Here is a 49726-nt window from a genome sequence, read left to right as displayed (position 1 = left end):
CCAAATCCAGAAAGGGATAAACCCGACTCTTGACCGTGCCCCTCTTGGGCAGCACATAACCCACACCCACCCGGGTCAATTCTCAGTGATAATCCCGGGTCAATCCTCAGCGCTACTCAACACAATGTCATCAGCCGCAGATTGATCCTGTCCTCCCGGCCATAGAACCGGTGCCGGTTCCTGAACCTTTCGAACTGGCCATTCTTGCGATCCGGCATCAGCACGAAACGCTCGATCGCTTGGCCCTTCTCGATGACCTCATAGGCCTTGGGCGTATCGTCGAGCAGGCCATCATGGATCAGCAAGTTGCGGACCACCTCAATCTCGGCAACCTCGGCACACGCCTCGAACAGCGTCCCGGCAGTATTGTTCAGCTTCAATCGCTTGCGCCCCCCGAACAGGAAGTTGGACGAAGCGAGCTTCGGGTAGCTGCTGAAATTCGTCGGCATACATTCGACTTCGCGCGCTAGCTTGGCAACATAGTCGAGCAGGCTGTGCAGCCGAATGAAAAGGAAGCCTAGGGTGGAAAATAGCATCGTGACCGTCGGTGAAGTGCTCCAGCGCGTCCCGTCCTCCTGTGGAATGCCGGGCGTAAAAAATGGTTCTAGATTGAAGATGCGATAGAATTCGCCGGTGAGTTGGGACACTTCCTTGGTGCACTCCTGAATCGCCGAGACGAGCACCCTACTGTCATAAAGATAGAGGAGCCGATTGAGATCGGGAAAGCTGGCAAGCTTGACCAGAGCCGCCTCGAAGGCGTCTCTTCCCATAGCCGCCTCGGAGTTGAGACCCGCCTGATTGAGGAACGGCGGCGCTATGTGGAGTAAGGCGTGATAGCGCTTGATGTCGCCGAAGATCTTGACGGCCAGATCGTTGTGCAGTGCGAGGCATTCCGCCTCAACGGCGTAAAGGCCGTCATCTTGGACGGGTCGCCAGCTTCCATGCGGCTCCTGCCAAAAACAATCGCCGTTGGCACCGTCGCGAAAAAGCGTCGGAATGCCGTTGAGGTTCAGGATCGGAGACGTGGGACCAAGCGCGAGCCCCTCCTTGCGCTCCATCACACGCCCGCCGCCGCATATGGCAGCAGCGTCCGCATCCAATCGCCAAGGTCCGGATCCTGCTCGCCGTTCACATATACATCGCAGAGTCTTACCTGACCGGCGGGAAGGTCGAGGGCGATATGCAGGCCGGCCGCATAGCCATAGTCACCGCGCTGGTCGGTCATGCCTTCCAGCTTCCAGATGTCGCCATCATAGTGTTTGTTGTTCGCCTTCTTCACTTCAATGATCAGGAGGTTCTCGCGCTTGCCGACGCGGTGAACGATGATGTCGGGGACGATCAGCCCTTCGCGGACAAGGTCGTCTTCGGTAACGCCGTGGCGGAGGCGCTTCGCCACATCCTCCCGGCGGTTCCATTCGCTTCCAACCGACCAGCCTGGAAATCTCGACGGCAGAAGTTGCACCAGGCGCGCGACAATCGCCCGCTCTCCAGGATTTGCATAAATGAGCTCTGCATCCTGGAGCAGCTCCACAACCGCTTCGGCGAATATTTCCAGTGCGGCTTTAGGATCGTCTGTCTGGTCTGGCATGAAGTTCGAACATTCCGATCAAGAGGTAGCCAAGCGTGCGGGTGGAAAAAGCAGAAGTCGAACATTACGCGGCTTATCTCAAGGACAAATCGCGCCGTCCGAGCCGGGGCAGTAATCGCGGCGCTTTGCACCAGCACATCCTTACAGTCGGCGGCGAGACATATTCCCTTCTGGCGTCTTGGTCGGGAAAGTTCGTCTACAAGGCCGAAACTGTGAGCTTCGATTGGGAATTGGATGGGAGTGGCAATTACCGCAATGTCGATCTCGCCAGCGTGGTCACGTTCAAGCCAAATGATGAGCAGGCCCGGCAGGGGGCGCGGTAACAAGACATGGCGTACCGCCAACACTCGGCCTCCACGCCGTCTAGAAAAATAGCCTGCCAGACGTTTATGCGAGCTCCCATGGCTGCACCGTTACCGTGTATCTGCGCGACGTCATATCCTACCCGCGCTCGCCACGCTCGAGCGCGACGTCAAATAGCGGTAGCTTGCAAGATTTCTTGCTGGAGTGCGGGACGGCGTACATTGAGGCGGTAGTTGCTGCTCGCCGTCAGCCTTTAGGAATGGCAGCCTTCGACTGTCGACAACCCCGAAGGCATCGGTCGGGTCCCGGCCCAACCGTCGTCGTGCCTTCGTCGCGACCCGATGTCTCGTAAACGACCGATCCAGCCGAAAACCGCCATTTGCTGACGGTCGCAGGAATGACCGCAAAGTCCCAAGTCTCGTCAATCCGAGATCAGTCCGTCGATGTGAAGGAGCGGCAGGTCTCTATCCGATGATCCGAGCGTCGGAACGGCGGGAATCGAGGCGCCAACTGACGGTTATTCGCGCTGCCTCGATCATTTCGCCCGTGTTCGCAACCTGCTGGGTGGTGCGCCATCCACTCTGCAGCAAAAGAAAAGGCCGATCAGAAGACCGGCCTTGAAAGTTTGGGAGAGGATGCCTGAAAGGCACGACCTCTCTGAACGTCGCACGTCGATGCTGCAAGTGCGAAGGGTGTAAGTGTCGTTGCAGTTTGTGCAAGTGCCCCTGCGCGCCAGCGCTGTGTAGCCGCGTCCATACCCCCTCACTCCCTGACATCAGGAGACCCTCATGGTTGACCGTGTATCTGCATCGATCACGCGCGGCGGCACGCTGTCGTCCCAAGACTTTGCTCATTTGCTCAAGCTGATCGCGGACGAAGATCTGTCACCTGAATGGGATGGTGAAGCCTTCGATCCGGCGGACCGCGCCCCCGGACAGTCGTTGACGCTCCACGCGCACGAGGTCGCATGGGGGCGCTTCGACGCCCTGAAGCGATGGTGCATTGGCAAGCAGGTGCCGTTTGCCCGCTGGTCTGGCGCCTTTTCTGGCGAATGCGGCGGCGGGCGCGTCGTGTTCGAACGTGGCACCGAACCGGAATATTACGCAGCTGACGAGGTCGATGAAGTCTTCATCACGCGGCGCATGGTCGAGAGGCTCGGGTCGATCGAGGCCATCCTTGCCTATTTCGATGCGGCCGACGTCACTATCCCGCCATTGGTCGTCGCTGGCGACGACACCGGCGTATCGGGTGTCGACCAGTCCTGAGTTGCCGGCTGGCCTTGCGGCAGAGGGAACGATAGAAGCGGCCTATGTCCTTGTTTTCATTCCTTGCGATTGGGGCCGCCAGCACGTTGTGCCCATCGGTGTCGGTCCACGATGGCGACACGATCCGGTGCGGATCCGAACGCATCCGCATCGCCGACATCGACGCCCCGGAACTCCCGGATTCGCCGAAGTGCCAGGACTATCGCGCTCGCTATGCCTGGTGTGATTTCGAGAAGGGCTATGCGTCGCGCGACGCACTCCGCGCCTTTGTCGCCAAGGGGCGCGTTGTCGTCGTGCGCCAGGGCGTTGATCGCTATGGCCGCACCCTTGCGCTGATAAGGGTCAATGGCGTTGATGCCGGAGACTGGCTGATCGGCCGTGGTCTCGCCAGGCGCTGGAACTGATGCCAGGGGCACTCAGGTGCCGCGTGACCTAACCCAGGCTTGGTCTGTGCGCTCCACCGTAAGCGGATAAGGACACGGGCGGCAAAGCGCGAAGGCTTCGTCCGGCTCGGCTGCAAGCCAGCGCGACCAGTCGTCCGGCGCGAGCACAACCGGCATCCGGTCATGGACATCGGCCATCTGCGCGCAGCCCTCGACCATGACCATGCTGTAGGCATCGCCCCACTCGTGGGTCGGTCGCCAGATGCCGGCGACCGCGAAAAGCTCGGCACCCGCCAGCGAATACCAAGTGCGGGTCATCCGTCCTTTCTGGCCTTCCGCTTCCGCCCAGGCCGTGACGGGGATCAGGCACCGCCGTTTGACGAAGCTGTCGCGCCAGAATGGCGTTGCCAGCTTGTCCTCTCGGGCATTGTTGACGGCCTTGGGCTTGAGCGGCTGTCCCTGCTTGCCTTTGAGTGTCAGCGGAAAGCCCCAGGTCATCGTCCGGGCTGTTCCTTCCGCCACGACGAGGCCGGGATAACCCGGATAGACTTCTTCGCCAAAGTTGGCGCCGACATCCGCGCGGGCGCCAAAAAGCTGCCCGACTTCGGCGACGTTGGCCCGCATCTTATAAAGGTTGCACACGCGCGAAGTTCATCTTGGCTCGGCCGGGAAGTCAATCGGAGAGCACGCGCCCGGCGCTCCGTCGTGCGTCAATGTTCCTCATATGTTCCAATATGCGTCATGCGAATCGACCATGACACCGTAGCCCAGGCCATCCTTTCCGCGCCCGCTTGGGCGCGTGTCGGCATAACCGCTCCTGATGAACGGATGCGCGAAGATGCGGCGCAAGAACTTGCGTCGGTCATTCTAAGCGACAAACCCCGCGACACTGGCGGCGATGACCAGCTTGCTCCCGCGCTGTGACCAGTGCGCTGGGCGGCCGATGGAACGCACCAGGCCACGTGCATCTCTGAGGCTGCCTGCTTCCACCAGGCGATCAAACCCGTTTGCCGGTGCGGCCATGCTTCGACCTTCAATCCGCATGGTCTGTGGTGGCTGTTCCAGCAGCGACACTGGGACGACCGTTTCGCCGAGGCCCGGTCCCACTTCTGGTGCAGGGTCTGCGGGATCCGGACCCGCAGAAAGGTCGTGTCCGTCAGGATCGAGACGGCCAAGCCATCGGCTGTCGATGTGATCCTGCCATGGCCCGACGAGCGGGAATGGAAGCGCGCCGTTCGGCGTTTTCGGGCCTGACGTGCTCAGTTGTCGGTCACACGACCCAGCATATCCATGAAATCGCGCGCTGCGTTCCGGTCGTTTGTCTCCTTGAAGGCGACGTCGAGATCCGGGGCGTTGCCGAGAATGTGCATCAGCGCCCACATCGCGAACCTGCGACCACGATCCTGCTCGAGCCCGAAATCGACGGCCAGTCGTTCCTTGCCCGCTTCGAGCGCCGCTGGGCTGACCGCACCAAGGTCGGTTGACCCGAAATAGCGCTGCATCTGGTCGTCGAAATCCATCGTCCGTCCATCTACCCGAGGAAGGCAGGGCGTCCGGGCGGACCGGACGCCCGATCGGTTAGGCGTTGATCTTGTCCTTCACCGCCTTGGCGGGCGCGAAGGTCAGCTTGCGCGCAGCAGCGATTTGGATCGTCGCGCCGGTCGACGGGTTACGACCCTCACGAGCCGGCGTGTCCTTGATCTTGAACTTGCCAAAAGCATTCAACGAAATTTCGTCGCCCTTGGCGGCGGCATCCGCGATTGCCTCGAAGACGGCATCGACGATCTTACGTGCATCGGTCTTGGTCAGGCCGTGGCCGTTGGCAACGGCTTCGGCGAGGTCGGCAGTGTTCATCGTGAGTGGCCCTCCAGAATTTGCGGAATGACTAACCCGCAAGGGTCGCATCGTCCAGCCACGCGAAATTCCATCGGGATGCACGGGCGACTGCGGGCCGCAGGACCTTCGAAGCCGGGAGGGAAGGGGGAGCGGGGCTTTGAGCCTGGCGGGCCGATGGTCGGTGCACGGAGGCTCGCAAGTCAGGAGCCAGTTCATGCTTTCAGGAATTCCCCTCAACAAGCTCACGCCCTCGCCGCGCAATGTGCGCAAGCATTCGGACGCGACGGCCGATGCCGAACTCAAGGCCAGCATTGCGGCCGTCGGCCTTTTGCAGAACCTCGTCGTGCGCCCGGCCCCCAAGGGGCGCTACACGGTCGAAGCCGGCGAACGCCGGCGCCAGGCGCTGACGGCGCTTGCCGACGACAAGGTTTTGCCGCGCGATCATCCGGTGGCCTGTCTGGTGCTCGATGCCGATGATGCGAACGCCGTGGAATCGAGCCTCACCGAGAACTTCCAACGATTGAACATGAACCCGGCAGACGAGGCGCAGGCTTTCGCGACGCTGGTTGCCGAAGGCGCGCGCGCCGAGGATGTCGCCCGGCGCTTCGGGCTGACCGTGCGCTTCGTCGAAGGACGACTGCGGCTCGCAAACCTGGCGCCTGTCGTGTTCGAGGCTCTGGCCACCGGCGAGATCACGCTCGATCTTGCCAAGGCGTTCGGGGCGACCTCGGATCGCGAGATCCAGGCGCGCGTGTTTGGGCAGATGTCCACGTCGTACTACGCGCTCAATGCAGCCAGCATCCGGCGCATGGTCCTGTCCGAGACCGTGCGCGGCAACGATCCGCGCGCGCGCCTTGTGGGCCGCGAAGACTATGAAGCCGCTGGCGGCCGCATCGAGCGCGAACTCTTTGATGATGAAGACAGTGAGGCGTGGCTCGACGTCGCCCTGCTCGAGCAACTCGCGACCGCGCGCATGGAAGCCGAGGCGCGTGCCCTGGCCGAACAACACGGCCTGGCCTGGGTTCGCCCGACGCTCGACAACTACGCCAACCATGAACTGACCACGGGCCTGACGAGGCTCGTCAGCGAGCCGGCTCCCTTGTCGGACGATGATGTCGCGCAATTGGAAGTCCTCGATGCCGCTTACGACGAGCAGGCGGCCATCCTGGAAGACGAAGATAGCAACGACGATGCGATCGCTGCTGCCGAGATTGAAATCGAGCGGATCGACCATGAAAGCCGCACCATTCGTGATCGCCCACAGATCATTGCGCCTGAGCTGCGGCCACAGGCGGGCATGATCCTGACGCTCGGTCGCGACGGCACGCCCGTGCTGCAGCCGGTATTCTACGGAGAAGGCGCCCCTCGGCCCGACGGTGACGACGACGATGGCGTCGAGGCCGTCACGGAAAAGGGTGCAGTCGGTCCGCGCCGATCGGTGCTTTCGAAGCGGCTTGTCGATGAGCTCGCCATGCAGCGGCGCGATGTGCTGTCGCTCCATGTGGCGTCCGATCCCTCGCTCGCCCTCGACGTGCTTGTCTTCACGCTTGCCGATGCAGACACGACCGACTGGAAGAACAAGGCCGCCTCGACCTTGCGCGGTGGCGTGCCGAACGGCCCGATCATCGGTTTTGAACCCGCTGATGCTCCGGCTAGTGCAGGCTTGGCCGAGTTTCGGGCCAGTCTCGATGAAAGCTGGCGCGCCGGCGAAAATCCGGTTGCCCGGTTCGATCTTTTCCGCAGTCTCGATGACGAAGCCCGCGCAAGTTGGCTGGGCTTCCTGGTCGGCCGTACGCTCGAAGCCAGCCTGAACCTCGAGGGTGACCGGCGCATTGGCTTCATCGACCACCTTGGCGGCATTGTTGGCATCGACATGGCCCGCTGGTGGCGACCGACGGCTGCGAACTACTTCGACAGGGTGTCGAAGCAGGTGATCCTCGATGCCTTGGGCGACGTTGGCGGCCCTGAGCTTTCGAGCCGGTTCGCGTCGGTCAAGAAGCGTGACCTCGCCATGAGCGCCGAACGGGTCTTTGCCGGGACGACCATTACCGAAGTCGAGGTCCGCGACCGGGCGCTCGCCTGGGTGCCTGAGGTGATGCGCTTTGGTGAGCAGGACACCGCAGATTCCGCGGATATCCCCACGGATGCGGTCGATGACAATGGCGACGAAGCCATCGACGCAGCTTACGCTGACGGCCTCGATCCCGTTCCGGAAGCCCGAGCGGCCTGAACTCTCCTGACAGGTCAGCAGGGCATGGGCGAAGCGGCTTCTTCCTGTCCGGGAAGAGGCCGCTTCTGTCACGCCAATTCCCATTTTGGGAATTTCCAGTTGATTCCCATCTTGGGAATTGTTAGGTGCCGTGGATGAGACTTATTGCCCGTTCAAATCTGGTGGCGTTCTGGGAAGCGCATCCTGAAACCAGGGCATCACTGGTCCATTGGATAACGGTCGTTTCCAGCGCTAGCTGGCAGAACACCGGCGAAGTGCAGGCATCCTTCTCAAAAGCAAAGGTGCTGAATGCTGAACGCGTACGTTTCGAGGTCGCCGGGGGCAATTATCGGTTGATCGTGGCGTTCAAATTCGAGGCGCAGATCGCCTTTTTGAAGTTCATAGGCACGCACAAGCAGTACGATGCCATCGACGCGCTGACGATCAGCGTGTTTTGAGGAGGTACGACATGGATATCTTTCCCATCAGGTCGGACGCGGATCACCGCAAGGCCGTGCAGGAAATCGAGCGTCTGTGGGATGCCAAGGAGGGGACCGAGGAGTTCGACCGCCTCGATATACTTGCGACTCTGGTCGATGCCTACGAAGCTAGGCGCTGGCCCGTGGAGGATCTCGATCCTGTCGACACCATCAAGGCGGATATGGAACTGAACGGTCGCTCCTTGAGCGATCTGACCAAGGTCATTGGCAAAAGCCGGGCAAGCGAGATTCTGAAGCGTCGTCGGCCATTGACCTTGGGGATGATCAGAAAGCTGCATCATAGCTGGCATATTCCAGCGGACCGCCTGGTCGGAGAATACGAACTTTCGCACTGAGCAACCCGGCGGGATCTTCCGGAAATCGAAGTGGTGGGCCCGGCAGGACTCGAACCCGCAACCTAGCCGTTATGAGCGGCCAGCTCTAACCGTTGAGCTACAGGCCCCACCTTGGTGCGGACGGCGGGACTCGAACCCGCACGGGCAAGGCCCAGAGGATTTTAAGTCCCCGACGTCTACCGGTTCCGTCACGTCCGCCCGAAGCGCTGCGTTTGCGGCAGGGGCGATTCCAATGCAAGCCTTGGTACCGCATGGGCGTTAGTACCGTTGAGAATATCCCGTACACGGAGGGCGTTCCGTTCGGAGATGATCCATGTCGCGAAGCACGGCTCCCAATCCGAGAGTCAATGGCCCAATTGACAATTGCGAGGCCTTTGTGCGCTTGCGAGCGGAGCTGACCGCGGCCTTCGCTGCACCTGATGCAGACTATGTTCCGCTGAATGCAAATGAACTTATCGCACGCAACCGTGGGTCGCTTTCATGCACGGAGACATCAACTCGAGCGCTGCCCGGGCAATTGCTTCCAGCTGTGCGCTCCAGTGGTGAGTGACACCAAAATGCGATTCGATTTCTACGTCTTTCTGGCGGACGCCGAGAAGCGGAAGCGTGAACTTGGGCTAGCCGACGATGATCCATTCACCGAGGATCTTCGCAACAAGGGGGGAGCCAGGACCCAGCGCAAGCGCGCGATGCTGGAGCGTCTAGAGCAGCGTGCGTGCGCAGTTGGACGCAAGCCGCTTCGCGCGCACTTCTGACAATGAACAACCTGGAATCGGCGGGACGGTTATGCTGTTGCGCGTCCTGGGGCGGATGCTTTGTCGTCCTGCTCCACGGTCGTTGCATCCGATCTCCAGACAACTTATATCGCTCAAACTGACTATCTGACTAGATGGATTCTCCCGATGGTAGTTCCGCACAAACCCTCCCGTTCTTCCTCCCGAAAGGGGGGAGGCAGCCGCATATCCTCCGCGCTGGCCGCCAGGGGCTGGAAGCTGGAAGATGCCAAGGCACGCTTCAGCGAGGTCGTTCGGCTCGCGCGAAGCGAGGGCCCTCAGCGAGTCAGCGTTCGTGGCAAGGACGCAGTTGTGGTGATGAGCATCGAAGAATTGGAGCGATTGCGGCCCACGCAGCAACCACAGCCGCTCATCGACTTTCTGGAGGCGCTGAATTTAGGCGAACTCAACCTCGATCGTGATGAGGACCACGGGCGGGATGTCGTGCTGTGATCGGTTGGTTGCTCGATACCAACGTCATTGCCGCCCTGATCAATCCGAACGGGGCACCGAGCGTAAAGCAATGGGCGGCAACGCAGCCGGAGGATAAGTTATACCTCAGCGTGCTGACGCTTGGCGAATACGACAAGGGTATACACAACCTGCCGATCGACCACACCGAGCGATCGCGATATCTGGCTGCGCGCGACGCTCTGGAGGCTCGTTTCAAACATCGGGTTCTTTCCGTTGACGACGTGGTCGTGCGCCGGTGGGGGGCGATATCGGGAACCGTGACGCGAGACACCGGCGTGGCGCCTGGCGTCATCGATACACTGCTTGCCGCGACTGCGATCGAGAACCGCATGTTTCTGGTGACCCGCAATGTGAAGGATGTTCAGCACAGCGGTGCGGCGGTGTTTAATCCCTGGGAGGATGACCCTTCAGGATTTGTTCTGGCTTGAACCGGGCCAGAGTTCAGCGCCGCGTCAGACTGGTCGAGAAGGCAAGATGGAAGAAGAAATTCGAAATTCTGACGGCGCCGGCCGCACAGGTCCTATCGACGTCTCCAATCTGCCAGCGGAGACCTTCGAGGTCTACAAGAAGGCAATTGCTGTTTCGGGCAAGAAGGTACCCGCGCTCGCCCGGGCTGCGGAGGCCACGCGAGGCCTTCTCAAGGACGCTGGCTGAAAATCGCAGATTTGGTCGATGGCACAGCCTGATCCCTTTCGCTTCGCGCCATCCAATCGCCGTCGATTGAGTGCGCCGGGAATGCGTACCTTCCTGGCCATTGCTGATCTTTGGGGTTTGCACGACATGCAGCGCCGACTGGTCCTCGGCTATCCATCACAATCCACCTACCATGGCTGGTGCAAGTGCGCGCGTGAGCATGGTGGGTTCACGCTGGACGTCGATGTCCTCATGCGAATTTCGGCGGTGCTGGGCATCCATCAAGCCTTGGCCGCGCCTTTTTGACGATGAGGATGATGGCGTGGCATGGCTTCACCGACAAAATGATGCGCCTGCATTTGGAGGGCATCCACCACTCGATCTGATCGTCGGCGGCACTCAGGACGGCCTGATGGTTGTCCGGCGTTTCCTCGACGCGGCACGGAGTGGACTGTATATGCAGCCGAGCACCGCCGACGCTGGCCTTGCACCTTACGACTATGGTGAAATCATTTTCGTGTGAAGGGGCCACAGGGGGCACCGAATTTGGGCGATATTGAACGCGATGATAATCACGCGCGGGATGTCCTGCTTGTGATGGTGCATCGCTCGATCTCCCGCCGTCCGGCAATGCCCGGGACATCCGATCGCACGGGTCTATCGTGAGCCCCGTGGCATGAATTGAGAGGAAAGGGGGCTTTGCCTTCGGCGAGCCAGACGGCGTTTGTGCCTGGTGGCTTGTCAGGAGGTTCCCATGTCGAAGTTTGCTTCGCGCCAGACCCATGAGAGTCCGGCTGCGCGCATCACCCGCGAAATCATCGCCCGGCTTGAAGCCGGCACCAGGCCCTGGATCCGGCCCTGGCGGGGCACGACCACCACGCGTCCTTTGCGCGCCTGCGGCATCCCCTATCGCGGGCTGAACGTCTTCTGGCTCTGGATGATCGCCGATTTCTGCGGTTTCACCTCGCCCTACTGGATGACGTATCGCCAGGCTGCGCTGCTCGGAGGGCAGGTGCGCAAGGGCGAGAAATCCACGATCGCCATCTTTTACAAGAGCTATGCCAAGGAGCTTGAAGCTTCGGACACGGGCGAACGCACCAGCGAAACGCGCCGCGTGCTCAAGGCCTACGCCGTGTTCAGTGCGGACCAGGTGGATGGCCTTCCCGAACGGTTCCATCCAGCGCCGCTTGTCGTTCCGACTGAACCTGAAGGACGGCAGGCGGAACTCGACGCCTTCTTTGCCGCCCTCCCGATCCATCTGCGGCACCAGGGCGATGAAGCGTATTATGAACCCCTGGTCGATCGGATCACGATGCCGTCGCCGACGCTCTTTTCAGGGTTCGACCAGTATTACGCCACACTCGGGCACGAATCGTCCCATTGGTCGGGGCATAAATCCAGATTGGATCGTGACCTTAAGGGGAGATTTGGCAGTGATGCTTACGCGATGGAAGAATTGATCGCGGAGCTATCCAGTGCAATTCTTGGTGCGGAACTGGGATTGCCAGTCACCCATCTCGATCACCATGCCAGTTATATAGATCATTGGCTGGCCGTTCTCAAGCGGGATGATCGCGCAATCCTCACCGCTGCCGCCAAGGCCGAGGAAGCGGCAAGCATGCTGCTCAAGCTTGGCGGCCGGACGCGCGATAGTGCGGCTGATGGCGAAAACGGCGGAGACGACATCGAAAGCGTGGCACTCGCAGCCTGATCCTTTCAGGCGACCTTTCAAGAGGATGGCATCATGGAAGCATTTCCTTGCCGGGGACTGGTTGTGAATGCCCCCGAATTCTTTGCCGATCCGTCGTTTCGCCAATGGCTGGCGAATGACGTTCCCAAGCTCACCTGGTACCGGGGCGGTCAGGTGGATGAATGGTCGGATGTCGTCGTCCTCGTGGATCTTGGCCTTTGCGGTGAGGGGAGCGATTCCGACATGCCAAGGCAGTTCTGGACCCGGATTGTCGATCTGTGCCGGTCGCATTTCGGGGTAGGCGCAGGACAACACCATCACATCATGGTGCGGCTCACGAATCTTGAACTCTAATCAGCAGCGCCGCGTGCCCGGTGGCCCTTGGTAGGATTTTTTGCTACCAGATGGCTCAGGAGGACCCTGTCCCATGCAGAATGCCGAAAAGATCAGCGTCACGATTACCACCGACATGCTGAGTGCCATCCGTGCGAGCGTGGAGGCCGGCGAATATGCATCGACCAGCGAAGCCCTGCGCGATGCGGTGCGGCTCTGGCAGCGCCAACGCCTGGAAGATGCCGAGCGACTTGCAGCAATACGGGCGCGCGTCAGTCGCTCCCTCAGCGATCCGAGGCCGAGCCTTGATGAAGGTGAACTCGATGCGCGGCTGAATCGCCTGTTTTCCGATGCGGCGCATTGAGGTCGTCTATCGCCCGGAAGCTGTCGACGATCTCGAAGAGATATACCGCTTCATCAGGGACAACAGTCACGATGCTGACACTGCGCGGGCCGTCGTGGGACAAATCCGCGACCGTTGCCGACGCATCTGCGAGGTCCCGCACGGAGGGACACCGCGCGATGATCTCGCGCCAGGAATTCGGACTGTCCTCTTCAAGCGGCGAGCGGTCATTGCCTATCGGGTTCTGCCTGACGCTGTCGAGATCACCAATATCTTCTACGGCGGCCGTGATTTTGATGCGCTGTACCGAGGCCAGTTTGCCGATGAGGATGGCAATTTCCTGAAGGGTTGAGGATCTTGTCGCCGTCGCTCCAACGAGGGCGGCATTTCGCCCTCGGCTTGCTTTGGCTGACGCGGCGCTGCTGTCTGACCAGATCATCACAAGTTTGCATCATACACACCTTGTGCTGGAGGTCGTTGCCGTCACGGGATGTTTGTAGTAACGTACATACATAGCGGAAGGCTTACCGATATGGCAATGACGACAATCTCCAGCCGTGAATTCAACCAGGGTGCGAGCCGGGCCAAGAAGGCGGCGCTCAAGGGGCCGGTTTACATCACCGAGCGGGGACGGCCGACGCATGTCCTGATGACCATCGATGAATTCAACCGGCGCCAGGGCACTACGCCGCGGACCCTGCTGGCGACGCTCTCCCAAACGGCCACGGGCGACACGATCGATTTCGAGCCGCGGAAGCTGGGTCAAATTACCAGGCCCGTGGATCTGGACTGATGTACCTTCTCGACACCAACGTCATCTCGGCGCTGCGGCGTCCGGAGCGGCTTCCGCCTGCCGTCGCGCAGTGGGCGGGCGCGATGAATGCCGATGAATTCTTCATTTCGGCCATCTCCATTCTCGAAATCGAGCAGGGGATCCTTGCCAAGGCGCGCGTCGATGCTGCGACCGGAGAAATTTTGCGGCAGTGGTTCGAGGTCGATGTCCTGATCCCGTTTGAAGACCGCATCATCCCGGTTGATACAGAGGTCGCCCTGAAATGTGCGGCACTGCATGTGCCCGATCGTCAACCGGAGCGCGATGGCCTGATCGCGGCCACCGCGCTGGTGCATGCGATGACGGTGGTCACCCGCAATGTCGCCGATTTCGAGCGGACAGGCGTTGCCATCCTCAATCCTTGGCACGGCATAATGTAGGCCTCGGAACGACGACGCCCACTCAGGCCAATTTCCAGGTTTTCCTGCTCTATTGCGCCAGGGCCGGAGGGAAAGTGGGCGGAAGTGTGTGAACCCATCGGGAGATCACACATGTCCAGCAATCCTCTTCCTCCAGCGGACCCTGAGCAGGTCCAGCGCGAGCGCACCGAGCAGATCGCGCGCCTCAATGACGAAACCCGCCAGGGCAAGGCGCGGAGCGCGCGCATCCTGTTCACGCGCGGCGTCGTCGAACTGCTCGCCGAAGGGCAGACCGAGGAGCCTGCGCGCACGGCGCGGGTCATGATCAACCAGGAGCGGCTCATGCGGCAGATCGCCGATGCGCCTATCGATCCGGGTGACGATCCTTATGGGGAGCGCGATTTTGGGGTCGTCACCTTTCTCGGTGAGCGCCTCTACTGGAAAATCGACCCTTACGCCGATGTTGGCTCTTTCACCTTCGGCTCGGGCGCGCCGTGGGATGCCTCGGTCACGATCCGCGTTCTGACCGTGCTGCAACCTTGCGAATACTGATCAGGCGGCGCGCCTGATCGGGACCGTCCAGAGAGCCGCGCGTCCTCTCCATAATCCATGCGGCATGTGCGGCGGGCCTCGCGCATCGCGCGCGCGGCCGAGGAGTTCTCATCATGACCCGCACCATCGATCTTTCGGGAACGCCGTTCGGTGAACCTTGCGCGCAAGTGGGCCGCGATCCCGATGCGCCGACGCGTAGCCGTCAGGAGGCACTCGCCTATCGCGCCGCGCTTGTCGCGGTGCTGGGCGTTCCGCCCGAGGACTATGCCCTCGAGGTTGTCGGCAACCCCCACGATTTCGGGACCTATTATACCGTGCGCCTGCGGTGCCCTTCGGATGCCGCACTCCACGACGATGCCTATGAGGCGATGGTCGAGAATGGCCTTGCGCGCTGGCTCGACGCGATGATGCCGGCGCCCTACGACTATGCGCCCGACGGGACATGGACGGCGATCTGTCCGCATTCGCCATCGCGCGAAGCAATCGAGCGCGCCCTGATCACGAGCCGCCCCGCCGCCGACGGCACCTTCGCCCTCGACCTGTTCGCGCGCCTGCATGCCAATTTGCGCGCCGGCTATCCCGATCATGCGTCGCGGGCGGACCTGCGGAGCGCCTGCATCCATGAACAGTCCCGTGCGACCGTGCATTGATGCCTGCAGCACCCGTGAGACTCAGGGGTCCGGGGCCAGGACCCCAGCGGCGGGAGGGAAGCGGGAAGGGAGCGATTGGCCGGAGTGGGGATGCCCCAGGCCATCACACCCACGACCCCCGAGCAGCAAGACGGGGTCTTTGCCAAGGAGCATCAGGCAATGAACATCGGCACCATCCAGAGCAACGCGCAGGGCCACCTGAGCGGCTCGCTTGCGACCGTCATGGTCGCCATGACCTTTGCGCTGCGCGAGGTCGAATCGCGCAACGAGAAGGCCCCCCGCTTCGAAATCCTCACCCGCAACACCGGTGGCGCTTTCGTGCAGGTCGGCGCCTTGTGGGAGAAGGCCGCGCTCGAGACCGGCGAATGCTACCTGCAGGGACGCATCGATGATCCGTCGCTGACGCGGCCGCTCCCGATCAGCGCGTTCAAGCAGGACGATGGCAGCTTCAACGTCGTCTGGTCGCGGCCCCGCGCCCGGCGGCGAGCCGATGCGTTTTCGCCTGCTGGCAACGCCTGATACGCCCCATCCCCCGAACCACCCTGCGCCCCGGCCACCTTACGGCGGTCGGGGCTTCTCATTGTAGGGAAGCAACCATGCTGACCGATTCCGAGCGGTTCGCATTCCGAACCCACCGCGCACATGTCTTCGGCACGACGGGCAATTCCTACGACGCCTGCCAGGTCGATGAAGCCATCGCCAAAGGCCACTCCTTGATCGTCCTCGGGGAAGGCGTGGTCGGCCTTGCCTGGGCCTGGCCGGTGGCGGTCACGGCCGAAGCGGGCCACCTCAACAAGATTGCCGATGCCGGCGCCGCGACGCTGGCCGACGTCGTGGCGCCGCTCGGCTTCGACGAGGATGACGTGCGCACCGCCATCTGGCTGGCCCGAGCCTTAAGCTTTGCCATCGATCCCGCGTTCGATCGGGTCTGCCCGGCCGTGTGACCGCAGCTTCAATCGCGCTGCGAGCCGCTGCGACTTTCCAACGCTTTCACCGACGCACCATGTGCACGTCAGCGGGCGCATGATCACCGAAGGACATCCGTCCATGGCACTTCCTGCGACATTGCGTGCCCGGGTTTCGCCCGAGGCGATCACCAAAGTCACCCGTATCTTCAACGGAACGCTCGGCGACATCTTCAACGAGCTGTTCCAGAACGCGCGCCGTGCAGGCGCGACACGCGTAGGGGTGACCGCCGAGCATCTCGAGAATGCCTGCATCGTCACCGTTACCGACGATGGCGCGGGGTATTGCCGACCCGGCCGATCTCGTCTCGCTCGGCCAGTCCGACTGGTCCGAGGCTTGCAGCGCGCGCGAAGATCCCGCTGGCATAGGTTTCTTCAGCCTGGCCGGGCTCGACACGGTCGTGCGTTCGGTCAGTGCGCACGCGGCTTTCTCGCTGGCGATCGCCGGCGATGCCTGGACCGGCGAAGCTGATATCGCGGTGCTACCCTGGGAGGGACCTCGCGGCACCAGCATCGCATTCCATGTCCCGCCGCAGCGCGACGGAACGCTCGAGCGTTGTCTCGAAAGCGCAGCCTGGCATTTTCCGCTGCCCGTCACGTTCAATGGCGAGGAACTGAAGCGAGTCGATTTTCTTGCAGGCGCGCACAAGATCGTCGAGCGCGAAGGGTATCGCCTCGGCGTCTATCGCAACCGCAGTTCGTCTGCCGGCGATACCGTCAATTTCCACGGCGTGACGCTCCGGCACGTATTGCCGCAGGTAAAGGAAATCCACCACGCGCAGTGGAGCGTGCATGTCGACGTCGTCGATGCGCGCGATCTCGTTCTGGTCCTGCCGGCGCGCAAGGAGATCTACCACAACGCCGCGCTGACACGTCTGAAGACCCTGTGCCGGGAGGCCATTTATCAGACGATCCTCGCCGAACCCTTCCATCGTCTCAGCCATGCATCCTGGCTTGAAGCCAACCTGTTCTGCGACGCCTTTCCCGAGGCGATTGCCCAGTTGCCGACGTGGACGCCGTCTCTGGCGCGTGACAGCTACGGCGATCTTCCCGGCTTCACGGCCATTGGTGCGGACGCAGCCCTCTACGACGACACGGATGCGCTGGATTCTGTGACGTTCGGTCGCGCGCTCGCGTTCAAGCGAAATGGCCACGCCGGCGAGGTGCATCGCCTCGATGGGCCGGCACCGCTGACGTTCTATGACCCGATCAAGCAATTCATCGGCTACAGCTGGTACGACCGCCTGAAATGCTACGTGCGCACAGGCGAACGCTTCTGGGAGGCTCATGGCGGCGATACCGCACTCGGGCGCGATCCCAGTACCTTGCGGCCCGAGACCATCACGTTGGAACTCAGCGATCAGTTCGGTGGTGGCCTCGATTTGCCGACCGATCTGGCGCTTCTGGAGGGCGACGACAGTTGGACGGACGTCGACACGGTGCGGATTGCACTCACGAAACGTTCGCGGCTTGATCCCGGTGATCTCACGGATTTTATCATCGATGCGGTCTTCAGCCCTTCTGATGATTTCGATGCGGACAGCTACGATACCCAGGAAACGCGGGTCCGCTATGAGGCAGCCGCCCGCGCGTATGCCATGCTCGAAGATGACGATGCGGCGACGCTCGCGGTGATCCGCATGGTCTTTGCCGATCGCATTGCCTGGTGCATTCCCGCTGGACGGACCTTGCGCCTGTCCTGGTCGATGTCCCGCAAGGAGATGTCGCTCCTACCGGAGTCGGACGTCCCGACGACCGAGACGAGCGCAATCGGCGCGGCCTCCGCCTGAACATTCCTCGGCGGCTTCGAACCCGCGAGCTGCCCCGCTTTCCTCCCGCGACAGGAGATCCCGATGGGATGGCTCTCGATGACCCTGCACGGCATGGCGCCCCATGCCACGCCCAAGGCTTACCTCGACGACCAGTGCACCTATGCGCCTGACCCGGCGGCGGGTCGGACCGAAGGCATGCGCGTCCTCAAGTCCACGGTCCGCTCCGGCGCCTACTATGCCGCCTGCCAGAACTATGGGCCCGGCGGCGAGCGTCCGCCCTTCGCGATCATCTGCCTTATCCGCTGGAACCCACGCGCCCGCGATGGATATGTGTTCGCCTACAAGGACAGTGCGCCGTTGCGGCGCTGAAATGGAGTATCAGTGATGATGAGGTAAGTTGAGAATGCCTCTGCTCGCCGGACTAACCTCGGGCCTCACAAAGTCTGAAATCCCGAAAGGGACGGGGAACAATAGCATGTTCGGAAAAGGCCAGATGCGTCTTAGTCGCAAATGGAGGCGATGACGGTCAGGGCAAGGTGCGTATGGTGAAGGCTACACTGCTTAAATCCCAGTCTGCAGCAATCTATATAGCGATACTGGCGAAAGCGACTGTCACGCCAGGTCCGGATGATGACAGCGGTCTCATGTCTTGGCCGCCTGTTTCTCAGCCCATCCGGTGCGCCTCTCGTCGAGGGGTTTAGTGGACGAACGGGACACCTAACCGCGCCGCATCTCCATTCAGCGTAACTACGGGATGCCCTAAACAGGCGGCTTCTGCCGGCCTGCATGGGTACGGAGCCGCCATATTACTCAAATGCCCGGGGTAATGCCCGGGACATCGACCTCTTCGGAGGCGGCGGTGCAACTGTATAAGGTCTCGAGCGATCGGGCCGAAAGCGGGGAAGACCGGGGGAAGGGCGGCAGCTGTGATTCTTCAACCACCGATCATGGGGTGTGCTGATGCTGCCAGAAACTGTGAAAGGCCGGTTGGAGGCCATTCCGGCGCTCGTTGCGTCGGGCAAAAGGGTGAATGGACTCTATCGTCTGATGGGGTCTCGCCTCCTTTGGGAGGAGGGGCTCCAGAAGATCGGATCCAACAAGGGTGCGATGACGCCGGGTATTGACGGCGAGACCTTCGCGGACTTCGGACCGGAAGACCTCGACCCGATTATCGCCAGCGTGACGGCAGGGACCTATGATCCCAAACCAGTGCGTCGGGTGTTTATCCCGAAAGGCAAGGGCAAACGGCGTCCGCTGGGCATTCCCACGCGCGACGACCGCCTCGTTCAGGAAGTGGCGCGGCAACTGCTCGAACGGATCTATGAACCGGTGTTCTCGAACGCCTCCCATGGATTCCGGCCGGGCCGGTCGTGTCATACGGCGCTTGAACACGTCAAAGCCGTATGGACGGGGGTGAAATGGCTCGTAGATGTGGATGTCGCGGGGTTCTTCGAGAACATCGACCACGACATCCTCCTGCGGCTGTTGCGGAAAAGGATCGATGACGAGAAATTCATCGGCTTGATCGGCAGCATGCTTAAGGCGGGTGTTATGGAAGACCGGGTTCACACCCGGACCTACAGCGGCACTCCGCAGGGCGGTATCGTCTCTCCAATCTTGGCCAACATCTACCTCCATGAACTCGATATGTTCATGGCGGAACGGATCGCGGCTTTCGAGAGGGGGAAGGTCCGTGCCACGAACCCGGAATATGGGCGACTGGCTGGGCGCATCCAGAAACAACGGAAGCGCGTCACCATGCTGCGGGCCAAAGACAATGTCGACGAGGTGAAGGTTGCGGCCTCCTTGGCCAAAATCCAAACCTTACTGCCGCAAAAGCGGTCCATCCCGTCGAGAGACGCGATGGACCCCGGTTATCGCCGACTTCGTTACTGTCGCTACGCGGACGACTTCATGATTGGGGTTATCGGTAGCAAGGAGGATGCACGAAGCGTGTTCGCCGAAGTCAGGGCATTCCTGACCGAGGCGCTGGCGCTCACGGTGTCCGAGGAGAAAAGCGGTATCCGCAAGGCGAGCGATGGAGCCGCCTTCCTTGGATATGAGGTCCGCACATATACGACACGCCAACGGGTTGTCCGGAGCCGACAAGGTTCCGTCAGCTTCCTTCGTAGGCCGCCGTCGGAAGTGATGCAGCTGCATGTCCCTTGGGAGAAGGTCCACGCGTTCGCTTCTGCAAAAGGTTATGGTGATCTGTCGGTGTTGAAGCCGCGTCATCGTAGCCTGCTGCTCAGCTGCAGCGACGTTGAGATCGTCCTAGCTTACAACGCCGAATTGCGGGGTTTTGCGAACTACTATGCTCTCGCCAAGGATGTGAGCTTCAAGCTGAACAGGCTTGAGTTTCTCCAGCGGTGGAGCTTGTTCAAGACCTTGGCCAGCAAGCACAAAACCAATGTGCGAGCGGTCGTGGCCCGCATGAGGACGGGGCAGGAATTCACCATCGGCTACGACGTCGATGGCCAGCCCCGATCGGTCAAAGTCTGGAAACTGGCTCATCTGAAACGTGATCCGGCCACCTCGTCCAGGATTGATATCCAGCCTTGGACGCAGGTGTTCACCCACTCACGTACGGACTGGGTTGATCGTCAGAATGCCAAGCAATGCGAGGCTTGCGGTCGATCCGATGTTCCGTGTCAGGTGCACCATATCCGGGGGATGGCCGATGTTTCGCACCGCGGTTTTGTCGTGAGAATGAAGGTGGCACGCGCCCGCAGGACGGTGGTCCTGTGCGAGCAATGCCACTGGGATACTCACAGAGGCCGCCTGCCCGATCTACGGCAAAGTGATGGTTCGTCACAGTGGAGAGCCGCATGCGGTGAAAGCTGCACGTGCGGTTCGGCGGGGGGATCAGGGCTGACTCCATGAGCAGCACCAATCCTACCCGACTGACGGAAACGGCAGGGCCCTACTACTTCGATTGCCCGGCCGCGATCCTTCGACCTGCTGGGGCCGCCGATCAATGACCATGCCGCCGAATGGCGCGCCAGATGTCGCCAGCGCCTCGCGCTGACGTCGCGTCGCAAGCCGCGACCAGGTGACACCTTGGTGCTCCCCGAACCGCTGACGTTTTCCGACGGGATCAGCGAGCAGACGTTCCAGGTTCGCTCCTGGGGCACGAGGACCGTTCTCTTGCGCGCGGGCGACGGGGCTGGCGTGCGGATCTCGCGGCTCATGACCAGGGCCTGGACCCTTGTCGCGCCCGAGGCCGCGGCATCAGCCGCGTCGGTCGTGGCGTGATCGGCGCGGCCGGTGCGCAGCCGGTCTGACCCCTCGGCAGTTCACCAATCCTGGCGCGACCGGGACCGCCGCTGCGCAACCTCTCGACACGAAGGAATTGGCGCATGTCCAATTGCTATACGCATACCTGCTTCGCGTTCCGCGTGACGCCTGACGAGCACGCGCTTCTCGCCGAGGCGATCGCGCTTGCTGCGTTCCTCGAAGGCGAACCCCTCCAGGACGTGATCGCAACGCGCTGGGCGCAAGCTGACGCCCGCTTTCGCGCGCTGTTCCCGGCGATTGACGATAATCCGGTGTCAGGGTTCCTAGCGCTCTTCAACGATCCCGATTTCCCGACCTTCGGCACGCGATTCGTGTTCCGGCGACCACGATCCGGCCTCGATCTCAGTGTTCGGGCAAGCCGACCAGTTCGAGCCGGACGCGGTTGCCTCGATGTTCCAGCGGATCCTCACGCGATCGTGGCCGCTGATCGTCACCTGGGGCTACGACAGCGATCGATACCAGCCCGACGCCTTTGGCGGTGGCGGCTTCCGGATCGATGCCGATGGCATCCACTGGATCGAGACCAGCCACCTCAATGACAACGCGAGGTTCGCCCCGAAACTGGTCCTTGCCATGCGGGATGACGAGAAGGGATTGCTGTTCTGGAACAAGGCCGACGGTTTCGGATCCCTCGAGACGGCGGACGTCTTCACCGAGCAGCAGGCGCGAGACCTCCCGATCGCGCTTGACCAGCCCGAGTGGACCGCCTTGCCGCGCGGCTTGAGGAACTGAGCGGCACGAGCCTGCCCGGACGGCACCATGGGGTGGGTCTGGCGCGATAGCCTGGGCTCCCCTTGCGCCGACCCTTTCGCCTCCCATCCGATCATCCGGTCTTCGACCGGGCTTCTCCGGCGATGCCGGACCTGATCGTGTTCCCGGAGGCGGGCCTCTCGCTTCGGCCGCTGCCTCCGTGTCCGGCTCTGGCGACGGGATCAGAGAGAAGGGGGTGAGGAGGAAGGTGTGGCGGGAATGGACCCGTTCACGAACCCGTACCGGCCCCTCAGCAGCAAGACGGGGCGGCATATGAAGGAGAATACGGCAATGAACATCGGTCAACTCAAGAAGAATGCCTCCGGCAACTTCATCGGCAAGATCCAGACCGCGACGATCGACCTTGTCATCGGCCTGCGCCCGGTCACCTCGACCAACCCCGAGGCCCCGCGTTTCGATGTCATGGTGCGCACGCGCAATGGCACCTTCATCCCGGCCGGTGGCCTGTGGGAGAAGATGGCCGCCAACGGCACCGGCGCCTTCCTCCAGGGCCAGATCGACGATCCGAGCTTCGAAGCGCCGCTGTCGATCGCGCTGTTCACCCAGCAGGACGGCGCGCTCAACGTGGTCTGGTCGCGCCCGCGCCGCCGCATGACCAATCCTTTCGACGAGGGTGCACCCACCAGCGCCGATGGCGACGCCACGTTCAGCCCGCGCAGCGAAACCTTCGCCGCCACCAGCGAAGATCCCTTTGCCTCTGCGACGGGCGATTACGTGGGCGCCGAAGCCTGAACCCCCCAGGCTTTCCCGACCAACCTTGCGGTCCGACCTCCCCCGCGGTCGGACCGCATTTTTTTGTAGGCGAGGACAGAGGCACGCGCGGCGGTTGCCAGGTCGGAGCGCGGGTACCGGCGCCGCTCCCCGGAGCAACGGGCGCCCTATAGGCGCCGCCCAATGCGGTGATCACCGGCGCCCGCCAACGACGATTACGTTGATGTGCAGGTACTCCGTACCTCGTCCGGAGGCGGGATCGTGGCCGGCCGAACTGCGGCTGTCGCCACGCCGTCGTTGTGTCCGCGCACCGGTTCCAAGGCAGATGCGTCGATCGTGCGGAGCGCCTCGAGAGGTCTGCTTGCGCCTTCGCGCCACTGGTCCTCATCCGTCCCTGATGGGCGTGCAGGTCAGGCCCTGCATGACAGCGCCGCCCGCCACTGGCGCCGAAATGCGATTTCCCGTCAGCCGCATTGCGGCGCGAGAGAAACCGTCATGTCCATAACGGGCCACACCTTCAGCACCATCGGTTGGCCATCCGCCAGACGGGATGAAACTCTTCGCCCTTGCACGACCTTTGCAACCGCCGATCCCATGCGGCCGTGTTGTCGGCCTGACGGCCTCCGCCCGCACCACCCGCAGGATCGGCGGTTTCCCTCGCCGGACGGCACGCCGCCCGCTCGGTGCAAAGCCCCTCATTCCCGGGCTTCGTCTTTGTTCATCCCGGCGGGATTGGCCCGCCGATGACACCGAAGGAATGGCGCATGAACAAGGTTTTTCTCTCCGGTCGCATCACCGCAGACGTTTCGCGCTTCGGCACCGACAGCAAGGGCGGCGTGATGTTCACGCTGGTGACCAGCAAGCCGGTCATCAAGGACGGCAAGGTCCAGAAGGACGAAAACGGCTACACCGAGACCTACGACCAGTTCCACACGGTCAAGGCCTTTGGCGGCCTCGGCAAGGCGATCGCCAACAACAAGCACAAGGGCGACAAACTGCTGGTGACCGGCGAGATCCGCTACTCGCGCAACGAACGCGACGGCAAGACCTACTACAACACCGAAATCGTCGCCGACGAGATCGAGTTCATCTGACCACCGCGAGTGGGCGGCCCCACCGGGCCGCCCGTCTTTGCGTGTTCGCTGGGGACGCCCGAACATCTTCGTTGCGCCTCAAGAGGGTCGGCGCTGGCGCGCCGGCCCTTTTGTCGTGTTTCCGCGTCCCCTGGCGGATGCCCGCCCGGGGATGCGGAAAGAGCTGTAATACCCAACCCTTTCTGTGTCCTCCCAGTGTGGCAACCCGGCCTGGCGCCCCGTCAAGGATGCACGGTTCCCCCAATTTTGCGGCCGGTGCCCTTGCGGCCCCGTCCCCAAAATCGGCTCCCCCATGCCCCGCTTCGCGGCGTCAACCGGGGTCCGGCCCGCGATGCGTCCCGGCTTCCCGGTCAACGTCCCTGACGGAGCTGGGCACGGCTTGCCGGATGAGGGGCGTCATCAAGCCGATGACGGAACTCAGGAGCGAAACCCCATGCAAACCTTCTCGAACTTCGCCGATCTTGCGAACTTCATCGCCGAGGAAACCGGATCGACCGACCAGACCTCGACTTACGCGCATGCCTTTATCGAGCACGACGAGCGCGCCAAGCTGTCTATCGTCGACGAGGCTGAAGTCTGCTTTATGCCCGATCCCGACCAGGCCCGCGCCGCTGTCGAAATGGTCATGACCACGCTGTTCGATGTGCTGCGCGATACGCGGCTCGAACCCTTCGCCGCAGATCTCGCCTGGGGCTTTGCCAACAGCTTCCACGTCGTGGCCAAGCGCATCGAGGGCCGCGAGGACGATGCGGCCAAGGAACTGGGCGAACTGGTGCGCATCTCCGACCCGTCAGAAATCCACGCCACGCAGGTCGAGGACACCCGCCTGCTGTGCGAAACGCTCCAGAGTTGCCGCGAGGCAATGGAGTGCATGCGCGACCATGCAGCGCAAGTGTTCCACGCCGAAACCGGCCGACCCTTCTCGACCGCGCGGGGATCGCGCGTCAGTTCCGCCACGACCGCGAGCCAGATCGAGGCCCGCGATTTCCTGGCAGCGCGCGCGGCCAAGCGCCGCGAGGCCCACGCTCCGACCGGTCCCGTCGTGATCTTTTCAGGCGGCGATACCTGGCATGATCACGAACTGCTTTACAAGGCGCTCGACGATACCTTCGCGCGCATTCCAAGCATGATCCTGGCGACTACGGCCCAGCACCGTGGCTGCGACCAGATCGCGCACGCCTGGGCGGCCTCGCGCGGCGTTGCGACGGTGCGCTTCACGCTCAACCGCGCGATGGGTAAGCGCGCAGGGTTCGCCCGCAACGAGCAGATGATGAACCTCAAGCCCGTCCACGCGGTCATCTGCGAGGGATCGGGGCTGCAGGCCAACCTCCTGACCAGGGTGCGCGAGGCGGGTATTCCCTACCATGCCTTCGCCGCGAGCCACCAGCAGCCGGCCTTTCCCGAAGGTGCGCCTGCCATGAACGGGAAGCGGCGGTTTGCTCGGCGCGGTGCCGCTTTTTGAGCTTGCCCCAAGGAGGGCGCTGCACCAGCGGCGTCCTCCAGTTTTCTCAGTCCTGATTCTGGCGGCAAGGCGTGCAGGCGCCCCTTGGCTCTGACCCCACATTCCGGTCGCCTAGCCGCTAGAAGCAAATGCGGTCAGGAGCGGGGCGCAGATGGCGGCACTCTTCATGTAGTTGCAAGGCCACAGGATCCTCATCCAAGCGCTGTCTGACGTGCGGAGCGCTATAGCTTTGCGCGAGCGAATCCGCCCATTTGCGAACTTTGCGAGAATCCAGCCGGTTGCTCCAACCGGGCTGTGCGCCATTGGGGCCGAGCGTCTGTGCTCGGCGCCGCGGCTCATCTCTGTGTGCCGCCTCATGCTCCCGTATTATCGCGCCGCGCTCGATCAGCGCCCTGTCTTGGGAACGTCAGATCGAGCATCCCTCGCTTGCAAAGAAGGCGATCGATAGATTCGCCTGGCGAACAAGCTAGCGAGATACATCGGACGGGGTTAGGGCTCTTGGAGCAGACTGGCAAAGGTTGTGTGAAACTAATATGTGCAGCGCAGGTTCTGAGCAGGATCGATAAAGCTGATGGCAACAAAGGGATGCTCAGAGGCCCCATTCGCGTCTTAACCCTCTCATAGCCATCCAGGGCAGTTTCTTGCCGTGCAGCGGCTCGCCATTTCTACCGGCTTTAGCAGGCGGGACACAGGACCCGCACAAGATCAAAATGGACATTCGTGCAGCGCGTTCGGTCGAGCGGCTTTTTCCTCATCAGGACCCTTTCGCTCTTAGGAAGAGGACGAAAAACCATTAAAGAGCTTTCGCCCTGCTTCGATGACGCGATCATTGTCTTCGGCGGCATACAGCAGCCTAGCTGGTAATATGAGCTACAATGGACGGGTTGATACTCTCTAGGGTGCTTTCGAGGAGAACGTTTCCTCGCTTTGGCAGTCGAGCTCCATCGCTAGGCGAGAGCAGTATCGCGAGGCGAGGAGCCGCTTCAAGAACCGCCGATCGCTCGGGTCTTGCTTTTTGCGGCCAAAGAGCAATGGCCCACCCAGCCCGAGGGTGGCTCTTGTCGAATCCCGGAGATCGCCGCATTTACGCAGTATATGGACGGAGAGATTCGAATGAGCCCCGAGGAGATCAAGGCGATCCGGCAGCGCGCGGGGCTGAGTTCTGGGGCGCTTGCTGAAACGCTGGGGCTTGTATCTACAAACGGCCGACACATCCGTATGCTTGAGCGCGGCGAGCGGTCTCCTTCGGGCCCGATTGTTCGTCTCCTCGAAATGCTCGACCGTGGCGAGTTGCCCTCTCGGTACATCGCTAAATCCAAGAAGCGCGGACGGCCTGCGAAGGCGCCGAAGTAATCGGCTCACGACGGCTTTCGCTAATCATCCCCAACACGCCGCACGACACGCGGTAGCTGAGGATCGCACCAGGTGCGAAACCGTCACCGAATGAGGCCCGGTGGACCTGTGCCAGGCTTGCTGTCGATCGTTCAGCGTAAAGGGCTTGAGGCGGTGGATCGACAGCCGGGCAGCGACAAAACCAGCATGGCCCGGCCGCGAAGACAAAGAGCTTTGTTGCCTAAGCGAGGAGACGCGGCGCTGGCTGTCGACAGAAATTCGATCATTCCCGGCTCGCGGCCCACCAATCAAGATTTGTCCTGACTTGAGCGGTGGACTTGCCTTTTTTGCAAGGGAGAACTGGGACGTTTTGGGCTTTCTGACCGTTTGGCCAGGTCACACCCGGCCCAGCCTTCCCCGAGCCTTACCGCGCGGGGACTGCAGATGACCGGAGATGCCGACACTGGCCGTGCGCTCGGAACGGAATAACCTTACGCCTAGTGTCGAGCCTGCGGACGTTCGAGATCAAATTGGGCCTTGGAGCACACTCAACCTCGTCCATCTAAGTAATTAGCCAGGCTCCACAAAATCGGACGTCCACACTTCTCAGCGCCGTATCGGTTCCCATGATACGAAACACTTCAATGAGAACTTGATGGCCCGTCGCGTCGCCATAACAAAAGATCGACGGCCTCTCACAAATATAAATCATGCAGGTGGGCTCCGTACCCGCTTACGAAGTGCCCTGGATTGAAATCCACATCGCCAGATTGCGAAACCGCGAAATCGCGGTAGTTCGAAATCTCCGCTATATGAGCCGGCGCGGTCCAATCTTGTGCGTGGGACGGAGAATCCGCTGCAGCGAAATGGAAAACATCTGTCGCGTCGGCGGTATACGAGTCATTCAGCGTAGCTGGCGGGTCGCCTATGAGGAAGTTGCCATAGAAGCCCGAGCCGGCAGAGTTTGTTGTCACCGTCAGCGTGGCGCTCAAGTTGAGCGTGTTGCCTGAGTAGAGCGGCGCTGTGAGCGAACCAAGATCCAAGGCATGGTTGGTGAAGTAGGTTACCGCTGCTGATGCCGTACCGAAGCTCTGATTGACGAGCGCGGATCCATTAGCAGTTATCGTCAATGTGACGTTTGTGACGCCCGAACCAAATGCCTGCCCACCGTAAAGACCTACAACGAGGTGCTCCTTCACCGCCAGCTGATTAAGATCAACTGTCAGGCTGAAGCTCTGGCTCAGGGTTTCGGTCCCTGCAGCCAGGGGCGAGTGACGATCGCCCAGTTCACCGATTGCGAAGTAGCTTGGCGACGGCGTCGCGAAAGCAGCCTGGATGTTGGAGTTGGCGGTGAGAATGGCTGTCACGTTGGCTGCGGTCGGCGCGCCCGCGATGTGCGAGACCGATTGTGATGTGGTATCCACGGCTGCGCTTGCAAGCCCGATGCTGGTCGTTGCGTTCGCGGAGACCGTACTCTTGCTTGTACCTGCACCGAAGAGTGAGGCACCGGTGGTTGCAGTCACATCACGCACCAGCGCTCCGCTGACAAGATGGGAGTCCGCTGTCGCCGAAGCATAGCCGGACTTGCCGGTGGCAACCGCATTTGCCGTGCCGGAGCTCGAAGTGGTCCCGGTTCCGCCATGGGCAGCGGCAGAAATACTAGCGCTTGTTCCCGCCACGCCGGTCGCCGAGGCAAGCGCGCTTGAACCTGCGCCGGAAGAGAGAGACCCGGTTCCTGCATTGCCACCTGACGCACTGACCGACAGCGAGACAGATCCCGTGCCGTTAAGCGTCCCGTTGGACGATGCTGAACCACCCTGCCCGCCGGTACCGGCCGTGGTGGAGCCGCCTGTCCCGCCTTGTGCGAGGATGTTCGCCGAAAGCGACGAGCTGGTGGTGGGATTGGCCAGTGCGTCGACAAACGTCAGAAGAGAGCTGGCATTGCCTGCTATGCCGCCATTGCCGCTGGTAGAATAACCGCCATTACCGCCGGTAGCGCTTTGGGATAGGGCAAGGGAGCCCCCGTTGGTTGCGCCCGACACGGCATTCGTGAGCGTCGAGGAAGCACCCGATCCAGCAGTAGCATTGCCATTACCGGTGCCACCATGGCCGCCGTACTGGTACACAGTAGCGGCGACGCTGCCATTGCCCGCCGTGCTTGCTTGCGCAGTGCTCCCGCTCGCCACGCCACCGTTTCCTGCGCTCTTGCCCGCTCCGTTGGCCGAACCACCGTTGCCGCCGAAGACTTGCAAGAAGGCAGTGACCGACTGGTTCGAGAGGCTAGTGGTAGTGCTGATGGTCTGCCCTGACGCTGTCCCGCCATTGCCCGCCGCCCCGCCACCGGCACCATCGGCGTTGCCGCCATTGCCACCGTTGACGTAGTTATAGCTTGAAACGGTCTTGGTACCGGTCGTGGTGATCGCGCCCAAAGCCGCGCCGCCGGCCTTGGCGCTCGCGCCCCCGTTGGCAGATCCACCGCTCCCGCCATTGGAATTGCTTTGGGCATAGATCGAATTAGATTTTGTGACGCTGAGCGTATCGTCAAACACCAAAGTCGAATTGGCAACGCCTGCCGCGCCAGCTACCGATGCGGCAGAACCATTATTGATACCGCCGCCGTTGCCACCAGACACTGTCTGATAGAGATACAGGGAGCCGCCATTCGTTGCGCCTCCGACGCCGTTCGTCACGGTGCTGTTTGCCCCGTTGCCTGCATTGGCGCCGTTGTAGCCTATGCCACCGGTGCCGCCACTTTGGGTGACCTGAGCACTTGCAGAGCCGGTTCCGGCAGTCACCGCCGAGGCTGTGGAACCGCTTGCAACGCCGCCGTTACCAGCCGTCTTGCCGGGTCCGTCGGCATACCCGCCGCCACCACCGTTGGCAGTTGCTGTACCGGTGACCGACTGGTTGCTCACGGTTGTCGAAATCGCCGAACTCTTGGCGCTCGCCGCGCCGCCGTTGCCGGCGTTGCCCGCGCCCGACCCGTTGACGATGCCGCCCGAGTTGCCGTTAGCGTTGACATTGAGAGAAACCGTCTGCGTTCCAGTAACCGTCGCTGTCGCGCTCGCCGCGCCAGCTGCCTTGCCGTTGCCACCTCCTGTATTGTTTCCGCCAGCCCCGCTGGACGCCCCAACGCCCACGGTAACGTTCGCGCTCTTGTTGGTGTTCAAAGAATCATCGAAGGTCAGGGTCGAGCTGGCGGCGCCGCCTGACCCACTTGTGCCTCCGGTTGAACCTCCTGCACTGCCGGCCACGGCCGACTGGACGAGCGACAAGGTGCCGCCATTGCTCGAACCAGAAACGGCATTTGTGAGAGTGCTTGATCCTCCTGCGCCGCTGTTGGCACCATTATAGCCAGCACCGCCGTTGCCGCCGTACAGATAGGCGCTGGCATTGACCGAGCCATTGCCGGCGCTGCTGGCCGCTACAGAAGCATTGGTCTGATTGGCACCGGCACCAGCTGTCTTGCCCGCGCCATCTGCGCTGCCGCCGCTACCGCCGACAGCCTGCGCATAGGCCGTGACCGCCTGGTTCGAAACCGTTGTGCTGGTGGCAATGACCGAGACGTTGCCTACCCCGCCGGAACCGGCGGCGCCGACGCCCGTGCCATTGACCCACCCGCCATTGCCGCCGTTGCCATAGCCATAAGCCGCCACAGCCTTTGTGCCGATGATGTTTGAAGTGCTCGTTCCGATCGCACCGACCTTGCCGCTCGCGCCGTTGCTCGCGTTGCCGCCACTGCCTCCACTGGCCGAGACGGTGGTCGTAACTGTGGCTGACTTGTTTGAATTCAGCGTATCATCAAACGTAAGACTCGATGTGCCAGCGCCTGCCACCCCAGCCGTGGCTGCCGCCGTGCCGTTGCTGGTGCTCCCGCCGTTACCGCCATTGGCGGTCTGCGAAAGTGAAAGCGTGCCGCCGTTGGTTGACCCGGTTACCGCATTGGCCAGTGTGCTGAGCGCGCCGGCACCTCCTTTCGCACCATTATAGCCCGTTCCACCGGATCCACCGGTCTGAGTGACGGTGGCACCTGCATAGCCATTACCGGAAGACGTTGCGCTCGCAGTCGATAGACTGGCCAACCCGCCTTTGCCGGCGGTCTTGCCGGCTCCATCGGCATAACCGCCCGTTCCTCCGTTGGCAGAGGCGGTGGCTGTTACCGTTTGGTTCGAGGTGGTTGTGCTCGACGCGATCGACTTGGATGTAGCCGCACCGCCAGCGCCGCCCGTTGCCGTGCCGGTCTGAGATGTCGTGCCACCAACACCGCCTGATGCAGCGGCGGAGACGTTCACAGTCTGCGCGCCTGTGACCGTGGTGCTTGCAGAGCCCGCCCCACCGGCCTTGGCAGCAACCGTGCCCGTGGTCGAACCGCCCGTGCCACCCGTACCGGTCGCTGAAACGGACAAATTGCTGCTGGTCGTGGCATTAAGAGTGTCATCAAAGACCAGCGTAGAGGCTCCCTTGCCGCCCGAACCCGCAGTTCCCCCTGTGCTGCTCCCACCGCTACCGCCGACCGCGCTCTGGGTCAGGTACAAGGTTCCGCCGTTGGTGGCTCCGGAAACCGCACTGGTTAGGGTTGTGGAGGCACCTGCTGCCCCGTTGGCGCCGTTGTAACCGGTGCCTCCGTTGCCGCCGTAGCCATAAACACCGGCGTTAGCCGTGCCGTTTCCGGCAGTTGTCGCCTTGGCGATCGATCCGGACACGGTGCCTCCGGCTCCGGCGATCTTGCCGACGCCATCAGCAGTACCGCCGCTTCCGCCATAACTATATGCGCTTGCAGTCACTGCCTGGTTGCTCACGGTGGTCGAACTGGCGGTGACCTTCGTCGTCGCTTTGCCGCCGGCCCCGGCTGTGCCGATGCCCGAGCCGTTGACGGCGCCGCCAGCGCCGCCTGCGGTGGAGGCCGAGGCAAACACAGCCTTCGTGCCGGCGATGACATCGGTGGAAGACCCTGCACCGCCGATCGCACCGTTGATGCCGTTGGTGCCCACCCCGCCAGAGCCGCCGTTGGCGATCACGTTGACGTTGACCGTGTTGGACTTCTTGGCATTGGCCCCATCATTGCAGGTGAGGTTGGAGGTGGCGGCACCACCTACGCCCGCTACCCCGCCGTTCGATCCGCCGCCGGTGCCGCCATAGGCATATTGATTGAGGTAAAGGTTGCCGCCGTTGGTCGATCCCGTCACCGCGTTCGTCAAAGAGCTTGCAGCGCCCTTGCCACCGGTTGCCCCCGTGTAGCCGTACCCGCCGCTGCCGCCGCTCTGCGTGACATAGGAAGTAGCCGGGCCGTTGCCGCCGGTCACCGCCGCAGCTGTAGAACCACTAGCGATGCCGCCAGCGCCCGCGATCTTGCCCGCACCGTCGGCATAGCCCCCACTGCCACCCGTCGCACTTACGTTGACGTTGACCGATTCGTTACCGGTCGTAGTGGACGTGGCGGCACCGTTTGCCTTGGCCGTACCGCCGTTGCCAGCCGTGCCAAGACCGCCACCTGTTACGATGCCGCCAGCGCCACCTGCGGCTGATACATTGTCCGTGACGGACTTTGTCCCCAGGATCGTGCCGCTTGCAGTTGCGTTGCCACCTGCGGCACCGTTAGCCCCGTTGCTGCCGCTCCCGCCGCTGCCGCCACTGGCGTTGGAGGCGCTAGAGATCTGACTGCTGCGAAGCAGATTAAGAGAGTCGTCGAACGTTAGATTCGATGTTGCATTGCCTGCAGCGCCTGCCGTCGATTGCGAGCCGCCGCCCGAACCACCTGTAGCCGTCTGGGTAAGCTGAAGCGCACCATTGTTGGTGTAACCGGAAGCACCGTTGGTGACTGTGCTGCTTGCGCCAGCCCCGCCGGAGGCACCATTGTAGCCGACACCGCCATTCCCCCCGTACTGATAAACTGTCGCGTAGACAGTGCCATTGCCCTGCGTCGTGCCGCGCGCCACGGTTCCGCTGGCCACCCCGCCGTTGCCGGCCACGCTCCCCGTGCCGTCAGCATACCCACCTGTGCCGCCAGAGCTTGATCCGGTGACGCTGATGGTCTGCAACCCCGTCGTGGAGGAGTTCCCGGTGGCCGAGTTGGTGGCGGTGCCACCATTGCCTGCCGTAAGACCCGCCCCCGACACAAAACCACCAGCGCCGCCTGTCACCTGGCTCGTGATGGTGAGTGCGGCTGCCCCGCCGATTGTTGAGCTGGCGCTCGCCGCCCCGCCGGTGCTGCCATTGCTGCCCGTGCCGTTGCCACCATTTCCGCCGCCGGCATAGTTGGTGACGTACACGAGGTTGCTTTTCGTGGTGTTGGCGTTGTCATCGAACACCAGCGACGATGTCGCCGATCCGCTCGCACCGACTGCACCACCGGTACTGCCCCCAGCACTGCCGCCGCGCGAATCCTGATAGAGGTAGAGATTGCCAGCACTGCTTTTTCCGCTGACGGCGTTGGTGACGGTGCTGGATGCACCATTGCCGCCATTGGCGCCCGTGTAGCCATATCCGCCCAAGCCGCCGTACTGGGACACGGTGGCCTGGATTGTTCCGTTTCCGGCGGACGTGGCCATCGCTGTGGCACCCGAGGCGACACCGCCATTGCCCGCAGTGCGTCCGAGGCCCTGCGCATAGCCGCCGCTGCCGCCAGACGCCGTAATCTGTGCCGTAACTGCGTCGGCGGAAGCCGAAGTGTTCGTCGCAGCCGCCGATCCAGAAGCGCTACCACCGTTGCCGCCACTGCCGCCTAGCCCGTTTGGAGTGCCGCTGCCCCCGCTGCCGCCATTGCCACCTGCGCCACCGGAGGATTGCGAATAGGACGCAGCCGGGCCAGCGCGTGATGTCGATGTCGTCGCCGAAGCCGAGCCGCCTCCCGCACCGGCCCCGCCATTGCCACCTGCGCCCGCGCCGTTGGCGGCGCCCGAACCGCCCGAACCGCCCGAACCGCCATAGGCGTTCGCCGTGTTGTTTGCATCGCCTGGTGTGGAGGTTGCGGCAAGCGCCGCACCCCCGGCAGAGCCCGCGCCGCCTGATGCGCCTGCAGTCGCGCCGCTGGAGCCGTTCGCTCCGTTGGACCCGTTGACGTTGATTGCGGACATAATACTGCTCCTCCATGCGGCGTGGAAGCACGTCCGGATCCTGGAGCCGGGACGAACTGATGATCTTTGAGGGATGTATTGTCGTGCGCTTTACATGACCCGGGTCCCAAAGGGCCGTAGCCTGTTCAAACGTGCTTGGCGGTGGTTTCACCGCGACCCGTTGCCGAAATGTATCAAAGAATTTCCAGGCTGCAAAGATCGTTAAAAATTTCTCACGTCGATCTAAGTCATTTTTTAACGAGCGACGATCGCGAAAGCGATCAAGTACTTGATTTATTTGCCGGTAACTTCGGGCGACACTCCATAGGTTTATAGATGATATTACCGATAATGATCACGGAGAAGCTTTGCTGAAGGCGCACCAGGCAATGATGGCGGGTGTTGAAGCACAATGGTCCTGGCCCACTTGCACGTGGCCCCCAGGTCAGCGCTTTCGCCTAAGCTTTTCCCTCGACGTGCACGCCTTTGCCCATGCAATGCGCTGACTTGGCGACTGACACTGCAAAGCCATCGCCGAGAGCATCCCTTGCTCACCTGAACAGGTGCTCTGAACCGCCCCAGCTTTGCCGCAGCCAATCTTGTTCGAGTCATTCGGTCATTTCGAGGGCCCCTGGGGCAGTGCGTTAGTTGGCTTCTGCCGTCATGAAAAGACATCCGCGGTCGTGATTTGAACGATCAACCGTGGTCGGATTAGGTGACGATCAAGGTGATCCACGAAACGCCTGTCGATGGCCTGTTGACGCTTGGCCAAGCGTGCCGGTCATGACGGGTCGTGGTGTAGACGTTCCTTTAGGCAGGGCCGACTACCCTCGCGCCGAACGGCTGGCCGGCTCAGCATTGCTGGTTCGGTAGACCTCGCTAGCGAAGCTATCACTTTGCCCTTGGCAGCGAGGACGAAACCGGCGATTCTCGACGCCATGCGATCCGGTCTCGACCATCTTCCCGAAGGCAAGCGGCGCGAACTCGCGCGCGTGGTCGAGATCGTGCGCGCCGGCTTTGCTACCGCGATCGCGCATCGCACGCAGCCGCGCTATCGGATGGGCAAGCTGCTCAAGATCGTACTGTTCGGCTCCTACGCACGCGGCGACTGGGTCGAGGATCCGGTGGGCCGCTACTTTTCCGATTATGACCTTCTCGTGGTCGTGAGCCACGACGACCTCACTGACGTCGCTGAGTTCTGGGAAGCCACTGAAAACAAGCTGCTGGCCGACCTGTCCGCTGGGACTGTCCTGCGCACACCAGTCAGCCTGATCTATCACAGCCTCGACGATGTGAACGACAAGCTTCGGCTTGGCCGCTACTTCTTCATGGACATCCTCAAGGATGGTATTGTCCTGCTAGAGGAACCAGGGTTCCCCTTCGCGGAGCCGCTTCCGTTGTCGCGAGAGCAGGCGCTCAGGGAAACGCAGGACTACTTCGATGACTGGTTTGAGAGCGCCGGTCAGTTCTACCGCCAATACGAACACGCGGTTGCGGATGGTGCCCCCAAGATTGCCGTGTTCGACCTTCATCAGGCCGTAGAACGGCTCTATCACTGTCTCTTCCTTGTGCGCAAATTGTGGTCCCCCAAGTCGCATAACCTCAACCGCCTCCGGGACATGGCGGAGGAGTTGGAGCCAGCACTGAAGGACGTCTGGCCGCGAACCGGACGCTTCGAGAAACGATGCTACGCCTTGCTGCGCGACGCCTATGTGAAGGCAAGGTACGCACCATCGTACCGCATTTCGGCTGACGAACTCGCCTGGATCGCCGGGCGGGTGAGGGTGCTCCAGAACTTGGTGAAGAGCGCCTGCGAGGCGCGCATCGGTGATCTTGCCAAGGCTGCCTGAGGGCAATATTGGTTCTTCAAGGCACACCATTGTGAACGCTCGACCGCGTCCAAAAACCATCCCCTTCCGAGACTGAAACACGCCCCTGTCCGAAGCCGGACAGGACACGCAACCCGCGCCGATGCGGACCGTGTTGCCGCGCCTTGCGCCGCTGCCCGCACCACTCCTTTCGGCGAGGTTTCCCTCACTGCACTCGGTGCGGTCCCCTCCGCCCCCGGACTTTTCGGGGCTCAGTCGAAGGGATGGTCCCTTGGACACTCAGCAGAGCTTCGAAAGGACACTCACCATGAAGAACTCCGTCACCCTCGCAGGCTTCGTTGGCAGCAACCCGGAAGTCCGCAGCACCCAAGGCGGCGCATCGATCACCAGCCTGTCGGTCGCCACCACCCGCAGATTCAAGGACGGCGAAGGCAACCGCCAGAGCGAAACCGAATGGCATCGCATCACTTGCTTCAACGGCGTCGGCAAGTCGGTCGCAGAGCACGTCACCAAAGGCGCGCTGGTTATGGTCACGGGCCGAATTCACTACACCCGCTGGACCGACAAGAACGGCCAGTTCCGCTACGGCTGCGAGATCATCGCGGAGGAGGTCGACTTCCTCGGCAGGGCCAAGGAGAAGGCAGCAGACGATACCGAACTTCCGCTGGAGGTGACCGCTCAGTCGGCCCCTGCCAAGACCACCCGGCGGCGCTCGAAGTAGCGCCGCCTATCATCCTCGGGACCGCCCTAGAAAAGGCCTCTGCGGACGATCCGCAGGGGCCATTTGTCGTCTGGTTCCGTCCTCACCATCGCGCCGTTGGTTCCGGCGGTCAAAGACCATCTGCATTGCCAAATGGTCGTTCGGAAGCGCCAGGCAGTTTGGGTAGGCCTGATGGCTATTTGTACCGCAGACGGAACGGACATGGATTTCCGCAGCGAACCCATAGACCGGCAGGAGCCGCCTCCAACTCCTGAACGGGCCGCAATCCCGCAGGAATTGGGGAGAAATGAGTGATTTCGATCAAGCCGCCTGTACCGGCCCAAGGGACCTCAATCTTGCCTATTGAGAGGCACACCGTACACGGATATCCGTATTTCCATGGCAAAAAATGGCGGAAATCCGCGACTTTCAGTCGCCGAAGTGTGTGGCAGTTTGCGTGCTGGCGTTGGCCATTCGTACCCGCAAAAGCCGCAGAAATCTGCGGATTTTGATCCTCCGGGATGCGCGGAAAATGGCTATTTGTACCCTGAGCCTGAAAAATGCCCTCGGAAGGCATTTCTGGACGGCAATTTTGCCCGTCGGCAGCAGCAGGAATTGCCATCCGAACACGAGATCTGGGACACCATGTTGCCGGGCTTCGGCATGCGGGTTCAGCCCGGCGGATACCGGGCCTGGTTTGTCCGCGTTCGCCACCGTGGACGTCACCGCCGAATTACGCTCGGCAGCGTGGAGGAGGTGGAGGCGTTGGTTGCGCGCCGGGAAGCGCGTCGCCATCTGGCCGAGGTCGCGTTGGATGGCTTGCCCAAGCGGCCGGACATGCCGGTGGGACCGGTGTTCATCGACTATGCCGAAGAGTTCTGGCGAGACTGCGCGCATCATTGGAAACCTTCGACCCAGCGGCGCAATCGGACGGCGCTTGACCACCATATCCTGCCGTTCTTTGCCGAACATCGGCTCAACGAGATGGACAGGACCGACATCGTGCGCTGGCGCGACGACTGCGCCAATGTCGCCGAAGCGAAATTCAATCGCGCGGTGCCGGTGCTGGCGGCGATGCTCAAATATGCAGAGCAACTGGGCTACAGGCCCAAGGGTAAGAACCCCTGTCGTGGCATCGAACGCTTCCGGCGCAAGGCTATGGAGCGGTTCCTCAGCCCTGCCGAGTATGCCCGGCTCGGGCGTCAGCTCGCAGAAGTTCAGGACCACTATCCCAGCGAGGTCGCGGCGATCCGCCTGCTGATTTACACCGGCGCGCGCCTGAACGAGATCTGCGCGCTTCACTGGGCGTGGGTCCAGCCTCCGCGTCTCGTGCTACCCGACAGCAAGACCGGGGCGAAGATCATCATGCTCAACAGGCAGGCGTTGCCGATTATCGAGAGCTTGCCTCGACCTGAAGGTGCCTCGCTGGTGTTCCCGAAAAAGCGGGGCAGGGGGCACATGTCGCTGGAAGCATTCTGGTGGCGGTTCCGTCGAACCTGTGCGCTGCCGGACGTTCGTCTGCATGATCTCCGCCACAGCTTCGCTTCGATAGCCGTGCAAGAAGGTGTGCCGCTGGCAACGATCGGGCGGCTACTCGGCCATGCCTTGCCGGAAACCACCGCCCGCTATGCGCACCTTGCCGACGAGACGATTGCCGAAGCCGCGGCGCGGGTTTCCTCGACCATGGCTGCCGCGCTGGGCGTGCGGTCATGACGCGGCTGTCACTTCGTGACATCGTCGCGGGCGCGCTGGGGGAGGTTGGCCTCGATCGCGCACTCGCGGTCGAGCCAAGCGGCCGGGCGCGCACCACGTCCTGGCTGGCGGGCGAGCGCGGCATCGGCATCCGTCACTACCAGAGCGGCCGCAAGGTCTACGTTGTGCAGACCCGCATGAGTGGCCGGATGCGCACCGTGACCATCGGGCCGGCCCATGTGCTGACGCGGCATCAGGCTCTTAGTGTTGGTCGCCGCGTCCTGGCACATGCCCAGGTCGGACATGATCCCGCCGAGGTGCGCCAGCGTGCGAGGACGGCACCGCAGATGGGCGATTTCATGGCCGAGTACTGGGAACGATGCGCTCCCGGTTGGAAAGTGTCTACGCTGGAGGTGATGACGGGTTATCGGCGCTCGCACATCGACGGTGCGTTCCCGGACGCCTGTGTCGACACCCTGGAAGAACCTGAGATCGCCCGATGGTTTGCCGCGCTGACCGACAGGTCGGGGCCAGCGGCCGCCAACCGTTGCCTGGAGATCTTGCGTGCGGCGCTGAACAAGGCCGAGGCCTGGGGCTATCGGCCCGAGAACACAAATCCTTGCCGGGCCGTCCGGCGAAACAGGCGTGTGCATCGCAAGCGCTTCTTGTCCAGCGATGAGCTGACGCGTTTGGGAACATTACTCGCCGTGGGCAGGGCAAGCAACGATCTGGCAGTTCGTACGCACGCTTCGGCGATCACCCTTCTGCTTCTGACCGGCTGCCGGATCGGCGAAATCCTGAGCCTGCAATGGAGCGACCTTCGCGGATTGAGGCTGAACCTGCGTGATAGTAAGACCGGCCCGCGCACTGTCTGGCTCGGCCAGGATGCACGCGACGTGATCGATGCGTTGCCGCGTAAAGCGGGAATTGGCCATCTGTTCTGGAACTGGCGCTATAAGCGTCCAATCCGCAGTCTGACACACGTATGGATCGACATGCGCCGAAAGGTGGGGCTGAATGACGTGCGGTTACATGACCTCCGTCACACCTTTGCTAGCCATGCCGCGATGAGCCGCGAGAATCTGCCGATGATCGGGAAGCTGCTTGGCCACTCGCGCGTGGCATCTACTGCGCGATATGCTCACCTGGATGATGGGCATCTGCTAGAGTCGGCTATAGCTATTGGCGAAGTCGTCGATCGCCTGATGCGCGAAGTCATCTCCTGATGCCGCTGCACGATGCTGGTGCTCCTACCGGAGCAGATCTATGCTGATTTCGGTCCGGGCTGACCGCACGCATCGTCAAGATGCGTCACTCGTGGGACATTGCTGCCATTCCCGGTCATCCAAAAACGGCAAAGTTGGCCGAAACCAGCCATCTCTTGATACCCATCCAAAGGCTGCGGCGCGGAAGGTCTACCGGCAGACCTGTGCGAAACCTCCCCACATTTTTTCACGACGATGACGCAAAAGACGCTTTCATCAACCAAAATCCGGTGCAGAATCACTCACGCGACATCTCGGATGACGGTACTGCAAAATTAGAGCGGGTAAGAACAACAGGCTCATTAAGGTCGAGGTAAATAGGCCGCCCAGAATTACCAGCGCCATTGGTCCTTGAACCTCGCGCCCAGCTTGGCCCGTTTCAAGCGCAAGTGGTAGCAAGCCCAGCGCTGTCACCAGTGCAGTCATCAGGATCGGGGTTACGCGCTCCTCGGTCGCGCGCAGGATCGTCGGGAGGCTGAAGTCCGTGCCTTCTTCCTCAACCAGATGGTCGACATGAGACACGAGCAGGATGGCATTGCGAGCGGCAATGCCGAACAAGGTGACAAACCCCACCAGCGCGCCGAGCGACAGCACGCCCCCGCTCATGGCGATGGCGACCACGCCGCCGACCAGAGCGAACGGAGTGCCGGCGAGGATCAGCATGGCGGGACGCCATCCGCCAAAGGCAAGGATCAGCAAGGCAACGATGCCGATGGCGGCAATGGAGACGTTGAACGCGACCTGTCTGGTTGCCGCCTTCTGGCCCTCGGCGACGCCCGAGAATCCCAGAGATACACCTGGCGGCAGATGGACATGGGCGGCGATGGCCGCGCTGGCATCGCGCGCAAAACCTGCGGCATCCTTGCGAGTTGGATTGGCGGTCAACACCTGCCGGCGTTGGCCGCCTTCACGCGCGATCGTGCTACGGCCTTCGTTGAGCGTGATTTGGGCGATATCCGAAAGGCGCACCGTGGAGCCGTCAGCAGAGCGCACCAGCAGCCGCGCGACGCTTTCAGGATCCTGACGTAGTTCAGACGGCAGAACGAGGGCGACTTCGGTGACACGATCGGCCTCCGCTACCTCGCCTGCGACATGACCCTGAAAGGCGATCTCGATCGCATCATTAGCGTCGGTCGGGGTGACTCCGTATGCGGCCATGCGCCGCGGATCGAGAGCGATCGACAACAGTGGGGTGCCGGGCGGTGAATTGACCTTGACGTCGGCGGCCCCCGGCACGGCAGCGACAGCTTTGGCGATGTCGCCGGCGGTCCGGTCAAGGGCATCGAGGTCCGGTCCGTAGATGCTCACTGCGAACTGGGCGGTCTCGCCGCTGAGGGACTCACCGATACGATCGCCAAGGAACGTCAGGGTTGCCGATTGCAGCGCCGGATACCTGGCCAGGGTGGCGCGAATGCCGGAAAGCGCGCGGTCCTCGCTGCCCGCCCCGCCGGGCTTCAACTCGACATGAACCTCGCCCTGGTTTGGCGGGAACGGGTCTTCCCCGGCTTCCGCACGGCCGATCTGCTGTTCGACCGTCGCGATTTGCGGGATGGCAAGCAGGTCCTTCGACAACCGCACGCTCGTCTCGCGCATCCATCCCATCGAGGCGCCGACCGGCCCGTTGACCTTGAGCACGTAGTGGCCTTCGCGAAAGGCCGGCAGGAGTTCGCCGCCGAACGCCATCAGCCCCGCAAGACCGATCAAGCTGGTGACGATAGTTGCCGTCACCACACCGCGCGGATTACCGCAGATGCCTTCGAGGCGGCGGCGATGCCAGTCTTTGGCGCGCAACAGGAACGCCGGTTCCGGATGGGGCTCGGTCCTGCCCAGCAGGAGCAGGGCCAGCGCCGGGGTTATCGTCACCGCGACCAGCAGTGACGCCAGCACCGCCAGCAGAAATGCCAGCGCCAGCGGAGCAAAGAATGCACCCTGCAGACCGGTCAGGAACAGGATCGGCGCGATTGTCAGAGCGAGGAGATAGGTTGCGTAGACCACAGGGGCGCGCACTTCGACGGTCGCGTCGGAGATGATCCCGCGCCGACCGGCCGGGGACGCACCGCGCAAACGGCGAACGATATTCTCGACGCCGACAACAGCATCATCGACCACCACCCCCAGCGCGACGGTAAGGCCGCCAAGTGTCATGGTGTTGATCGACTGCCCCATCAGGTAGAGCACGATCAGTGCCGCGAGCAGCGAGAGCGGGATCGAAATGAAGGCGATCAGCGCCACGCGCAGGTTGCGCAGGAAGGCAAACAGGATCAGCCCGATCATTGCCGCGCCAATCAGGAGATCGATCGACATCCCGTGCAGTGCGGTTTCGATGAAGTTCGCGGGGCGGTGGAGCGCGGGAAAAACCTTGATGCCTTGCGCCGCGAACAGCGGTTTCATGTCGGTCAAGGTGGCCTCGACCGCGCGGGTCGCATCGAGCGTATTTGCACCGTACTGGCTTGAGAGCGAGACGAGCACGCCCGGACGTCCCATTACCAAAGCATCGCCAAACTGCGGTCCGGCGGCGAGCGTGATGTCGGCAAGGTCGCGCAGCGCGATTGAGCCGCCGCTTCCCGTCGGGACCAGCGCTGAGCCCAGAGCGGCGGCATCGATCGTGCCATTGCTCGGCCGCACCAGGATGCGTTGGTTGGCAGTTTCTGCAAAGCCGCCGCCGCGCACTGCGGTTACGGCTGCGATCGCATTGGAAACCTCGCTGAGCGATACCTGACGGGCCGCAAGTTCTGCCGGTTTCAGGCGCACCTCGAAGCGCGATTCGGCTGAGCCATAGACGGTGGCCCCAGCCACGCCCCGCGTCGCCAGCAGGCGCGGACGCAGCGTCCAGTCGGCAAACGCGCGCAACTGGCGCTGGTCAAGCTTGTCGCTGACAAGGCCGATCTTGATGAGGTCCATCGTCGAGGAGGTGAGCGGAGACAGCCGGGGCGGCGCAACGCCCGTCGGCAGCGCACTAGTCGCACCCGCCAGCGCCTCGGCGATGACCTGTCTCGCGCGCAAGGGATCGGAGCCTTCGCGAAAGATCACCCGGATGACCGACAGCCCCTGCGCCGAATCCGAGCGCACCGCCTCCACTCCGTTGGCGCCGTTGATCGCGTTCTCGAGCGGTCGGGTGACCAGCGCCTCGACTTGTTCGGCGACGAACCCCGGAGCTTCGGTCTGCACGGTGACCTGCGCCGGCACGAACTCGGGAAAAACGTCGTAACTGGCGCGCTCAATTACCACGATGCCGAAAAGCAGCAGCAGCAGACCGGCGCCAACCACCATCCAGGGATAGTGCAGACACCAACGGACAAGGCGGTTCAGCATGGCTTATTCCTCCTCAGCCGCCTGGTTCTGGCCCGTACCGCCCAAATCCATGGCAAGCAGGCCTGTGCCTCCCCGCACCGCAATCCGATCGCCTGACTTGAGGCGGGCCTGGCCTGAACCGACAGGAATCAGCCACCCATCGGCGACGCTTACCGGGTCGGTAAGGACGACCCTGACAAAGCCCTTACCGCTCTGGCGATAGACCCACATCTGCCCCTGGAAGCGTACAATGGCGTCGCGCGGCACGATCAGGCCGGCATCACCCGTGCCGGTGGCAACGCTTGCCGGCATGATCCGGCCGGCGAGCGATTGATGCGCCATCGGACCACGCAGGATCGCGAGGACGCCCGCACTTTGGAGGCGGGCATCGGCGGTTGCGGCGGGGCCGAGGACCCGGACGACCGCTAGAGCCGAACCTGTTCCGAGACTGACCACGCTGCCCGGCGCAAGACTGGTCCCGGGAATATCGATACGGATCAGTGCGGCCCGTCCGCTGGCGATCTCGGTAGTAAGTTGGCGCACTGCCGCAAGGCCCAGACGCAGCAGCCCTGGACCGAATTCGATCCCGATCCGTTGCTGCGCCAGGCGGATCCGCGCCGCGTCGGCTGCCGCCTGCGATCGTGCGGCCTCGACCGACCGCCGAGATGCGCTGACATCTTGTCGGTACAGACTTTCGAGACGCCGGGCCTCGGCCGCAGACGCATTGGCGGCGGCCTGAGCTGTGTCCACCTCGGCGATGATCGCTGCCAGTGGTCCCGCGTCGAGCCCTTTGGCAAAGCCGTCCAGCCTGGGGCCGTCGGTGCCCGTGGCCACGGGCGCTACCACGATGCCAAGGCGCTGCTGCGTATCCGCGTCGATCGTCACGGTCCCGACGCTCTCGCTGACGGGCTGAGCTGACCCTTGCGATTGAGACTCGGAGTCGGGCGCTGGTCCAGACCCGAGCATTCCGGCGGCATAGAGCGCCGCAGCGAGAACGCCCGCACCGCCTGCGGCCCAAGCGGGTCCCTGCCAGTGCTTCATCGTGCAATTCCTTCGATCAGGGTTTCGGGGCCGCTCAGCGGGCGGCGCAAGGCATCCTCGAGCGCGGTATTTGCTACGAGGACAGCGGCCATGGCATCGAGTTCGGAGAACTGGGCGATCAGCAGGCCGGACCGGGCGGCGGCCCAATCGGTCCGGTCGATCGCACCGGCGGCAATCTCGAGGTCGGCCTGCGCGCTGAGGCGCTGCGCGACGGGAAGGTCGAGTTTGCGCAGGCCTTCGAGTGCGCGCCGCGCAGCATCCCGTTCCGCCAGCGCGGCATCAACGCTGCCGGCGGCAGCCGCATAGGCAGCATCGAGCGCCGCGCTCGCTTCGCTGCGCCGTGCTTCAGCAGCGCGGATATTTCGGCGATTGAGGTCAAGCGGGGGCAGGACCAGGCCGACATTGAGTGGCAGCTTCACAAGCCCGCGTTCCCAGGTGAACCCCGGTCCGATGCTGAGCGCAGGGAATTGTTTGGCAATCTCTCCGCGCAAGTCCGCTTCCGCCTGATCATATGCGATCATCGCCTTGAGCAGATCGGCGCGGGCCAGCAGCGCCTGATTGCGTGTATCAACGCTCACCGCTGCCGGACCCAACGCCTCGCCATCCCGCGTTGGGGCAAGTACGACGGGCGGCAAGTTCGCTGCCGGGACGCCGAGAGCCTTGGCGATCTGCACCAGTGCTGCTTGCCTTGCGGCGCCGGCGGTGGTCTCATGTCGGCGGGCATCGGCAAGATCGCTGCGCACGCGCTCCAGTTCTGCGCGGGAGGCTTCCCCGGCTGTGACGCGGCGTTCCATCGCCTGTATCCGCCGCTCCTGGATCCCGATCAGTTCGCCCGTCAGAGCGAGTTGCCGGTCGGCGATCCCGGCGGCGTCGAGCGCCCGAACCAACCCCATCCGTGCCGTCCAGATCGCCTCGGCCAGGTCAGAGCGCGCCGATGCGACAGCGAGATCGGCGGTGGCGAGCCGCGCCGCCCTCCGCCCGCCGGTATCCAGCGGAACGTCGAGGCCGGCGCCCAACAGCCACGGCGACGGATCCGACGAAGCCCTGGCATATTCGGTCGAGAGCGTGAGGGTGGCCCCGGGCGGAGTGCGGGCGGCGGTAGCGGCAGCTTCGACGCTGCGCAGATGCGCACGCGCGGCCGCGACTTCCGGATTGTTTTCCAGCAATGCCGCAAACAGCAGCAGGCGGTCGGGTCGAGCCGGATCGCACGGCGCTGAGGGCGCAAGCTGCTTGCAGGAAGCCGCCGCGCTCGCCCATGAAACTGTCCGCGCCGCAGCCGTGGCGGCAGTTTCGCTCAGCGACTTGGGCGCGGGAGCATAGCTGACGCACGCTGATGCCGCGAAAGCCGGTGCCAGTGCCCCGATCACCTTGAGCTGCGCAGTTATTCTGGAAAAACGCGGTGTATCAACGCAGGTTTGCGCAGCGCCGCAGCCACTGCGTCCCGCAGTTGGGAATGCCATTGTTCGAAATCCTCGTCATGAACAAACACCGGTGAAGGCGCAGTTCAGGCACGAGGTGGGCGGAACAGTTCTGAAAGGATGCGATTGGACGGCAGGACGAAGTCGAGCACTGTCCACGCCCCGCCCAGGGCGACGAACAGGACTTGTTCGGTCTTGGCGAGGCAGGGAAGACCGACGATAACCTGTTGCTGCACGGTAGGGGTATGATCGCGGTCCGGCGCGTGATCGAGCGAATCGTCGAGCACGTCGAAGGCTGCGACCACGCGAACCACGAGGCTGTGGTTGCCAGCCTCGACTGCCTGCGAGGCCACGTGTCCGACTGCGTCGAGAGGCTGGTAGAGAAATAGCGTCAGTGCGGCCAAGACGAGCAGCCACGACCCAAAGCGGTCGATGGCGCCTGATCGGCGTCGAGGATGAAGCACGCGGAACACAAAAGCTACTTAGGCGCAAAGCGCGACAAGGGAAATCCATTTGCAGCGGATCGCCGATCGGGCAGTCTTGGATTCATGAGGAAGCCCAGTTCAACAGAATCAGGCGCGAGAACGGCTGTCCCGCGCACCGTTATGGCGCTGGGCTTTGTCAGCCTGTTCATGGACCTGTCGTCCGAGATCATTCACGCGCTGCTGCCGATCTTCCTGACGACGACTCTTGGTGCCAGTGTCGTCGTGGTCGGAGTAATCGACGGCATCGCAGAGGCTACCGCCTCGATCTCGAAGATCTTCTCGGGTTATGTCTCGGACCGGATCGGCCGGCGCAAGCCGCTAATCCTGCTGGGCTACGGCATGGCCGCACTCACCAAGCCGTTGTTCGCTGTGGCCCAGAGCTCCGGTCTGGTGCTTGGTGCGCGGTTTGCCGACCGGATCGGCAAGGGCATGCGCGGCGCGCCGCGCGATGCGCTCGTAGCCGATGTGACGCCTCAGGAAATGCTGGGTCGCGCATTCGGCCTGCGCCAGTCGATGGACACCATAGGTGCCTTTCTCGGGCCGCTACTCGCTATCGGCCTGATGTTCTATTTTCAGAACGACATGCGCGCGGTGTTCTGGGTCGCGGTCATTCCGGCAGTGATTTCGGCACTGATCGTGCTGGTGTGGGTCAAGGAACCGAAGACACACGATGCAGCGTCATCTCGGCCGACCCTGCGACTCCGCGACGCAGGCCAATTGAGCGCGGCCTTCTGGAAGGTCGCGGCAATCGGGGTCGTCTTCACCCTCGCCCGGTTCAGTGAAGCGTTCCTGATCCTCAGGGCCACTGCCAGCGGACTGCCGGTCGCATTCGCGCCGCTGGTGCTGGTGGCGATGAACGTGGTTTATTCGCTCGGCGCCTATCCTGCTGGAATTCTGTCTGACCGGATGGCAGCTGCCCCTTTGCTTCGCTTGGGCCTGCTGTGCCTGATTGTGGCAGACCTGATGCTGGCCCAAGCCTCGAGCTTGGCTGTGATCTTCGCTGGCATCGCCTTTTGGGGGGCGCACATGGCGCTTACCCAAGGCCTGCTGGCCAAGCTGGTCGCAGACCATTCCCCGCCCGCACTACGAGGGACCGCGTTCGGACTGTTCAACCTGGTGTCCGGAATGACTATGCTGGTCGCAAGCGCGCTGGCTGGCCTGCTGTGGTCTGGAGTTGGCCCCGCGGCGACCTTCCTAGCCGGCGCTGGCTTTGCATTGCTGGCGTTGACGCTGACTGCATCCAAAACCTGAAACCGCCCATATCCGCGCCTTTTACTCTTGTTTAGTTCAAGCGTCCCCTATGTACCTCTGTAAGCGCACGCACAGAGAGTCTGCGCGCCTGTCCGGATGCTCTAGCACATGCGTATTACAGTTTTTGGCATACACCGACGTTGCCGGCATTGCATTGGAACGGCGTATTCTGGTCGCCGGCCGCCCTTTCGATCGGCAGGGAAATTGCGGCAGACGCGCTGACAAGGCCGCCATTCGCCGAGAATGAGACATTACCGCAAAATAGCTATCTGTTCGTGTGCCGGCATTTTCAGGCACTGCCGACACGTCAGCGCCTTCCCAGCTCTGACATCATCATCCGGCCCCAGCGCATACGTCGTATTCTTAGGCTCGGTGATTGCAGTCGGCGCACGGGGGCCGTACGGCTGATAATCAATTGGCCCAGTGAGTAATAGTAATTTGTTGTGAGAAAAAATATCACTTGTGCGGGAAGTTAACCTGCGCTGTGTTAGCCAAATATCGGGGCGCGCCCCGCGGAGCGGGGCAGGGGAAAGGTTTGGCGTGAGCAGCTATAGCTGGATTACCATCGGCGTTCCGGACGATTACGACAAGATCGCCGGGATTGTAGATTCTGTCTTTGATCCCAGGAGCGTGGCGGTCGCGCTCCGCAACGCCATCTCGCCTGGCGTCAAAGGTGTGCTGATCGAGACCGGGTATATCGACAAGGACTACCGGAGTACCTTATATAACTTCTATGCGAAGAAGGGACGAGTCTATCGCAGCGACTGCGTGCGGCTTCATTTCTTCGACGGTCAGGTCGTTTTCGATCAGACCAAGACCGCCCTGCTGTGCCCTGACGACAAGCCGGAAGATCACTATTACGGCTACATCGTGCTACGGCCGACACTGGTTTCAACGATCGGCCGTTCGATCCTGTCGCCCGACATCCGTAAGGGCGCGCACGGCATGGTGATTCAGTCGGAGCACCCAGTCCACCTGCTCGGCTACAAGCTGCGAATCTGGGGTTTCCCCTCGATGGCGCAGCACACCGATATCGCGGTCTGCGCGCACGTCTCGTGCTGGGCGATCCTGCGGCATTACAGCGAGCGGTTTCCCCAGCACCGCGAGCTGCTGATCCACGAGATCACCAAGCTGGCCCAGCAATTCGACCCGGGCGGTCTGACCCCTTCGCTCGGTCTGAACGTCCTGCAGGCGGAGCGCATCTTCCAGGCGGCCGGGAGCTATCCGCTGATCGTGAAGCGCGACAAGCTCCCCGGAGGCGATGAGCGCTTTGTCGGCCAGCTGCTCGCCTATCTCGAATCCGGTTTTCCCCTTTTCGTCGCGATGTCGAAGCATGCGCATGCGATCGTCGCAGTAGGGCATTCGTGGACAGGTGCCGCCGCGGTGCCCCCGCCCGCGGGTTCGCTCACGCAGAGCCAGCTCGGCTCGCTCGTCGCGGTCGATGACAATCACTTGCCCTACATCTGCATCGATGCGGCGGGGACGGCCGGTTATCAGCTCGGTGACATCGACGCCTTCATCGTCCCGCTTCCCGACAAGATCTACTATCCCGCGAGCGCGGTCGACCGTCAGTCCACCCTGCTTCACCAGAAGCTTGGCACGATGATGAACCTTCCGGCATCCGGCGACCTGATACGGCGGTTCTACGTCACGACCCTGTCTGCGCTCAGGCGGTTTGCCCGGGAAAGGGCTTCGCAACTGGGCGACGTACTGGTCGGCGCGATCATGCGCTTGCGCACCTCGCAATTCATCTGGGTCGTCGAATATTCTTCGTGCGAGCAATGGAATAAGGGGCAGGTCGCGGCGCGGGCGTTCCTCGACGCGACGGCAAGTCCCTACGACCCCACGCCGATGTGGCTTGTTCACGACGAGAACACGGCCATCTTCTTCGATCGAGAGGCATCGGTGAACGCGGCAAATTTGGTCGATCTCAAGCGCCCGTCGGGGACGCCGCTGGGTCGCATGGAGCAAAATTTGAGGCCAATCGTGCCATTGGTTTGAACTTTTAACTTGTAGTGTTAGTTTCAATGGACATAGGAGCACGCGGCATGGACGACGAGCTGACTACATTCCTGGCGTCTCACGGTGCAGTTGCGGTCGATCCGGCCTGGCTTCAGGGCCTCGTCGAGGACATGTCCGCGACCGTCGTGCCTGCTATCGTAGCTGAAATCCAGGAACGTGAGAACCTCGCGGCCGAATTGCGCTATGCCCCCGTACGCCGGGCAATCTAGGCCGACTGAACGCGCCTAGCTGTTGGTCGCATCCCGCCGGAAGCGCTCGTAAGCAGTCTGGATGATCGCCTCGAGCGCGGCAGCACCCTGCTCATCCAGTCGCGGATCGCTGCGCAGCAAGGCGCTGACCAGGGCCAGCGGCTCGGCGGCCTGCTGCTGCGAGCCATAGAAGTCGACCGGATTCAATCCTGACCAGGCAGCGATCGCGGTCAGGCTCGCCGCATCGGGCTGGCGGCCGGTCGCCATGCGCGAGAGGGTGGACTGGGAAACCCCGGTCTCCTCACTCACAGCCTTCCAGCTGATCCCCCGAGCGGCAACGGTTACCGCCAAAGCCTGATAAAATGACTTGAAATCAAATGGTTCTGACATTCCGTCCTCTAATTGCTATTTAACAATTGCATTCCATATGAGCAAGTCATATATGGGTAATTGCCAATTAGCAACTGATTGCCAAAAGGAATGCGCAATGTCCACGCAAAACGAGAATGCCGCCGGCGGCGGAGCCCGCGGCAAGCCGCCCAGCTCCAAGCTGGTCGAGATCGAGGTGAATGGAAATCCGGTCGAGATGGCCAAGGAGGAGGCGAGCGGGCTTGAGGTCAAGCAGGCGGCGATTGCGCAGGGGGTGAACATCCAGGCAAACTTCGTGCTGCAGCAGGAACTGCCGAACGGTTCGAGCAAGATCATCGGCGACGACGATCCGGTGCATCTCCACAAGCACCTGCGCTTCACGGCGATCGCCCCCGACGACAACAGCTGAGAGGCTGCCATGAAGACCGAAGTCGCCAGCGCGATCGCCGAACTCGAACGCGCTTTCCCCGATGCGCGGGTCGAGACGACCGAGGACGGCCAGGGGGGCGCGTACTTTCTGCTCGAGGGCATTGACCTTATACCAAGGCGCGCTGAGTCTGACTCACGCCGGGGATTCCTAAGCGGATGAAAATCTGATTCGACGTTGCAAGCACAAGGAGGCTTGCGATGGCGGCAGCGATTGGGGTTCGATCTGACTACG

The 49726-nt window shown here is 62.4% G+C and carries 51 protein-coding genes and 2 tRNA genes; 40 read left to right on the top strand and 13 right to left on the bottom strand.

Going from position 1 to position 49726, the window contains the following annotated elements; genetic code table 11:
- Positions 1-116: 116 nt before the first annotated feature.
- Together HHL27_RS20895 and HHL27_RS20890 are read right to left on the bottom strand one after the other, a co-directional pair.
- Positions 117-1058 carry a hypothetical protein gene (locus HHL27_RS20895; protein WP_169495330.1) on the bottom strand — a complete coding sequence of 314 codons (942 nt, stop codon included), beginning with the start codon at positions 1056-1058 and terminating at the stop codon, positions 117-119.
- On the bottom strand, positions 1058-1588 hold the full coding sequence (locus HHL27_RS20890; RefSeq protein ID WP_169495329.1) for a hypothetical protein: 531 nt from the start codon (positions 1586-1588) through the stop codon (positions 1058-1060). The genes HHL27_RS20895 and HHL27_RS20890 overlap by 1 nt, the downstream gene beginning before the upstream one ends.
- A 35-nt stretch (positions 1589-1623) precedes the next feature.
- Here HHL27_RS20890 and HHL27_RS20885 point away from each other — a divergent pair, with 35 nt between their 5' ends.
- The 3 genes from HHL27_RS20885 to HHL27_RS20875 all read left to right on the top strand — a co-directional run bounded on the left by HHL27_RS20885 (position 1624) and on the right by HHL27_RS20875 (position 3560).
- Entirely contained in the window at positions 1624-1911 is a 288-nt protein-coding gene (locus tag HHL27_RS20885) for a hypothetical protein (protein WP_169495328.1), read from the top strand.
- A gap of 768 nt (positions 1912-2679) precedes the next feature.
- On the top strand, positions 2680-3156 hold the full coding sequence (locus HHL27_RS20880; protein WP_169495327.1) for a hypothetical protein: 477 nt from the start codon (positions 2680-2682) through the stop codon (positions 3154-3156).
- A 44-nt stretch (positions 3157-3200) separates the two neighbouring features.
- Complete coding sequence (locus HHL27_RS20875; RefSeq protein ID WP_169495326.1) at positions 3201-3560, top strand: thermonuclease family protein; 360 nt, start codon at positions 3201-3203, stop codon at positions 3558-3560.
- A 12-nt stretch (positions 3561-3572) separates the two neighbouring features.
- On the opposite strand, the gene HHL27_RS20870 is transcribed toward HHL27_RS20875, so the two are convergent.
- Entirely contained in the window at positions 3573-4181 is a 609-nt protein-coding gene (locus HHL27_RS20870) for an SOS response-associated peptidase family protein (RefSeq protein ID WP_169495325.1), read from the bottom strand.
- Positions 4182-4280: 99 nt separating this feature from the next.
- On the opposite strand from HHL27_RS20870, the gene HHL27_RS22590 reads away from it, so the two are divergent.
- Positions 4281-4463, top strand: coding sequence for a DUF6771 family protein (locus HHL27_RS22590; RefSeq protein ID WP_240960148.1), 183 nt, complete (start codon positions 4281-4283; stop codon positions 4461-4463).
- A gap of 335 nt (positions 4464-4798) precedes the next feature.
- Here HHL27_RS22590 and HHL27_RS20865 read toward each other — a convergent pair whose 3' ends face one another.
- Together HHL27_RS20865 and HHL27_RS20860 are read right to left on the bottom strand one after the other, a co-directional pair.
- Positions 4799-5059, bottom strand: a complete 261-nt coding sequence (locus HHL27_RS20865) for a hypothetical protein (protein ID WP_169495324.1) — start codon at positions 5057-5059, stop codon at positions 4799-4801.
- Between the two features lie 58 nt (positions 5060-5117).
- Positions 5118-5393, bottom strand: coding sequence for an HU family DNA-binding protein (locus HHL27_RS20860; protein WP_169495323.1), 276 nt, complete (start codon positions 5391-5393; stop codon positions 5118-5120).
- 196 nt (positions 5394-5589) lie between these two features.
- Here HHL27_RS20860 and HHL27_RS20855 point away from each other — a divergent pair, with 196 nt between their 5' ends.
- The 3 genes from HHL27_RS20855 to HHL27_RS20845 all read left to right on the top strand — a co-directional run bounded on the left by HHL27_RS20855 (position 5590) and on the right by HHL27_RS20845 (position 8419).
- Entirely contained in the window at positions 5590-7605 is a 2016-nt protein-coding gene (locus tag HHL27_RS20855; RefSeq protein ID WP_169495322.1) for a ParB/RepB/Spo0J family partition protein, read from the top strand.
- A 134-nt stretch (positions 7606-7739) separates the two neighbouring features.
- The gene (locus tag HHL27_RS20850) at positions 7740-8042 is read left to right on the top strand and encodes a type II toxin-antitoxin system HigB family toxin (RefSeq protein WP_169495321.1); all 303 of its coding nucleotides are present in this window, start codon (positions 7740-7742) and stop codon (positions 8040-8042) included.
- An 11-nt stretch (positions 8043-8053) separates the two neighbouring features.
- Complete coding sequence (locus HHL27_RS20845; RefSeq protein ID WP_169495320.1) at positions 8054-8419, top strand: helix-turn-helix domain-containing protein; 366 nt, start codon at positions 8054-8056, stop codon at positions 8417-8419.
- 31 nt (positions 8420-8450) lie between these two features.
- Here the strand turns inward: HHL27_RS20845 and HHL27_RS20840 are convergent.
- Both HHL27_RS20840 and HHL27_RS20835 read right to left on the bottom strand, forming a co-directional pair.
- Positions 8451-8526 (bottom strand) — tRNA-Ile (locus HHL27_RS20840).
- A gap of 5 nt (positions 8527-8531) precedes the next feature.
- A tRNA-Leu gene (locus HHL27_RS20835) sits at positions 8532-8617 on the bottom strand.
- A gap of 359 nt (positions 8618-8976) precedes the next feature.
- Between HHL27_RS20835 and HHL27_RS20830 the strand changes: the two genes are divergently transcribed.
- The 24 genes from HHL27_RS20830 to HHL27_RS20725 all read left to right on the top strand — a co-directional run bounded on the left by HHL27_RS20830 (position 8977) and on the right by HHL27_RS20725 (position 25130).
- A complete protein-coding gene (locus tag HHL27_RS20830) occupies positions 8977-9174 on the top strand; it encodes a hypothetical protein (RefSeq protein WP_169495319.1) in 198 nt (65 codons plus the stop codon).
- 147 nt (positions 9175-9321) lie between these two features.
- Positions 9322-9645, top strand: a complete 324-nt coding sequence (locus HHL27_RS22750; RefSeq protein WP_169495318.1) for a type II toxin-antitoxin system Phd/YefM family antitoxin — start codon at positions 9322-9324, stop codon at positions 9643-9645.
- Entirely contained in the window at positions 9642-10094 is a 453-nt protein-coding gene (locus tag HHL27_RS20820) for a PIN domain-containing protein (RefSeq protein WP_169495317.1), read from the top strand. The genes HHL27_RS22750 and HHL27_RS20820 overlap by 4 nt, the downstream gene beginning before the upstream one ends.
- A gap of 46 nt (positions 10095-10140) precedes the next feature.
- Positions 10141-10320: a hypothetical protein gene (locus HHL27_RS20815; RefSeq protein ID WP_206069763.1), complete on the top strand. Its 180-nt coding sequence runs from the start codon at positions 10141-10143 to the stop codon at positions 10318-10320.
- Positions 10321-10338: 18 nt separating this feature from the next.
- Positions 10339-10605 (top strand): hypothetical protein, encoded by a 267-nt coding sequence (locus HHL27_RS22250; RefSeq protein WP_206069762.1) that lies wholly within the window; start codon positions 10339-10341, stop codon positions 10603-10605.
- 16 nt (positions 10606-10621) lie between these two features.
- The gene (locus HHL27_RS22245) at positions 10622-10822 is read left to right on the top strand and encodes an antitoxin Xre/MbcA/ParS toxin-binding domain-containing protein (protein ID WP_206069761.1); all 201 of its coding nucleotides are present in this window, start codon (positions 10622-10624) and stop codon (positions 10820-10822) included.
- 231 nt (positions 10823-11053) lie between these two features.
- Positions 11054-12010, top strand: a complete 957-nt coding sequence (locus tag HHL27_RS20805) for an ArdC family protein (protein WP_169495316.1) — start codon at positions 11054-11056, stop codon at positions 12008-12010.
- A 33-nt stretch (positions 12011-12043) separates the two neighbouring features.
- Positions 12044-12343, top strand: coding sequence for a hypothetical protein (locus HHL27_RS20800; protein WP_169495315.1), 300 nt, complete (start codon positions 12044-12046; stop codon positions 12341-12343).
- A gap of 73 nt (positions 12344-12416) precedes the next feature.
- A complete protein-coding gene (locus HHL27_RS20795) occupies positions 12417-12686 on the top strand; it encodes a ribbon-helix-helix domain-containing protein (RefSeq protein WP_169495314.1) in 270 nt (89 codons plus the stop codon).
- The gene (locus HHL27_RS20790) at positions 12673-13017 is read left to right on the top strand and encodes a type II toxin-antitoxin system RelE/ParE family toxin (protein ID WP_169495313.1); all 345 of its coding nucleotides are present in this window, start codon (positions 12673-12675) and stop codon (positions 13015-13017) included. The genes HHL27_RS20795 and HHL27_RS20790 overlap by 14 nt, the downstream gene beginning before the upstream one ends.
- 180 nt (positions 13018-13197) lie before the next feature.
- Entirely contained in the window at positions 13198-13458 is a 261-nt protein-coding gene (locus tag HHL27_RS20785; RefSeq protein ID WP_169495312.1) for a type II toxin-antitoxin system Phd/YefM family antitoxin, read from the top strand.
- Positions 13458-13877, top strand: coding sequence for a type II toxin-antitoxin system VapC family toxin (locus HHL27_RS20780; protein WP_169495311.1), 420 nt, complete (start codon positions 13458-13460; stop codon positions 13875-13877). Before HHL27_RS20785 ends, HHL27_RS20780 begins: the two co-directional genes overlap by 1 nt.
- Before the next feature lie 111 nt (positions 13878-13988).
- Positions 13989-14408: a DUF3768 domain-containing protein gene (locus HHL27_RS20775; protein ID WP_169495310.1), complete on the top strand. Its 420-nt coding sequence runs from the start codon at positions 13989-13991 to the stop codon at positions 14406-14408.
- A 113-nt stretch (positions 14409-14521) separates the two neighbouring features.
- Positions 14522-15058, top strand: coding sequence for a hypothetical protein (locus tag HHL27_RS20770; RefSeq protein WP_169495309.1), 537 nt, complete (start codon positions 14522-14524; stop codon positions 15056-15058).
- 159 nt (positions 15059-15217) lie between these two features.
- Positions 15218-15577 (top strand): DUF736 domain-containing protein, encoded by a 360-nt coding sequence (locus HHL27_RS20765; RefSeq protein ID WP_169495308.1) that lies wholly within the window; start codon positions 15218-15220, stop codon positions 15575-15577.
- Between the two features lie 77 nt (positions 15578-15654).
- Positions 15655-16002 (top strand): hypothetical protein, encoded by a 348-nt coding sequence (locus tag HHL27_RS20760; RefSeq protein ID WP_169495307.1) that lies wholly within the window; start codon positions 15655-15657, stop codon positions 16000-16002.
- A gap of 266 nt (positions 16003-16268) precedes the next feature.
- Positions 16269-17813, top strand: a complete 1545-nt coding sequence (locus HHL27_RS20755; RefSeq protein ID WP_240960145.1) for an ATP-binding protein — start codon at positions 16269-16271, stop codon at positions 17811-17813.
- 63 nt (positions 17814-17876) lie between these two features.
- Complete coding sequence (locus tag HHL27_RS20750) at positions 17877-18164, top strand: hypothetical protein (RefSeq protein WP_169495306.1); 288 nt, start codon at positions 17877-17879, stop codon at positions 18162-18164.
- Between the two features lie 591 nt (positions 18165-18755).
- The gene (locus HHL27_RS20745; protein ID WP_024018999.1) at positions 18756-20678 is read left to right on the top strand and encodes a reverse transcriptase domain-containing protein; all 1923 of its coding nucleotides are present in this window, start codon (positions 18756-18758) and stop codon (positions 20676-20678) included.
- A 51-nt stretch (positions 20679-20729) separates the two neighbouring features.
- Positions 20730-21050 (top strand): DUF6927 domain-containing protein, encoded by a 321-nt coding sequence (locus HHL27_RS22975; protein WP_420874090.1) that lies wholly within the window; start codon positions 20730-20732, stop codon positions 21048-21050.
- Positions 21051-21437: 387 nt separating this feature from the next.
- Entirely contained in the window at positions 21438-21824 is a 387-nt protein-coding gene (locus tag HHL27_RS20740) for a hypothetical protein (protein ID WP_169495305.1), read from the top strand.
- A gap of 309 nt (positions 21825-22133) precedes the next feature.
- Entirely contained in the window at positions 22134-22595 is a 462-nt protein-coding gene (locus tag HHL27_RS20735; RefSeq protein WP_169495304.1) for a DUF736 domain-containing protein, read from the top strand.
- A 743-nt stretch (positions 22596-23338) separates the two neighbouring features.
- The gene (locus tag HHL27_RS20730; protein WP_169495303.1) at positions 23339-23668 is read left to right on the top strand and encodes a single-stranded DNA-binding protein; all 330 of its coding nucleotides are present in this window, start codon (positions 23339-23341) and stop codon (positions 23666-23668) included.
- Positions 23669-24101: 433 nt separating this feature from the next.
- A complete protein-coding gene (locus tag HHL27_RS20725; RefSeq protein WP_169495302.1) occupies positions 24102-25130 on the top strand; it encodes a DUF2493 domain-containing protein in 1029 nt (342 codons plus the stop codon).
- Between the two features lie 2027 nt (positions 25131-27157).
- Here HHL27_RS20725 and HHL27_RS20720 read toward each other — a convergent pair.
- Positions 27158-33535 (bottom strand): hypothetical protein, encoded by a 6378-nt coding sequence (locus HHL27_RS20720; protein WP_169495301.1) that lies wholly within the window; start codon positions 33533-33535, stop codon positions 27158-27160.
- Positions 33536-34452: 917 nt separating this feature from the next.
- Between HHL27_RS20720 and HHL27_RS20715 the strand changes: the two genes are divergently transcribed.
- The 4 genes from HHL27_RS20715 to HHL27_RS20700 all read left to right on the top strand — a co-directional run bounded on the left by HHL27_RS20715 (position 34453) and on the right by HHL27_RS20700 (position 38961).
- Positions 34453-35364, top strand: coding sequence for a HEPN domain-containing protein (locus tag HHL27_RS20715; RefSeq protein ID WP_169495300.1), 912 nt, complete (start codon positions 34453-34455; stop codon positions 35362-35364).
- A gap of 286 nt (positions 35365-35650) precedes the next feature.
- On the top strand, positions 35651-36064 hold the full coding sequence (locus HHL27_RS20710; protein WP_169495299.1) for a single-stranded DNA-binding protein: 414 nt from the start codon (positions 35651-35653) through the stop codon (positions 36062-36064).
- Between the two features lie 378 nt (positions 36065-36442).
- On the top strand, positions 36443-37756 hold the full coding sequence (locus tag HHL27_RS20705) for a tyrosine-type recombinase/integrase (protein ID WP_240960142.1): 1314 nt from the start codon (positions 36443-36445) through the stop codon (positions 37754-37756).
- Positions 37753-38961: a tyrosine-type recombinase/integrase gene (locus HHL27_RS20700; RefSeq protein WP_169495298.1), complete on the top strand. Its 1209-nt coding sequence runs from the start codon at positions 37753-37755 to the stop codon at positions 38959-38961. The genes HHL27_RS20705 and HHL27_RS20700 overlap by 4 nt, the downstream gene beginning before the upstream one ends.
- Before the next feature lie 255 nt (positions 38962-39216).
- Here the strand turns inward: HHL27_RS20700 and HHL27_RS20695 are convergent, their stop codons facing one another.
- From HHL27_RS20695 to HHL27_RS20680, 4 genes are read right to left on the bottom strand one after another with little or no spacing between them, the layout of a single operon-like run.
- On the bottom strand, positions 39217-42312 hold the full coding sequence (locus tag HHL27_RS20695) for an efflux RND transporter permease subunit (RefSeq protein ID WP_169495297.1): 3096 nt from the start codon (positions 42310-42312) through the stop codon (positions 39217-39219).
- Between the two features lie 3 nt (positions 42313-42315).
- Entirely contained in the window at positions 42316-43332 is a 1017-nt protein-coding gene (locus tag HHL27_RS20690) for an efflux RND transporter periplasmic adaptor subunit (protein ID WP_169495296.1), read from the bottom strand.
- Entirely contained in the window at positions 43329-44792 is a 1464-nt protein-coding gene (locus HHL27_RS20685) for a TolC family protein (protein WP_169495295.1), read from the bottom strand. The genes HHL27_RS20690 and HHL27_RS20685 overlap by 4 nt, the downstream gene beginning before the upstream one ends.
- 44 nt (positions 44793-44836) lie before the next feature.
- Positions 44837-45103, bottom strand: a complete 267-nt coding sequence (locus tag HHL27_RS20680; RefSeq protein WP_169495294.1) for a hypothetical protein — start codon at positions 45101-45103, stop codon at positions 44837-44839.
- A gap of 102 nt (positions 45104-45205) precedes the next feature.
- On the opposite strand from HHL27_RS20680, the gene HHL27_RS20675 reads away from it, so the two are divergent.
- The 3 genes from HHL27_RS20675 to HHL27_RS20665 all read left to right on the top strand — a co-directional run bounded on the left by HHL27_RS20675 (position 45206) and on the right by HHL27_RS20665 (position 48717).
- Positions 45206-46486, top strand: coding sequence for an MFS transporter (locus HHL27_RS20675; protein ID WP_206069760.1), 1281 nt, complete (start codon positions 45206-45208; stop codon positions 46484-46486).
- Between the two features lie 540 nt (positions 46487-47026).
- On the top strand, positions 47027-48487 hold the full coding sequence (locus HHL27_RS20670) for a hypothetical protein (RefSeq protein ID WP_169495293.1): 1461 nt from the start codon (positions 47027-47029) through the stop codon (positions 48485-48487).
- Between the two features lie 47 nt (positions 48488-48534).
- Positions 48535-48717, top strand: a complete 183-nt coding sequence (locus HHL27_RS20665; RefSeq protein WP_169495292.1) for a hypothetical protein — start codon at positions 48535-48537, stop codon at positions 48715-48717.
- Positions 48718-48732: 15 nt separating this feature from the next.
- Here HHL27_RS20665 and HHL27_RS20660 read toward each other — a convergent pair whose 3' ends face one another.
- The gene (locus HHL27_RS20660; protein WP_169495291.1) at positions 48733-49086 is read right to left on the bottom strand and encodes a helix-turn-helix domain-containing protein; all 354 of its coding nucleotides are present in this window, start codon (positions 49084-49086) and stop codon (positions 48733-48735) included.
- 97 nt (positions 49087-49183) lie between these two features.
- Between HHL27_RS20660 and HHL27_RS20655 the strand changes: the two genes are divergently transcribed.
- Both HHL27_RS20655 and HHL27_RS20650 read left to right on the top strand, forming a co-directional pair.
- Positions 49184-49474 (top strand): multiubiquitin domain-containing protein, encoded by a 291-nt coding sequence (locus tag HHL27_RS20655; protein ID WP_169495290.1) that lies wholly within the window; start codon positions 49184-49186, stop codon positions 49472-49474.
- A 9-nt stretch (positions 49475-49483) separates the two neighbouring features.
- Positions 49484-49654 carry a hypothetical protein gene (locus HHL27_RS20650; protein ID WP_169495289.1) on the top strand — a complete coding sequence of 57 codons (171 nt, stop codon included), beginning with the start codon at positions 49484-49486 and terminating at the stop codon, positions 49652-49654.
- Positions 49655-49726 lie beyond the last annotated feature (72 nt).

The organism is Novosphingobium olei (assembly GCF_012927405.1).
Classification (GTDB): Bacteria; Pseudomonadota; Alphaproteobacteria; order Sphingomonadales; family Sphingomonadaceae; genus Novosphingobium; species Novosphingobium olei.
The sequence above is the reverse complement of the archived record's forward strand: the minus strand, read 5'-3'. Positions and strand labels throughout refer to the sequence as shown.

Coding starts and splice junctions, on each gene's coding strand:
- HHL27_RS20725 (WP_169495302.1), top strand. CDS start 24,102: ATGCAAACCTTCTCGAACTTCGCCGATCTTGCGAACTTCATCGCCGAG.
- HHL27_RS20720 (WP_169495301.1), bottom strand. CDS start 33,535: ATGTCCGCAATCAACGTCAACGGGTCCAACGGAGCGAACGGCTCCAGC.
- HHL27_RS20760 (WP_169495307.1), top strand. CDS start 15,655: ATGCTGACCGATTCCGAGCGGTTCGCATTCCGAACCCACCGCGCACAT.
- HHL27_RS20750 (WP_169495306.1), top strand. CDS start 17,877: ATGGGATGGCTCTCGATGACCCTGCACGGCATGGCGCCCCATGCCACG.
- HHL27_RS20865 (WP_169495324.1), bottom strand. CDS start 5,059: ATGGATTTCGACGACCAGATGCAGCGCTATTTCGGGTCAACCGACCTT.
- HHL27_RS20690 (WP_169495296.1), bottom strand. CDS start 43,332: ATGAAGCACTGGCAGGGACCCGCTTGGGCCGCAGGCGGTGCGGGCGTT.
- HHL27_RS20730 (WP_169495303.1), top strand. CDS start 23,339: ATGAACAAGGTTTTTCTCTCCGGTCGCATCACCGCAGACGTTTCGCGC.
- HHL27_RS20735 (WP_169495304.1), top strand. CDS start 22,134: ATGAACATCGGTCAACTCAAGAAGAATGCCTCCGGCAACTTCATCGGC.
- HHL27_RS22250 (WP_206069762.1), top strand. CDS start 10,339: ATGGCACAGCCTGATCCCTTTCGCTTCGCGCCATCCAATCGCCGTCGA.
- HHL27_RS20675 (WP_206069760.1), top strand. CDS start 45,206: ATGAAGCACGCGGAACACAAAAGCTACTTAGGCGCAAAGCGCGACAAG.
- HHL27_RS20890 (WP_169495329.1), bottom strand. CDS start 1,588: ATGCCAGACCAGACAGACGATCCTAAAGCCGCACTGGAAATATTCGCC.
- HHL27_RS20745 (WP_024018999.1), top strand. CDS start 18,756: ATGCTGCCAGAAACTGTGAAAGGCCGGTTGGAGGCCATTCCGGCGCTC.
- HHL27_RS20700 (WP_169495298.1), top strand. CDS start 37,753: ATGACGCGGCTGTCACTTCGTGACATCGTCGCGGGCGCGCTGGGGGAG.
- HHL27_RS20785 (WP_169495312.1), top strand. CDS start 13,198: ATGGCAATGACGACAATCTCCAGCCGTGAATTCAACCAGGGTGCGAGC.
- HHL27_RS20815 (WP_206069763.1), top strand. CDS start 10,141: ATGGAAGAAGAAATTCGAAATTCTGACGGCGCCGGCCGCACAGGTCCT.
- HHL27_RS20715 (WP_169495300.1), top strand. CDS start 34,453: ATGCGATCCGGTCTCGACCATCTTCCCGAAGGCAAGCGGCGCGAACTC.
- HHL27_RS20805 (WP_169495316.1), top strand. CDS start 11,054: ATGTCGAAGTTTGCTTCGCGCCAGACCCATGAGAGTCCGGCTGCGCGC.
- HHL27_RS20685 (WP_169495295.1), bottom strand. CDS start 44,792: ATGGCATTCCCAACTGCGGGACGCAGTGGCTGCGGCGCTGCGCAAACC.
- HHL27_RS20710 (WP_169495299.1), top strand. CDS start 35,651: ATGAAGAACTCCGTCACCCTCGCAGGCTTCGTTGGCAGCAACCCGGAA.
- HHL27_RS20765 (WP_169495308.1), top strand. CDS start 15,218: ATGAACATCGGCACCATCCAGAGCAACGCGCAGGGCCACCTGAGCGGC.
- HHL27_RS20790 (WP_169495313.1), top strand. CDS start 12,673: ATGCGGCGCATTGAGGTCGTCTATCGCCCGGAAGCTGTCGACGATCTC.
- HHL27_RS20880 (WP_169495327.1), top strand. CDS start 2,680: ATGGTTGACCGTGTATCTGCATCGATCACGCGCGGCGGCACGCTGTCG.
- HHL27_RS22750 (WP_169495318.1), top strand. CDS start 9,322: ATGGTAGTTCCGCACAAACCCTCCCGTTCTTCCTCCCGAAAGGGGGGA.
- HHL27_RS20845 (WP_169495320.1), top strand. CDS start 8,054: ATGGATATCTTTCCCATCAGGTCGGACGCGGATCACCGCAAGGCCGTG.
- HHL27_RS20830 (WP_169495319.1), top strand. CDS start 8,977: ATGCGATTCGATTTCTACGTCTTTCTGGCGGACGCCGAGAAGCGGAAG.
- HHL27_RS20800 (WP_169495315.1), top strand. CDS start 12,044: ATGGAAGCATTTCCTTGCCGGGGACTGGTTGTGAATGCCCCCGAATTC.
- HHL27_RS20755 (WP_240960145.1), top strand. CDS start 16,269: ATGCCTGCATCGTCACCGTTACCGACGATGGCGCGGGGTATTGCCGAC.
- HHL27_RS20770 (WP_169495309.1), top strand. CDS start 14,522: ATGACCCGCACCATCGATCTTTCGGGAACGCCGTTCGGTGAACCTTGC.
- HHL27_RS20875 (WP_169495326.1), top strand. CDS start 3,201: ATGTCCTTGTTTTCATTCCTTGCGATTGGGGCCGCCAGCACGTTGTGC.
- HHL27_RS20855 (WP_169495322.1), top strand. CDS start 5,590: ATGCTTTCAGGAATTCCCCTCAACAAGCTCACGCCCTCGCCGCGCAAT.
- HHL27_RS22590 (WP_240960148.1), top strand. CDS start 4,281: ATGCGAATCGACCATGACACCGTAGCCCAGGCCATCCTTTCCGCGCCC.
- HHL27_RS20650 (WP_169495289.1), top strand. CDS start 49,484: ATGAAGACCGAAGTCGCCAGCGCGATCGCCGAACTCGAACGCGCTTTC.
- HHL27_RS20775 (WP_169495310.1), top strand. CDS start 13,989: ATGTCCAGCAATCCTCTTCCTCCAGCGGACCCTGAGCAGGTCCAGCGC.
- HHL27_RS20695 (WP_169495297.1), bottom strand. CDS start 42,312: ATGCTGAACCGCCTTGTCCGTTGGTGTCTGCACTATCCCTGGATGGTG.
- HHL27_RS20705 (WP_240960142.1), top strand. CDS start 36,443: ATGGCAAAAAATGGCGGAAATCCGCGACTTTCAGTCGCCGAAGTGTGT.
- HHL27_RS20665 (WP_169495292.1), top strand. CDS start 48,535: ATGGACGACGAGCTGACTACATTCCTGGCGTCTCACGGTGCAGTTGCG.
- HHL27_RS20780 (WP_169495311.1), top strand. CDS start 13,458: ATGTACCTTCTCGACACCAACGTCATCTCGGCGCTGCGGCGTCCGGAG.
- HHL27_RS20660 (WP_169495291.1), bottom strand. CDS start 49,086: ATGTCAGAACCATTTGATTTCAAGTCATTTTATCAGGCTTTGGCGGTA.
- HHL27_RS20860 (WP_169495323.1), bottom strand. CDS start 5,393: ATGAACACTGCCGACCTCGCCGAAGCCGTTGCCAACGGCCACGGCCTG.
- HHL27_RS20850 (WP_169495321.1), top strand. CDS start 7,740: ATGAGACTTATTGCCCGTTCAAATCTGGTGGCGTTCTGGGAAGCGCAT.
- HHL27_RS20895 (WP_169495330.1), bottom strand. CDS start 1,058: ATGGAGCGCAAGGAGGGGCTCGCGCTTGGTCCCACGTCTCCGATCCTG.
- HHL27_RS20655 (WP_169495290.1), top strand. CDS start 49,184: ATGTCCACGCAAAACGAGAATGCCGCCGGCGGCGGAGCCCGCGGCAAG.
- HHL27_RS20795 (WP_169495314.1), top strand. CDS start 12,417: ATGCAGAATGCCGAAAAGATCAGCGTCACGATTACCACCGACATGCTG.